General features: G+C 59.7%; 61 protein-coding genes, 1 tRNA gene and 2 pseudogenes (1 of these 64 running past the window's edge). 45 read left to right on the plus strand and 19 right to left on the minus strand.

From position 1 onward, the window contains the following. Positions 1-34 precede the first annotated feature (34 nt). The 4 genes and pseudogenes from EIK79_RS10165 to EIK79_RS10180 all read left to right on the plus strand — a co-directional run bounded on the left by EIK79_RS10165 (position 35) and on the right by EIK79_RS10180 (position 5,625). A complete protein-coding gene (locus EIK79_RS10165) occupies positions 35-706 on the plus strand; it encodes a phosphoglycolate phosphatase (protein WP_124955014.1) in 672 nt (223 codons plus the stop codon). A gap of 62 nt (positions 707-768) precedes the next feature. After that, a pseudogene (locus EIK79_RS10170) lies at positions 769-2,369 on the plus strand (GTPBP1 family GTP-binding protein). Between the two features lie 272 nt (positions 2,370-2,641). Continuing rightward, positions 2,642-3,454, plus strand: a complete 813-nt coding sequence (locus tag EIK79_RS10175; protein ID WP_124955015.1) for a helix-turn-helix domain-containing protein — start codon at positions 2,642-2,644, stop codon at positions 3,452-3,454. A 182-nt stretch (positions 3,455-3,636) separates the two neighbouring features. Next, positions 3,637-5,625, plus strand: a complete 1,989-nt coding sequence (locus EIK79_RS10180; protein WP_233738082.1) for an AMP-dependent synthetase/ligase — start codon at positions 3,637-3,639, stop codon at positions 5,623-5,625. Between the two features lie 34 nt (positions 5,626-5,659). Here EIK79_RS10180 and EIK79_RS10185 read toward each other — a convergent pair whose 3' ends face one another. Genes EIK79_RS10185 through EIK79_RS10200 form a run of 4 tightly spaced genes read right to left on the minus strand, consistent with a single transcriptional unit; the run spans position 5,660 to position 8,158 of the window. Continuing rightward, positions 5,660-6,328: an HAD family hydrolase gene (locus tag EIK79_RS10185; RefSeq protein ID WP_124955017.1), complete on the minus strand. Its 669-nt coding sequence runs from the start codon at positions 6,326-6,328 to the stop codon at positions 5,660-5,662. Between the two features lie 28 nt (positions 6,329-6,356). Next, a complete protein-coding gene (locus EIK79_RS10190) occupies positions 6,357-6,830 on the minus strand; it encodes a hypothetical protein (RefSeq protein ID WP_124955018.1) in 474 nt (157 codons plus the stop codon). Beyond that, positions 6,827-7,795 (minus strand): methenyltetrahydromethanopterin cyclohydrolase, encoded by a 969-nt coding sequence (gene mch / locus EIK79_RS10195; RefSeq protein WP_124955019.1) that lies wholly within the window; start codon positions 7,793-7,795, stop codon positions 6,827-6,829. Before mch ends, EIK79_RS10190 begins: the two co-directional genes overlap by 4 nt. Positions 7,796-7,846: 51 nt before the next feature. Then, the gene (locus EIK79_RS10200) at positions 7,847-8,158 is read right to left on the minus strand and encodes an MTH1187 family thiamine-binding protein (protein WP_124955020.1); all 312 of its coding nucleotides are present in this window, start codon (positions 8,156-8,158) and stop codon (positions 7,847-7,849) included. 169 nt (positions 8,159-8,327) lie between these two features. Here EIK79_RS10200 and EIK79_RS10205 point away from each other — a divergent pair, with 169 nt between their 5' ends. Beyond that, positions 8,328-9,176, plus strand: a complete 849-nt coding sequence (locus EIK79_RS10205; RefSeq protein WP_124955021.1) for a DUF4349 domain-containing protein — start codon at positions 8,328-8,330, stop codon at positions 9,174-9,176. Between the two features lie 64 nt (positions 9,177-9,240). Here EIK79_RS10205 and EIK79_RS10210 read toward each other — a convergent pair. Beyond that, positions 9,241-9,311: transfer RNA gene (locus EIK79_RS10210), tRNA-Gly, on the minus strand. Between the two features lie 196 nt (positions 9,312-9,507). Between EIK79_RS10210 and EIK79_RS10215 the strand changes: the two genes are divergently transcribed. From EIK79_RS10215 to EIK79_RS19000, 26 genes and pseudogenes are all read left to right on the plus strand, one after another. Continuing rightward, a complete protein-coding gene (locus tag EIK79_RS10215; RefSeq protein WP_124955022.1) occupies positions 9,508-10,392 on the plus strand; it encodes a putative RNA uridine N3 methyltransferase in 885 nt (294 codons plus the stop codon). A gap of 10 nt (positions 10,393-10,402) precedes the next feature. Then, complete coding sequence (locus EIK79_RS10220; protein ID WP_124955023.1) at positions 10,403-11,419, plus strand: 50S ribosomal protein L3; 1,017 nt, start codon at positions 10,403-10,405, stop codon at positions 11,417-11,419. After that, complete coding sequence (gene rpl4p / locus EIK79_RS10225) at positions 11,416-12,159, plus strand: 50S ribosomal protein L4 (RefSeq protein ID WP_124955024.1); 744 nt, start codon at positions 11,416-11,418, stop codon at positions 12,157-12,159. Before EIK79_RS10220 ends, rpl4p begins: the two co-directional genes overlap by 4 nt. Next, complete coding sequence (locus EIK79_RS10230; RefSeq protein WP_124955025.1) at positions 12,156-12,419, plus strand: 50S ribosomal protein L23; 264 nt, start codon at positions 12,156-12,158, stop codon at positions 12,417-12,419. The genes rpl4p and EIK79_RS10230 overlap by 4 nt, the downstream gene beginning before the upstream one ends. Before the next feature lie 2 nt (positions 12,420-12,421). Further along, positions 12,422-13,150: a 50S ribosomal protein L2 gene (locus EIK79_RS10235; RefSeq protein WP_124955026.1), complete on the plus strand. Its 729-nt coding sequence runs from the start codon at positions 12,422-12,424 to the stop codon at positions 13,148-13,150. A gap of 5 nt (positions 13,151-13,155) precedes the next feature. Then, positions 13,156-13,587 carry a 30S ribosomal protein S19 gene (locus tag EIK79_RS10240; RefSeq protein WP_124955027.1) on the plus strand — a complete coding sequence of 144 codons (432 nt, stop codon included), beginning with the start codon at positions 13,156-13,158 and terminating at the stop codon, positions 13,585-13,587. A 1-nt stretch (position 13,588) separates the two neighbouring features. Then, entirely contained in the window at positions 13,589-14,050 is a 462-nt protein-coding gene (locus EIK79_RS10245; protein WP_124955028.1) for a 50S ribosomal protein L22, read from the plus strand. Further along, positions 14,050-14,979, plus strand: coding sequence for a 30S ribosomal protein S3 (locus EIK79_RS10250; protein ID WP_124955029.1), 930 nt, complete (start codon positions 14,050-14,052; stop codon positions 14,977-14,979). The genes EIK79_RS10245 and EIK79_RS10250 overlap by 1 nt, the downstream gene beginning before the upstream one ends. Further along, on the plus strand, positions 14,979-15,191 hold the full coding sequence (gene rpmC, locus EIK79_RS10255; RefSeq protein ID WP_124955030.1) for a 50S ribosomal protein L29: 213 nt from the start codon (positions 14,979-14,981) through the stop codon (positions 15,189-15,191). The genes EIK79_RS10250 and rpmC overlap by 1 nt, the downstream gene beginning before the upstream one ends. Before the next feature lie 6 nt (positions 15,192-15,197). Next, positions 15,198-15,482 (plus strand): ribonuclease P protein component 1, encoded by a 285-nt coding sequence (locus EIK79_RS10260; RefSeq protein WP_124955031.1) that lies wholly within the window; start codon positions 15,198-15,200, stop codon positions 15,480-15,482. Beyond that, positions 15,473-15,808: pseudogene (locus tag EIK79_RS10265) on the plus strand (30S ribosomal protein S17); the annotation flags it as partial. The gene EIK79_RS10260 and the pseudogene EIK79_RS10265, both read left to right, overlap by 10 nt. Positions 15,809-15,822: 14 nt before the next feature. After that, on the plus strand, positions 15,823-16,221 hold the full coding sequence (locus tag EIK79_RS10270) for a 50S ribosomal protein L14 (RefSeq protein ID WP_124955033.1): 399 nt from the start codon (positions 15,823-15,825) through the stop codon (positions 16,219-16,221). A gap of 6 nt (positions 16,222-16,227) precedes the next feature. Beyond that, positions 16,228-16,587 carry a 50S ribosomal protein L24 gene (rplX, locus tag EIK79_RS10275; protein ID WP_124955034.1) on the plus strand — a complete coding sequence of 120 codons (360 nt, stop codon included), beginning with the start codon at positions 16,228-16,230 and terminating at the stop codon, positions 16,585-16,587. Further along, positions 16,580-17,314: a 30S ribosomal protein S4e gene (locus tag EIK79_RS10280; protein WP_124955035.1), complete on the plus strand. Its 735-nt coding sequence runs from the start codon at positions 16,580-16,582 to the stop codon at positions 17,312-17,314. The genes rplX and EIK79_RS10280 overlap by 8 nt, the downstream gene beginning before the upstream one ends. Beyond that, positions 17,314-17,844, plus strand: coding sequence for a 50S ribosomal protein L5 (locus EIK79_RS10285; RefSeq protein WP_124955036.1), 531 nt, complete (start codon positions 17,314-17,316; stop codon positions 17,842-17,844). The genes EIK79_RS10280 and EIK79_RS10285 overlap by 1 nt, the downstream gene beginning before the upstream one ends. A gap of 2 nt (positions 17,845-17,846) precedes the next feature. Continuing rightward, complete coding sequence (locus tag EIK79_RS10290) at positions 17,847-18,035, plus strand: 30S ribosomal protein S14 (protein WP_124955037.1); 189 nt, start codon at positions 17,847-17,849, stop codon at positions 18,033-18,035. Between the two features lie 3 nt (positions 18,036-18,038). Next, positions 18,039-18,431, plus strand: a complete 393-nt coding sequence (locus tag EIK79_RS10295) for a 30S ribosomal protein S8 (RefSeq protein ID WP_124955038.1) — start codon at positions 18,039-18,041, stop codon at positions 18,429-18,431. 5 nt (positions 18,432-18,436) lie between these two features. Then, positions 18,437-18,976, plus strand: a complete 540-nt coding sequence (locus tag EIK79_RS10300) for a 50S ribosomal protein L6 (protein ID WP_124955039.1) — start codon at positions 18,437-18,439, stop codon at positions 18,974-18,976. Beyond that, positions 18,976-19,701 carry a 50S ribosomal protein L32e gene (locus EIK79_RS10305; protein WP_124955040.1) on the plus strand — a complete coding sequence of 242 codons (726 nt, stop codon included), beginning with the start codon at positions 18,976-18,978 and terminating at the stop codon, positions 19,699-19,701. Before EIK79_RS10300 ends, EIK79_RS10305 begins: the two co-directional genes overlap by 1 nt. Continuing rightward, a complete protein-coding gene (locus EIK79_RS10310) occupies positions 19,694-20,137 on the plus strand; it encodes a 50S ribosomal protein L19e (protein ID WP_124955041.1) in 444 nt (147 codons plus the stop codon). The genes EIK79_RS10305 and EIK79_RS10310 overlap by 8 nt, the downstream gene beginning before the upstream one ends. A gap of 2 nt (positions 20,138-20,139) precedes the next feature. Beyond that, on the plus strand, positions 20,140-20,694 hold the full coding sequence (locus EIK79_RS10315; protein WP_124955042.1) for a 50S ribosomal protein L18: 555 nt from the start codon (positions 20,140-20,142) through the stop codon (positions 20,692-20,694). Beyond that, positions 20,691-21,317: a 30S ribosomal protein S5 gene (locus tag EIK79_RS10320; RefSeq protein ID WP_124955043.1), complete on the plus strand. Its 627-nt coding sequence runs from the start codon at positions 20,691-20,693 to the stop codon at positions 21,315-21,317. The genes EIK79_RS10315 and EIK79_RS10320 overlap by 4 nt, the downstream gene beginning before the upstream one ends. Further along, positions 21,317-21,778 (plus strand): 50S ribosomal protein L30, encoded by a 462-nt coding sequence (locus EIK79_RS10325; protein WP_124955044.1) that lies wholly within the window; start codon positions 21,317-21,319, stop codon positions 21,776-21,778. The genes EIK79_RS10320 and EIK79_RS10325 overlap by 1 nt, the downstream gene beginning before the upstream one ends. After that, positions 21,775-22,266, plus strand: a complete 492-nt coding sequence (locus EIK79_RS10330) for an uL15m family ribosomal protein (protein ID WP_124955045.1) — start codon at positions 21,775-21,777, stop codon at positions 22,264-22,266. Before EIK79_RS10325 ends, EIK79_RS10330 begins: the two co-directional genes overlap by 4 nt. After that, positions 22,266-23,735, plus strand: a complete 1,470-nt coding sequence (gene secY / locus EIK79_RS10335; RefSeq protein WP_124955046.1) for a preprotein translocase subunit SecY — start codon at positions 22,266-22,268, stop codon at positions 23,733-23,735. The genes EIK79_RS10330 and secY overlap by 1 nt, the downstream gene beginning before the upstream one ends. Positions 23,736-24,412: 677 nt before the next feature. Then, positions 24,413-24,541 carry a hypothetical protein gene (locus EIK79_RS19000; protein WP_267900534.1) on the plus strand — a complete coding sequence of 43 codons (129 nt, stop codon included), beginning with the start codon at positions 24,413-24,415 and terminating at the stop codon, positions 24,539-24,541. Positions 24,542-24,587: 46 nt separating this feature from the next. Here the strand turns inward: EIK79_RS19000 and carA are convergent, their stop codons facing one another. Next, positions 24,588-25,652 (minus strand): glutamine-hydrolyzing carbamoyl-phosphate synthase small subunit, encoded by a 1,065-nt coding sequence (gene carA, locus EIK79_RS10340; RefSeq protein WP_124955047.1) that lies wholly within the window; start codon positions 25,650-25,652, stop codon positions 24,588-24,590. 108 nt (positions 25,653-25,760) lie between these two features. Between carA and EIK79_RS10345 the strand changes: the two genes are divergently transcribed. The 6 genes from EIK79_RS10345 (at position 25,761) to EIK79_RS10365 (ending at position 29,283) form a co-directional block, all read left to right on the plus strand. Beyond that, entirely contained in the window at positions 25,761-26,174 is a 414-nt protein-coding gene (locus EIK79_RS10345) for an Lrp/AsnC family transcriptional regulator (RefSeq protein ID WP_124955122.1), read from the plus strand. Positions 26,175-26,224: 50 nt separating this feature from the next. Next, on the plus strand, positions 26,225-26,800 hold the full coding sequence (locus EIK79_RS10350; RefSeq protein ID WP_124955048.1) for an NUDIX hydrolase: 576 nt from the start codon (positions 26,225-26,227) through the stop codon (positions 26,798-26,800). Then, positions 26,797-26,961, plus strand: a complete 165-nt coding sequence (locus EIK79_RS18075; RefSeq protein ID WP_185715585.1) for a hypothetical protein — start codon at positions 26,797-26,799, stop codon at positions 26,959-26,961. Before EIK79_RS10350 ends, EIK79_RS18075 begins: the two co-directional genes overlap by 4 nt. A 127-nt stretch (positions 26,962-27,088) precedes the next feature. Further along, the gene (locus EIK79_RS10355) at positions 27,089-27,535 is read left to right on the plus strand and encodes a hypothetical protein (protein WP_124955049.1); all 447 of its coding nucleotides are present in this window, start codon (positions 27,089-27,091) and stop codon (positions 27,533-27,535) included. A 3-nt stretch (positions 27,536-27,538) separates the two neighbouring features. Continuing rightward, entirely contained in the window at positions 27,539-28,930 is a 1,392-nt protein-coding gene (locus EIK79_RS10360) for a hypothetical protein (RefSeq protein ID WP_233738085.1), read from the plus strand. Positions 28,931-28,932: 2 nt separating this feature from the next. Then, complete coding sequence (locus EIK79_RS10365) at positions 28,933-29,283, plus strand: DUF7410 domain-containing protein (RefSeq protein WP_233738087.1); 351 nt, start codon at positions 28,933-28,935, stop codon at positions 29,281-29,283. 12 nt (positions 29,284-29,295) lie between these two features. On the opposite strand, the gene EIK79_RS10370 is transcribed toward EIK79_RS10365, so the two are convergent. The 5 genes from EIK79_RS10370 to coxB all read right to left on the minus strand — a co-directional run bounded on the left by EIK79_RS10370 (position 29,296) and on the right by coxB (position 34,840). Further along, positions 29,296-30,909: an SLC13 family permease gene (locus tag EIK79_RS10370; protein WP_124955050.1), complete on the minus strand. Its 1,614-nt coding sequence runs from the start codon at positions 30,907-30,909 to the stop codon at positions 29,296-29,298. A gap of 73 nt (positions 30,910-30,982) precedes the next feature. Beyond that, positions 30,983-31,228, minus strand: coding sequence for a hypothetical protein (locus EIK79_RS10375; protein ID WP_124955051.1), 246 nt, complete (start codon positions 31,226-31,228; stop codon positions 30,983-30,985). A gap of 95 nt (positions 31,229-31,323) precedes the next feature. Next, entirely contained in the window at positions 31,324-31,587 is a 264-nt protein-coding gene (locus tag EIK79_RS10380; protein WP_124955052.1) for a cytochrome C oxidase subunit IV family protein, read from the minus strand. Positions 31,588-31,592: 5 nt separating this feature from the next. Further along, entirely contained in the window at positions 31,593-34,103 is a 2,511-nt protein-coding gene (locus EIK79_RS10385; protein ID WP_124955053.1) for a cbb3-type cytochrome c oxidase subunit I, read from the minus strand. Between the two features lie 2 nt (positions 34,104-34,105). After that, a complete protein-coding gene (coxB, locus tag EIK79_RS10390) occupies positions 34,106-34,840 on the minus strand; it encodes a cytochrome c oxidase subunit II (protein WP_233738089.1) in 735 nt (244 codons plus the stop codon). 242 nt (positions 34,841-35,082) lie between these two features. Here coxB and EIK79_RS10395 point away from each other — a divergent pair, with 242 nt between their 5' ends. Further along, positions 35,083-36,462 carry an NAD-dependent succinate-semialdehyde dehydrogenase gene (locus EIK79_RS10395; RefSeq protein ID WP_124955054.1) on the plus strand — a complete coding sequence of 460 codons (1,380 nt, stop codon included), beginning with the start codon at positions 35,083-35,085 and terminating at the stop codon, positions 36,460-36,462. Between the two features lie 61 nt (positions 36,463-36,523). Then, positions 36,524-38,353 (plus strand): UvrD-helicase domain-containing protein, encoded by a 1,830-nt coding sequence (locus EIK79_RS10400; protein WP_124955055.1) that lies wholly within the window; start codon positions 36,524-36,526, stop codon positions 38,351-38,353. Between the two features lie 4 nt (positions 38,354-38,357). On the opposite strand, the gene EIK79_RS10405 is transcribed toward EIK79_RS10400, so the two are convergent. Then, positions 38,358-38,618 carry a DUF7533 family protein gene (locus tag EIK79_RS10405; protein WP_124955056.1) on the minus strand — a complete coding sequence of 87 codons (261 nt, stop codon included), beginning with the start codon at positions 38,616-38,618 and terminating at the stop codon, positions 38,358-38,360. A gap of 75 nt (positions 38,619-38,693) precedes the next feature. Beyond that, positions 38,694-39,284 carry an LURP-one-related/scramblase family protein gene (locus tag EIK79_RS10410; protein WP_124955057.1) on the minus strand — a complete coding sequence of 197 codons (591 nt, stop codon included), beginning with the start codon at positions 39,282-39,284 and terminating at the stop codon, positions 38,694-38,696. A 224-nt stretch (positions 39,285-39,508) separates the two neighbouring features. Between EIK79_RS10410 and uvrA the strand changes: the two genes are divergently transcribed. Further along, positions 39,509-42,466, plus strand: coding sequence for an excinuclease ABC subunit UvrA (uvrA, locus tag EIK79_RS10415; protein WP_124955058.1), 2,958 nt, complete (start codon positions 39,509-39,511; stop codon positions 42,464-42,466). Between the two features lie 182 nt (positions 42,467-42,648). Here uvrA and EIK79_RS10420 read toward each other — a convergent pair whose 3' ends face one another. Continuing rightward, on the minus strand, positions 42,649-45,486 hold the full coding sequence (locus EIK79_RS10420; protein ID WP_124955059.1) for a bacterio-opsin activator domain-containing protein: 2,838 nt from the start codon (positions 45,484-45,486) through the stop codon (positions 42,649-42,651). 104 nt (positions 45,487-45,590) lie between these two features. Here EIK79_RS10420 and EIK79_RS10425 point away from each other — a divergent pair, with 104 nt between their 5' ends. Together EIK79_RS10425 and EIK79_RS10430 are read left to right on the plus strand one after the other, a co-directional pair. Continuing rightward, positions 45,591-46,643, plus strand: coding sequence for a glycosyltransferase family 4 protein (locus tag EIK79_RS10425; protein WP_124955060.1), 1,053 nt, complete (start codon positions 45,591-45,593; stop codon positions 46,641-46,643). 26 nt (positions 46,644-46,669) lie between these two features. Beyond that, positions 46,670-47,764: a glycosyltransferase gene (locus EIK79_RS10430; RefSeq protein WP_124955061.1), complete on the plus strand. Its 1,095-nt coding sequence runs from the start codon at positions 46,670-46,672 to the stop codon at positions 47,762-47,764. A 52-nt stretch (positions 47,765-47,816) separates the two neighbouring features. Here the strand turns inward: EIK79_RS10430 and EIK79_RS10435 are convergent, their stop codons facing one another. Then, on the minus strand, positions 47,817-48,851 hold the full coding sequence (locus EIK79_RS10435; RefSeq protein WP_124955062.1) for a phosphate signaling complex PhoU family protein: 1,035 nt from the start codon (positions 48,849-48,851) through the stop codon (positions 47,817-47,819). A gap of 109 nt (positions 48,852-48,960) precedes the next feature. Next, on the minus strand, positions 48,961-50,043 hold the full coding sequence (locus tag EIK79_RS10440; RefSeq protein ID WP_124955063.1) for an ATP-NAD kinase family protein: 1,083 nt from the start codon (positions 50,041-50,043) through the stop codon (positions 48,961-48,963). A 113-nt stretch (positions 50,044-50,156) separates the two neighbouring features. Here EIK79_RS10440 and EIK79_RS19005 point away from each other — a divergent pair, with 113 nt between their 5' ends. Continuing rightward, entirely contained in the window at positions 50,157-50,288 is a 132-nt protein-coding gene (locus tag EIK79_RS19005) for a hypothetical protein (protein WP_267900535.1), read from the plus strand. On the opposite strand, the gene EIK79_RS10445 is transcribed toward EIK79_RS19005, so the two are convergent. Then, positions 50,263-50,949, minus strand: a complete 687-nt coding sequence (locus tag EIK79_RS10445) for a competence/damage-inducible protein A (RefSeq protein ID WP_124955064.1) — start codon at positions 50,947-50,949, stop codon at positions 50,263-50,265. The genes EIK79_RS19005 and EIK79_RS10445 overlap by 26 nt on opposite strands. Before the next feature lie 107 nt (positions 50,950-51,056). Then, complete coding sequence (locus EIK79_RS10450) at positions 51,057-51,725, minus strand: helix-turn-helix domain-containing protein (protein WP_124955065.1); 669 nt, start codon at positions 51,723-51,725, stop codon at positions 51,057-51,059. Positions 51,726-51,886: 161 nt separating this feature from the next. On the opposite strand from EIK79_RS10450, the gene EIK79_RS10455 reads away from it, so the two are divergent. Further along, on the plus strand, positions 51,887-53,239 hold the full coding sequence (locus tag EIK79_RS10455; RefSeq protein ID WP_124955066.1) for a cytochrome P450: 1,353 nt from the start codon (positions 51,887-51,889) through the stop codon (positions 53,237-53,239). Between the two features lie 118 nt (positions 53,240-53,357). On the opposite strand, the gene argS is transcribed toward EIK79_RS10455, so the two are convergent. After that, positions 53,358-55,193 carry an arginine--tRNA ligase gene (gene argS / locus EIK79_RS10460; protein ID WP_124955067.1) on the minus strand — a complete coding sequence of 612 codons (1,836 nt, stop codon included), beginning with the start codon at positions 55,191-55,193 and terminating at the stop codon, positions 53,358-53,360. Positions 55,194-55,321: 128 nt separating this feature from the next. On the opposite strand from argS, the gene folP reads away from it, so the two are divergent. Further along, positions 55,322-55,402 carry the 5' end (the start) of a dihydropteroate synthase gene (gene folP / locus EIK79_RS10465; protein ID WP_124955068.1) on the plus strand. 2,343 nt of this gene lie beyond the right edge of the window, so only the first 81 of its 2,424 coding nucleotides appear in the window; its start codon is at positions 55,322-55,324; its stop codon lies off the right edge, out of view.

A 55,402-nucleotide genomic window follows, 5' to 3' on the forward strand; every position in this document is an offset into this window, starting at 1 on the left:
ACGTCTTCTTCGGGAGCTACGAGCTACCGCCAGTATGCACGCACTGGCGGTCGATATCGATGGCACTCTGACCCGTTCTGACGGCTCACTTGATCCACGGGTGATCGAGCCGCTCCGGACATGGCCCGCCCCGGTCGTTGTTGCGACCGGGAAATCACTCCCCTACCCAGTCGGTCTCTGTGAGTTTATCGGTATGCCTGTCCGCATAATCGCGGAAAACGGCGGGGCGGTGTATCTCGCTGACGACGACGTATTGGAATTCACCGGCGATCGAGATCGTGCCCAACGAGTGGTCGAACAGTACACCGACGCAGGCCACTCGCTGGGGTGGGAATCAGTGGATTTCGTGAACCGGTGGCGGGAGACCGAACTCGCGGTGAACATCGATCAGCCGCTCGAACCGCTGCGCGAAATCGCCACTAGCGAGGGAATGCGGGTCTTCGACACCGGATACGCCTACCACGTTACCGCTCCCGATGTCGACAAAGGCACGGGTTTACGGACCGTGGCCACGCGATTAGACGTTAAGCCGTCGTCGTTTGCGGTGATCGGTGATTCGGAAAACGACGCCGCCATGTTCGAAGCCGCCGGTGTGTCCTACGCCGTGGCTAATGCCGACGACACGGCCACGGCGGCGGCCGATCACGTCACTGAAGCGTCATACGCTGACGGACTGCTCGAAGCGCTTGACGCGATTGGAGAGTGAGTGTCGGTTTCGCACCACACAGTCGGGAAACCTTTTATTCGACCGACTGCTAGCAGCTATCAATGACCTCTGAACGGGCCGTGCTCGATCGAGCACTCGAGCGCGGAGAGCAGGAGGGCGGCAGCATCGAGTTCAAAGAACGGCTTACACGGGAGGTACATCTCGCTGATGGTCGCCTTGAAAGCCTCGTTGCACAACTGCGCCATCGCGTTCTTTCCGGTGACGGGAAAGCAACGTACGTGGTCGGTGCGACCGACGACGGCGGTCTCGCCGGCATTGCTCCGGAGACGTTTTCCGAATCCATGGACGTGCTTTCGTTGCTCGCTGAGGAAGCCGGAGCGCACATCGAGGACGTACAGACGTGGGGTGTCGGTGAGGAGGGCCGGGTCGGCGTCGCTACGATTCGGGAAGGGGCGATGCTCGACACCGAGGACGAACACATCGTGGTTGGCACTGCGGGCCACGTCGACCACGGCAAGAGTACGCTCGTCGGCTCGCTCGTTACGGGCCGACCCGACGACGGCGACGGTGATACGCGGGGGTTCCTTGATGTCCAACCCCACGAAGTCGAGCGCGGGTTGTCAGCTGATCTCTCTTACGGCGTGTATGGATTCGACGAGAACGGGCCGATCCGGACGGATAACCCCCATCGGAAACAGGATCGCGCGCAGGTCGTCGGAACCGCAGATCGACTAGTGTCGTTCGTCGACACGGTGGGTCACGAGCCGTGGCTTCGGACGACGATCCGTGGTCTCGTCGGCCAGAAACTCGATTATGGGTTGTTGACGATCGCGGCCGACGACGGACCGACTAAAACGACGCGCGAACACCTTGGTATCTTACTTGCAACCGAGCTACCGACGATCGTCGCTATCACGAAGGCCGATATCGTCTCAGAGGACCGCGTTCGGGAGGTTGAGCGCTCAGTCGAACGGCTGTTGCGAGACGCCGACCGATCGCCGCTTTCGATCGAACGCCACGGCGTTGAAGCCGCGATCGAAGAGATCTCCGAAACCGTGGTGCCTATCGTTACGACCAGCGCCGTCACGATGGACGGGCTATCCGTACTCGATGAGCTGTTCGAGCGATTGCCAAAAACGCCGGCGGGACTGGTGAATTCTCCATGTACGTCGACCGCACGTATAAGGTGGCAGGCGTCGGAGCCGTCGTCTCCGGAACCGTCCGATCGGGAGCCGTCGCCGCAGGCGATGAACTTCAGATCGGACCGATGACCGACGGCTCGTTCCGAGATGTCGAGGTTCGATCGATCGAGATGCATTATCACCGCGTTGACGAGGTCGACGCGGGGCGCATCGTCGGCATCGCGCTCAAGGGCATCGATGAAAGCGAGATCAAGCGTGGAATGATTCTGCTGCCACGAACCGCCGATCCGACACCCGTTAGGGAGTTCGACGCCGAAGTGATGGTGTTGAACCACCCGACCCGCATCAACGACGGCTACGAACCCGTCGTTCATGTCGAAACGGTGAGTGAAGCGGCGGCCTTCTATCCCGCGAATCGCCAGTTGCTACCGGGCGACACCGGTCAAGCGCGCGTGCGCTTCAAATTCAGACCGTACGTGATCGAGGAGGGACAGCGGTTCGTCTTCCGTGAAGGGCGGAGCAAAGGTGTGGGAACGATTACGGACGTATCCGAACACTGATTTATAGCAAGCGGTGGTGACTGGTGCCAAACAACGCCCTGTTTTATGAGTGATTCGAGCCTATCACATGCTGAGACGGTCGTACATAGCGACTTGATAGAATGGTGAGAACCGTTATTCGCTTACAGCCATACCAGGGAATACAAGAGCACGCTCCGAATGCGATGCACTCACGATACGGTGTCGTGAGAGCGGCTGTGTAGTTGTTCAACGAACCGCGTGCTGGGATTGCGTCACGTGTACCGTGTTCGGACTGATTGCCACACCAAATTATGACTCAGAAATACCAACAGGACGACACGACACCGAACGAATCCAAAGAACGCGCAACCCTCGTCACGGCGCACCTCCCTGCTGAGGAGATTGCACTCCACGACACGTTTTCGGCCGTTCCGGACCTCTCATTCGAGTGTGTGCGGCTCGTTGCCTCGGGCACTCAAACAGTGTTGCCGTTGTTGTGGATTGTGACGGAGGACTATTCCGCTCTCGACACAGCCTTAGAATCAGATCCGAGCGTCACAGCCGCCACAGAACTGCTGCAAGCCGATGGGCGACGGCTGTACCGATTCAACTGGAGTGATGCGGTGACACTGACCTTCCGGGTTCTGCTCGACGCGGAGACAGTACTTCTCGGTGGATTCGGGGCCGATGATCAGTGGACGTTCGAACTGCTATTCCCGACGCGGGACGCGCTTGGGCGCATCTGTGATCGCTGCCAGTTGTACGATGTCGACTATTCGATCGATCGCATCCGGGGGATCGAGAACGACAAGGACAACACCCCCAAACCGACCAATCTCGGACTCACCGCCCAGCAGTACGAAGCGATTGCAACGGCGTACAAGCACGGTTATTTCACGGTTCCGAGACAGATAACGCTCGACGAACTCGCAGCCCACCTCGATATCTCACACCAGGCGCTGTCGGAGCGCCTCCGACGAGCGCACCACACACTCATCGGCGAAAGCCTCAGAAATCCCTGTCTCGGGTTCGGACTCTCCCCGGACACGACTCCCGACGCCAGTCACGAAGACTTCGAGCGTCATTCTAGATTTGACGCAGATTCTGCTACCGATTCGACGTGATCGGACGCGACTTCTTCGGATCGCTTTTGGTCGCAGCGGTGTTGGCCGATTTTCCGGCCGATCCGCTCGCCAGATATCTGGCACCGAAGCAGGCGGTCCGCCACTGATCAGTCGTATAAACGAGAATAGTATGGTTTTTCGTTTTAGCCGGGTATATACCGGCAGTGATGTAGATGGTGAATATGGATTCTACACCCGGTTGGCTCGCGGCAGAACAAGAGTACACTGACGAGGTTATCGGTGCGAACACTATTTCCCAACTGTTCGCAGAAAGCGCATCGCGTCACGCCGATCGGATCGCCCAGCAGTACAAGGGAGGGGTTTATAACCGATCGCTCTGTGCTCGTGACATCATCGACGCTGCTCCGTCGGGTGAGTACAGCGATCTGACCTACCAAAAACTGCATTCGATCGTGATGAATCTCGCGGGGGGATTCCGTGACATCGGCGTCACTCCGGATGATCGGGTGGCAATCCTCGCAAACACACGCATGGAGTGGGCCCACACCGATCTCGCACTGTTGGCAGCCGGCGCAGTTGTGACGACGGTGTACACGGAATCCTCACCGTCGCAGGTGGAGTATCTGCTCGACGATCCCGATGCGAAAGGTGTCGTTGTCGAAAACGAGCGACTGCTAGAGCGAGTCCTTGAGGTGGAATCGGAGTTGAATCTCGAGTTCATCGTCGTCATGGACACGATCACGGGGTACGACGACCGAGATGATATCCTCACCCTCGGGGCGCTGTATGAGCGTGGCGTCGAAAACGGCGTCGAGGGGGATTATGAGGCGTGGATCATCGGTCGTCAACCCGACGATCTTGCGAGTCTCATCTACACCTCGGGAACAACGAGTAAACCAAAGGGGGTTAAACTCACACACCGCAACTTCCGAGCGAACATCAATCAGATCAGAAAGCGGCTCGGTCCCCGCCCTGATCGAGGAGACGACGCTCTAACGCTCGGATCGGAGAGCACCGCGTTGTCTTTCCTTCCACTCGCTCACGTGTTTGAGCGGACCACCGGACATTTCCTGATCTTTGCTGTCGGTGGCACCGTCGCCTATGCCGAGTCCCCTGACACGGTAACGGAGGATATGTCGCTCGTCGAACCCACCTCCATGACGAGCGTCCCGCGGGTGTACGAACGCGTTTACGACACGATGCGCGAGGAAGTCCGTGGCTCAACCGTCAAAGAACGGATGTTCGACTGGGCGCTCGACATCGCTCAGAAGTACACTCAGGCGGACAGTCCGGGAAAGCGGCTCCGGATGAAACGAAAACTAGCTGATAACATGGTGTACAGCAGCGTCAAAGAGCAGATGGGCGGCAATCTGGAGCTGCTGATCAGCGGCGGTGGAAGCCTCTCGAAGGATCTCTGTGAGGTATTCCTTGGGATGGGAATGACGATCATCGAGGGGTACGGACTCACAGAAACGGCTCCCGTGTTGTCCGTGAACCGGCCCGAAGACATCCAGCCGGGGACGCTTGGGCCACCGCTGCCTGAGATCGATGTGGCACTCGACGCGGGCGTTGTCGGTCCCGAGCAACGGGAGAAAGCCACCGGCGACATCGGTGAGCTACTTGTTCAGGGACCGAACGTTATGAGCGGCTACTGGAACAATGAAGAAGCGACCGAGGACGCGTTCACGACGATCGATGAGTCCGAATCGGACGAAGAGTGGTTCCGGACCGGCGACATCGTCGAACAGACGCCGACGGGGAGTCTCATCTATCACGACCGTCTCAAACAGTTGCTCGTGCTCGATACGGGCAAAAACGTCGCGCCGGGACCGATCGAGGAGTCGTTTGCCACCAGCGACCGCATCGAACAGGTGATGGTGCTCGGAGACGACCAGAAGTTCATCAGTGCGCTCGTTGTGCCGAGCTTCGAGGCGATCACGCGTTGGGCTGAGAAAAACAACGTCGATCTCCCCGACGACACGGAAGCGATCACCACCGACGATCGAGTCCGGGAGTGGATCGGTGACGAGATCGAACGCGTGAACGAGTCGTTTGCAAAACACGAGCGGATCAAGGAGTTCGAACTGGTGCCCTTGGAGTGGACGCCGGAAAACGACATGCTCACCTCCTCGATGAAACTCAAACGACGGAACATCACCGACCGGTTCGAGGACCGCATCGAACGGATCTACGGCGAGACCGACGACTGACAGTCGCGGCCGTTCTGCTGTAACGAATATACACTCACAGCGTGTGGATGAGATCAGTCAGTGAATCGAGGACGTACTGGGGCTGTGGCGTCGGTGTGCCTTCCGCAGTTCGGAGCCATGCGGATCGCATCCCGGCCGCGTCCGCTCCTCGAATGTCGGCGTCGAGTGAGTTTCCGACGTGCACCGCGTGGGCGGGATCGACACCGAGCTGAGAGAGCGCGTCTACGAACGGGGCGGGATCAGGTTTTGATGGCGTATCATACCCCGCGTACACCACGAGTTCGAACTCCGATCGGAGACCGAGCGCCGCTAGTTTTTCTGATTGTGTTCCTGGCGGCCCGTTCGTTATGAGCGCCAGCGGATAGTCCGCGAGCGCGTCGAGGGTCTCGTGCATCCCGTCGATCGGTTCAACGTTCCGGTGATCCCGTAGTTCCTCGAACGCGAGCGCAACCCGGTGGCCGTCCGAAGGAGCGTGGCCGTTTTCTGACGCGAGTGCAGCGAAACAGTGCTCTCGGAGCTCGGCCATTGTCTCACACTCATCGGTGTACTGATCCATCGACTCCCGATACGCGGCCGCGGTGAACAGTGGCTCAAGATCAGTGCGCTCGAACGCGAGCGCGAGGACTTCGGCTGTGGACCGTCGGTAGCGACAGAGCGTACCGTCGAGATCGAACGTGAACGCTTCGACCGGTGTTGTTGTCACATGTCAATTAACGATCAGGGAGAGGAAATCAATTATGATAGCCGTCGGCAGTCCGTGCGATGAGATCGAATTCGACCGCCCATTCTAGGAGGCGACGCACGCGTTCGTGCCACACCTCCTCCCAGTCTTGACGGCGGTTGCGCTCCCATTGTGGGATCTCCGTGCGCACGCGCTCGAACACGTCGGTTGCCGCCAGTGGCTCCTCGCTCTCCTCGACGGTTTGGAGCACTGTCTCGGTTGCGTACACCCGTTCTCGGAAGGCGACCGCAACGTCGTCAACGGGGGTCCGTCGCTGGTAATACTTCCCGTCGGTCTCTTTGACCTGTCCGAGCGCGCGCAGGAACGTGATCCATTCGCGGGCCACGTCACGGCTGTCGATGTCGGTGTCGGCCATGAGCAACCCACAGCAGTCGTCCTCGCTGCTCGGAACCAGCGGGAGCGTCCGTGTGGCCGTCTCGATGAACGACTGTGGCCGTGGCTCGGGAACGACTTTGAATCTCACAGTCCGAATGACTCCAGTAGGATTTCCTCGTTCACGCCGCCGAACGACCGGGTGGGTCCTCCAACGACATCGACGGTCACCTGTGCCGGTGCGAACACCGACGCCGGAAGCTCTTCAAACGCCCAATCGACCCCATCGAACACGGTTTCGAGAGGGGTGCCGTACTCTTCGGGCGCGCTCGAAACCAGCTTCGAGAACAGTTCTGATCCGGCGTCGGATTCGACGGTGAGATGCACCTGCCCGCCGTACACGATCGCGTCGTTCGTTCGAGCGATCGCTTGCCCTTCGTTCTCTGCGACGGGCGCAACCGGTGCACGCGCCGACACCGACAGGATGTCGAGCGGATCATACCCCAACTCGAACGCCCGAAACGCCGCAAGTTCTCCTGCCCGCGCGGCCATTGTCACGCTTCCCGCTATGCTCGCAGTCGAAGCGGTCGGGAGAAACACCTGTCCCGCCTCCGTGTCACACATGGTTGCCACGTGGGCCGCGACCTCTGACGTTGGCAGCGAATCTGATTCGATCGCCAGCACCGCAAAGTCGAACGCGTCAGCGTACTCCAACTGTCGAAACTCCTCCTCTGTGGCGACGAGCGCACGGGCGGGACCGCTCCCGAGTCCCTCATAAACAGGCTCGTCAGCGTCAGACGCCGATTCACCACCGATCGACAACTCCCATCCAGCCTTCTGTGAGCAGAGCAACGAGAACGCTGGGTGGTCCGTCGAGAGATCGACAACGGGCCGCGGCGTTCCACCGATTTCGGTCAGCGACGAACTCACGGTTGCTAATCCGGCGGTTTGGATCTCGGCAAGCAACAGTCCGGCTTCGGTCCCCCCGATCGCTTCGACGCCGAAATCGAGCACTGTCGTCCCCGATTCGAGTTCGTAGGCGTCGATCGCCAACTCCTCGGTGAAGTCGAGGGCTTCGTCTACGAGTTCGGTCGCCATCCGATTGAGACTCTCCATGTGCACACCTTCGGTGGGGAAGATAAATCGGTTGTTGGTCACGAGGACGCCCTACCGTTCGCTCGACGCTTCCCGTCCTAAATGGCGCTCGACGCTTTCGACCTTCTCGCTTGCCGATTGGTCGATCGTCCGTTTGTCGTCGATCTTTAACACTGTGCTCACCCGATCCCCTTCAACGGCCGTGTGGGCCGCCTCGACCGCCGCGAACAGTTCGCTCACATCTGCCGCCTCGATCACGGTGCCCATCGGGTTCGTCTCGTACGACACGTCGAACCCTTCGAGTGCTTCCACTGCGTTGGCTACCTCCTCGCTCATGCTCTCCTCCTGTACCGGCGCGACGCTCAACAGCGCGATCACGGACATAGTACCACGATACTCCCCCAACGGCCGTAAACGTGCTGCGTCGTGACGACTGTCTGTTCTGGGCGGCCGCAGTGTCGGAGACGATCAGGCGTGTGATCACTAACCACAAAATACTTGCACTATGTTATTTTATGTTTTCTGAACAATAATGGATGGCTATGATGTCCGTATGCGCGTCGCGATTGTCTGTGTAGTAGTACTCGTCGCGTTGGCTGGCTGTTTTGGCACTGAACTCACGGCGAGTGATAGTGATGTCGGTAATATGGGTCCCGCAAATCCAGCTGACGCCGGGGCTGGGCAAGCGCAGGTGTCGGGAGAACCGAGCGGTTTGAACGCGTCGGCCCAGCGGTCGGTGGTCCGGACCGGGATCGTTCACAGTCAGGTCCCCGATTTCGATGCCGCACGAGAAAATCTCACGACGACGATCCGCACGCAGGGCGGCTACGTGAGTGATTCGACCGAGCGGACGGTCGGCTCGACCGAGACCCGACACACCAACGGTCGGGTCGTGTACCGCGTTCCTGCAGAGAACTTCACGGCTGCGCTCGACCGCGTCAAGCGAGAAGGTACGGTGATCCGATCGCGCACGAACACGTCGGACGTGACCGGACAGGTCGCTGATCTCAACGCCCGGTTGCAGAATCTGCGTGCCCAGCGCAACCGCACCCGAACGCTGTACGAACAAGCCAACGACACGGAGGACGTGCTTGCGATCGGTGAACGACTCTCCTCAGTACAAGAACGGATCGAACGGCTCGAAGCCCGCCGGCAGGCGCTCACAGAGCGAGTCAGCTACGCGACCCTGACTGTCAGGCTCGAAGAGCCGACGCCGACGAACGATAGGCCGCGTGCGTGGTATGAGACCGGTGTAGTAAACGCGTTTCTCGACGCCGCCAGCGGCGTTGTGGTCGCGGCGCGCGCCACTGTTGTTGGAACGGCGTACGCCCTCCCGTATCTCATCGCGTTCGGGCTTCCGCTGCTCGGTCTCGGTGCTCTACTCCGGCGATGGCGGGACTAACGCTCTACTTGCTGGCTCAAATCCAGCTACCCGTTCACTCGCTCCGTAAAACTCAGCTCAATCATGCGCTGGCTGGGATTTGAACCCAGGTTGTGACCATGGCAAGGTCACGTGATACCACTACACTACCAGCGCCCTCGACACTCTAACTCACAACGCTCACCAATAAAAACGTACCGGACTACGGCCGTCGTGTCACCGATTCTCGAAGAGAGACTAACACGATACTGTTGTGTGTTGGTGTCTCAGCCCTGCGTCGAAGCGCTATGCTTTTATGAGCGTATCAAGAACCTTGGGCACAGTCTAGTGGACAGCGAGGAAGCGAATCGGCATGACAGTAACTGTACTTGTGCCGTCATCGCTGGTCCGGGAATCCCGAGACAAACGGGAAGCGACCCGCAAGCTCGGGTACGTTGCCCGCGCGGCAACGGTGTTCCGGATCGACCGCCTTGTCGTATACCCCGATTCTGACGGGGAACGCAGGTGGGGTGGCGGGTTCGTTCGTACCGTTCTGGCCTACGCGGCCACACCCCCCTACCTTCGAAAGGAGGTGTGGGGACGGCGCGACGAACTAGAGTACGTTGGTGTGTTGCCGCCGCTCCACGCTGTCGCACAGACCGGCTCCGGATCGAACGGTTCGGGGTCGTTAAGACAGGGAATCGTGACTGAGGTCGGATCTGACGGGCGCGTCCGGGTCAATTGCGGCCTGCAACACCCGATCTCCCTCCTCGTACCACCGTCTCAGACGGTCGAAGAGGGAGAGCGCGTTACTATCAGGATCTCTTCGAGACAGCCTCTGCGTGCGCGGATCGTTGACGACGAGCCGCCCGGAGTGAATGTCGAACAAGCGGAGTTAGACGAAGTCCTCACCCGCCCCGATAGCGGACTCCGTATCGCGTCATCGCGGTACGGTGAGGTACTCACGCTCTCGTTGCTCGGTGATCTTCGTCAACGGTTAGTTGACACCGATACCGGTGTCCAGACCGGTACTGACAAGCGAACGTACACAGTTGCGTTCGGTGCACCCGAGCGGGGGCTGCCGGAGATCTGTGGCATCGACCCAACAGCGGTCGGCCAGCGAGACACGTCGGACGATACACGACCGGACAGGTCCCGGTTCGACCTCTGGCTCAATACGGTTCCGAATCAGGGCAGCGAGACGGTGCGAACGGAAGAAGCGATGTTCGCAACGCTCGCCTGTCTCAATCTGAAGTGAGTGTTGAACTATGCCAACGCCAAGCAGACCACGAAAAGGCTCGATGGGCTTCAGCCCGCGTGTCCGCGCGTCGAGCGAGGTGCCACGAATCAGCACCTGGCCCGACGACGACGGACAGGTGGGGGTACAGGGGTTTGCCGGCTACAAGGCCGGCATGTCCCACGTCGTGATGATCAACGACGAGCCCGATTCCCCACAAGAGGGGATGGAAGAGACCGTCCCCGTGACGGTCGTCGAGACCCCGCCAATGCGCGCGGTTGCCGTTCGAGCCTACGAGACGACGCCGTACGGCCAGCGCCCGCTCACGGAGATCTGGACCGACGAGGTTCACGACGATCTTGCACGCGCAGTCGATCTCCCCGAAGAGCGCGGCGACAGCCAGCAGCGAGAACAGACCGTTCGGGACGCGCTCGAATCGGGCGATCTCGGTGGTGTGCGTTTGATCACCCACACCCTGCCGGGAGCGCTTTCGAGCGTTCCGAAACGAAAGCCAGACGTGATGGAGACGCGCGTCGGGGGTAGCACCCTCGAAGAACGTCTTGAGTTCGCCTTGGAACTGCTCGACGACGGCGGCGAACACACCGTTTCGGACGTGTTCCGAGCGGGTGAGTACGCCGACATCGCTGGCGTCACCAAGGGGAGCGGGACACAAGGTCCCGTCAAGCGGTGGGGCGTCCAAAAGCGCAAGGGCAAACACGCCCGACAAGGCTGGAAACGACGGATCGGTAACCTCGGTCCGTGGAACCCCTCGCGTGTGCGATCGACGGTTCCGCAGCAGGGTCAGATGGGCTATCACCAGCGGACGGAACTGAACAAACGCATCATCTCCATCGGTGACGAGGACGTGACGCCCGACGGCGGCTTCATCAACTACGGCGAGGTCGACGGCGAGTATCTCCTCGTCAAGGGATCGGTTCCCGGTCCGAAACAGCGCCTCATCCGGTTTCGTCCCGCGGTGCGGCCGAACGACCAACCGCGCCTCGATCCGGAGGTTCGGTACGTCTCTACGGAGAGTGACCAAGGATGAACGCAACAGTACGCGATCTCGACGGCAACGAAGCGGGGGAGATCGAACTCCCCGGCGTGTTCGAGACGACACACCGCCCCGACCTTATCGAGCGTGCGGTGCGAGCCGCTCGGGCCAACCGCTCCCAGGACTACGGTGCGGACGAGTACGCCGGTATGCGAACGCCGGCGGAATCGTTCGGCAGCGGCCGGGGCATGGCCCACGTTCCGCGCCAGAACAGCGTCGGTCGGCGCGTCCCACAAACCGTTGGCGGTCGACGGGCACACCCCCCGAAAACCGACACGGATCGTGGCGAGAAGATCAACGACAAGGAACGCACCCTTGCCATCCACAGCGCGCTCGCGGCGACGACCGATACTGAACTCGTCACCGAGCGCGGCCACCAGTTCGAGGATGTCGATGTGCCGGTGGTCGTCACCGACGAGTTCGAAGAACTCGTCAAAACCAAAGCGGTCGTCGAGCTGCTCGAAACCCTCGGACTGCACGCCGACATCGAGCGCGCCGAGGACGGTACGAGCGTCCGCGCCGGTCGCGGGACGACACGCGGTCGGAAATACAAGCGACCGAAGTCGATCCTCTTTGTGACGAGCGAGGAGCCATCAAAAGCGGCCCGCAACCTCGCGGGAGCCGACGTGGCAACCGCACGCGAAGTCAACGCCGAGGATCTCGCACCTGGTGGTCACGCCGGACGGCTCACCGTCTTCACCGAAAGCGCGATCGAAGAGGTGAATAAACGATGACATCAACGACGAACATCATCCGTCATCCGAACGTGACTGAAAAGGCGATGGACAAGATGGACTTCGAGAACAAACTGGAGTTCGTCGTCGCTCTCGACGCTTCGAAGCCGGAAATCAAGTCGGCGCTCGCAGAGCAGTTCGACATCGCCGTCGAGAACGTCACAACGCAGGTAACGCCCAATGGAACGAAAAAGGCCACTGTGCGCCTGTCCGAGGACGACGACGCACAGGAGGTCGCTTCACGCATCGGGGTGTTCTAACGATGGGACGACGCATTCTCGGTCAACGGCGTGGTCGCGGGACACCGACGTTCCGTGCACCGTCGCACCGATATAAAGCTGATCTCTCCCACCGCAACGAGGAGACTGACGACGATGTCATCGCCGGGACGATCGTCGACATCGAGCACGATCCGGCGCGCTCTGCGCCCGTCGCGGCTGTCGAGTTCGAGGACGGCGATCAGCGCCTTGTGCTCGCCCCTGAAGGGATCGCCGTCGGTGAGGAGATCCAGATCGGTATCAGCGCGGAGATTTCGCCGGGGAACACGCTTCCACTCCGGGAGATCCCGGAGGGCGTTCCGGTGTGTAACGTTGAGCGCCAACCCGGTGACGGCGGCAAGTTCGCCCGATCGTCGGGCGTGAACGCAACGTTGCTCACCCACGACCGCGACGCTGCGGTCGTGCAACTCCCCAGCGGCGAGGTCCGACGGCTGTCACCCGACTGTCGCGCCACGATCGGCGTGGTCGCAGGCGGTGGCCGGACGGAAAAGCCGCTCGTAAAAGCCGGAAAGCAGCACCACAAGATGCGTGCGCGTGGCACCAAGTGGCCGCGCGTTCGCGGGGTGGCGATGAACGCGGTCGATCACCCGTTCGGTGGCGGTGGTCGGCAACACCCCGGTCGACCGAAAAGCGTCTCTCGGGACGCACCGCCCGGACGAAAGGTCGGTGACATCGCGTCTCGGCGTACCGGTACAACCGGCAAAGGGAACTAACAACCATGTCGAATTCGGACTACCAGATCGGCCGCGACTCCGATGAGGAGTTCACCTATCGTGGCCATACGCTGTCAGAACTCCGGGAGATGGAGCTTTCGGAGTTCGCGGAACTGCTCCCCGCACGGAAGCGGCGAACCATCAAACGCGGTCTGACCACCGAGCAGCAGAAACTGTTCGAGAAGGCGACTGAGCGCGACGCTGAGGAGTCAGCGAACCGACCGCTCCGGACACACCTGCGTGACATGCCGATTCTGCCGGAATTCGTTGAGAAGACGTTTGCCGTCTACAACGGTGAGGAGTTCAAGCGGGTGTACGTTGAACCGGAGATGCTCGGTCATTACCTGGGTGAGTTCGTACTGACCCGACAGTCTGTCGAACACGGTCAGGCCGGCATTGGCGCGACACGCTCCTCGAAGTTCGTGCCACTCAAATAATATGGGAATCAGCTACAGTGTCGACGCGGATCCGGACACCACGGCGAAAGCGATGCTCCGGGAGCGTCACATGAGCCACAAGCACAGCAAGGAGATTGCCCGCGAGATCAAGGGAATGACCGCTGGCGACGCGATCGAGTACCTCGAAGCCGTGATCGCTGGTGAGCAGTCCGTCCCGTTCAAATCTCACAACAGCGGCGTGGGTCACCGAAAAGACATCGACGGCTGGGACGCCGGCCGGTACCCCGAAAAGGCAACCGACGCGTTCCTTGATCTGCTGGAGAACGGCGTTTCGAACGCCGATCATCAGGGATTCGACGGCGAGTCGATGCAAATCGAGCACGTCGCAGCGCACAAGGTCGGTGAAAGCCCCGGCCGACAGCCCCGGGCGTTCGGTCGCGCGACCGAATGGAACACGCCCCAAGTCGATGTTGAACTCGTCTTGAGTGAGGTGACTGAATAATGGCAGATGAGCAACAATTCATCGAGAACGGCATTCAGCGGACCCAGATAAACGAGTTCTTCCAAGAAGAACTCGATCGAGCGGGGTATGGCGGCATGGAAGTCGCTCAGACCCCGATGGGGACCCAGATCGTTCTGAAAGCCGAAAAGCCGGGAATGGTCATCGGCAAGGGCGGAAAGAACATTCGGAAGATCACCTCAGAACTCGAAGAGCGCTTCGATCTCGACGATCCACAGATCGACGTTCAGGAAGTCGATGAGCCGGATCTGAACGCTCAGATCGTTGCTGATCGGCTCGCGAACGCCCTCGAACGCGGGTGGTACTTCCGGAAGGCGGGCCACACCACGATCGATCGGATCATGGATTCGGGTGCGCTCGGCGCGGAAATCGTCCTTTCAGGGAAAGTCACCGGCGCGCGCTCGCGCGTCGAGAAGTTCAACCGTGGCTACATCAAGCACAACGGCGAACCGGCCGACGACATCGTTGACGACGGCCAAAGCGTCGCAGTGATGAAGCTCGGTACGATCGGTGTGACAGTGAAGATCATCCCGCCCCACGCCGAGCTGCCCGACGACTTCCAGGTTCACGAGGATGTCGACGTGTCCGATTACATCGTCGAACCCGAAGAGGAAGGCGTCGAGGAACTGCTCGCTGGGGAGGAAGACACCGCCGCCGAGGCCCAAGCCGCCGAAGACGCCGAGATCACCGACGCGTCGACGACAGCGACCGAGCCGGAATCGACTGACGTTCCCGAAGAAGTCATCGAGGAGGCCGTTCCGGACGAAGAGGTACAGGAACCAGCCCCCGACGCGGAGATCGAGGAGGAACTCGACGAACTCGATGAAGAAGTCGAAACCGAAGCTGAGGAGTTGCTGTCCGAGATGGAAGACGAAGACGAAGGCGAAGACGATGAGGAGGTGCAAGGGTAATGGCGATCTACCGCGCCGAAGAGTTGCGGGACATGACGCCGGCAGAGCGCCAGAACGCGCTGGACGATCTTGAAACGGAGCTGCTCAACGATCGTGCTGTCCAGGCGACGGGTGGAGCGCCCGACAACCCAGGACGGATCAAGGAGATCCGCCGGACGATCGCGCGGATCAAGACGATCCAGCGCGAGGAAGGCGACAACACGGACGAATAGACAACAATGCTAACTGCCGAGACCCTCCCACGACACGAACTCATCGGCCTGCGCGTGCGGGTCGTCGAGTCGTCGGACTCGACACTGGTCGGGTGTGAGGGATCCGTCGTCATGGAGACGGCGAACACCCTCACCGTTAGAGCAGGGTCTCGGACGCGGCAGGTGCCAAAGGCCGTCGTGACGCTTGAGTTCGCGCTTCCGGACGGTGAGTACGTCACCGTCGACGGCGAGCGTCTACTCACACGCCCGGCCCGCCGCACCGAACGCACTGGAGGTTCACAATGGCAATAGGACTCGACGTAGCACAACCGCCGGAACCCGAAAATCCGGAGGACTACGATTACGAAACGTGCCCATTCCACGGTAGCTTGTCCGTTCGCGGACAAGTAATCGAGGGACGGGTCGTTTCGACGGAGATGCAACGCACCGTCATCGTCGAGCGGGAGTACGAGGTTAAGGTGCCGAAGTACGACCGCCAGATGAAGCGACGATCGCGCATTCCGGCTCACGTGCCGGAGGTGCTCGAACCGCTCTCGACTGGCGATGACGTGAAAATAGCCGAAACGCGACCGCTCTCGAAGACGAAATCCCACGTGGTCGTGGAAGTCGCCTCTGACGGAGGTGAGGACTGATGCGTGCGCTCAACGCGGACGTAACCCAAGGTCTCGAAAAGGGATCGCTCGTCACGTGTGCAGACAACACGGGCGCGCGTGAACTGAAGGTCACCAGTGTCGACGGCTACGGTGGCACGAAAAACCGCCATCCAAAAGCCGGACTCGGTGATCTCATCACCGTCTCGGTCACCAAGGGGACCCCGGAAATGCGCCGTCAGGTGCTCAAGGCGGTTGTCGTTCGCCAGCGAAAGGCGATCCGACGACCGGACGGGACCCGCGTGAAGTTCGAAGACAACGCGGCGGTCATCGTGGACGAGAACCACGATCCCCGTGGGACCGAGATCAAAGGCCCGATCGCACGGGAGGTCGCAGAACGGTTCGGCAGTGTCGCCAGCACGGCGACGATGATCGTGTAAAGAACCATGACTCGACAACCACACAAACAACGACGAAATCAACGGCGCGCACCGCTGCACGAGCGTCACAATCAGGTTCGTGCACCACTCTCACCGGAGCTGCGCGAGGAGTACGGTCAGCGGAGCGTCCGCGTCAACTCGGGTGACACCGTCGAGGTGATGCGGGGTGATTTCGCGGGCGAAGACGGCGAAGTCGTCGATGTGAACCTGCGCGACGCGACCGTTACGGTCGAAGAGGTGACGCTCGAAACCGCCGACGGCGAGGAAATCGCTCGTCCGTTGGATTCGAGTAACCTCCGCGTGACCGACCTCGATCTCTCTGACGACATGCGGGAGACGCGCCTTACGGAGGACAACGATGAGTAAGCATCAAAAGCGACTCTCGGTACCGAAGACGTGGCCGATCGCTCGCAAAGAACAGCAGTACACCGTCAAAGCCGACGCCGGTCCGCACGGCGAGGAAGGAGTCCCGCTATTGATCGTGCTTCGGGACGTGCTCGGCTACGCCGACTCGAAAAAGGAAGCGATGTACGCGCTTGACCAGGGCAGCGTTCTCGTCAACGGAACTGTTCCGTCGGACGTGCGCCGACCGGTTGGGATGTTCGACATCATCTCATTCATCGAGCGCAAAGAGTATTACCGCGTCTTCCCGGATGAGGGCGGACGGCTCGCGCTGACACCGATCGACGCCGCGGACACAGACGGCAAGCTCGGTAAAGTCGCGAACAAACGCCACGTTTCCGGCGGTCAGATCCAGATCGGACTCCACGACGGCCGGACGCTGTTGACCGAGGAATCCTCGATCAGCCCGAACGATTCCATCGTCGTCGGAACCGATGACGATGCGATCCTCGCCCACTTCCCCTACGAGGAGGGCGCACTGGTCACAGCCGTCAAGGGCCGCCACGCCGGCGAAATCGGAACGATCGATGAGATCTCGGTCACCCCCGGTAGCTCGCCCAACGGCGTCACCGTCGACCAGGACGATGGCGGCTTTGAAACCGTCGAGGAGTACGTCGTCGTCATCGACGAGAACTTCCTTGATGAGTCCGACGGCACCGGCACGCCTGCGGAAGCGGAGGTGAGTGAGTGATGAGTAGTGAATCCGACGTTGGAAACGAGTTTCACGAGATGCGCACGCCGGTCGTCGAGAAGATCGTCGTCCACATGGGCGTGGGCACGGGCGGCCAGCAGCTCGCAGACGCAGAAGAGATCCTATCGGAGATCACCGATCAAGAGCCGGTTCGGACGGTGGCCGAGCAGACTATTCCGGATTTCAACGTCCGGGAAGGAGATCCGATCGGCGCGAAGGTGACTCTTCGCGGTGACCGTGCAGAAGCGTTCCTTGAGACGGCGCTGTCGTTCGTGGAGATCGAACGGTCGCAGTTCGACGAGACAGGGAACTTCAGCTTCGGCATCGAGGAGCACACGAACTTCGAAGGACAGGAGTACGATCCGAACATCGGGATTTACGGATTGGACGTGACGGTAAACCTCGTTCGCCCCGGCTACCGGGTGCGAAAACGGGACAAGGTCAACCGACAGATCCCAGCCGGTCACCGGCTCACCGTCGAGGACGCCATCGCGTTCCTCGAATCCCGATTCGATATGGAGGTACAGTAATCATGAGCGAAAGCGAACAACAAGAGCGGTCCCCGGAGACGGGCGAACACGGTACGAAGCGCACAGACCAGATTCAGGAGTGCCAGCGCTGCGGTCGCAAGCAGGGGTTGGTCGGAAAGTACGATATCTGGCTCTGTCGGCAGTGCTTCCGAGAGATCGCCCGCGAGATGGGCTTCAAAAAGTACAGCTAAATCATGGCGGACAACGATCCACTCAGCAGTGCGCTCTCGGGCATCGACAACGCCGAGGGTGTGGGACATCTCACCCACACAGTATCGCCCGCCTCGAACATCATCGGCAGCGTGCTCGAAGTGTTCTACGACTTCGGGTACATCGACAGCTTTCAGTACGTCGATGACGGCAAAGCCGGCCAGTTCGAGGTTGATCTAAAAGGTGCAATCAACGAGTGCGGTCCCGTGACGCCCCGATACGCTGCGGGCGTCGACGAATTCGAGCGATGGGAAAAACGGTATCTTCCCGCGCGCGACTACGGGACGCTCGTCGTGACCACCAGCAGCGGCATCATGAGCCACTACGAGGCCCGTGAACAGGGCGTCGGTGGTCAAGTAATCGCATACGTCTACTGATGGACATGACTGTAGAAATCGAAATCGAACTACCGGACGACGTGACCGGGTCCGTGGACCATCTCGATCTCACGATCGACGGTCCACAGGGCGTGGTAACGCGACGGCTGTGGTATCCAGATGTCCGTGTCACTGTCGAAGACGGCACGGTACGGATCGAAACCGACGCGACCGACGCGAACACGCAATCGACCGTCGGCACGTTCGAGAGCCACATCCGGAACATGATCCACGGCGTGACCGAGGGATGGACATACGAGATGGAAGTGTTATACTCACACTTCCCGATGCAGGTGAGCGTCGACGGCGACGATGTCGTCATCTCGAACTTCCTTGGTGAGCGATCCGACCGACGGGCACCGATCCACGGCGACACCGATGTCGCCGTCGACGGTGAGGAGATCACCCTCTCGGGTCCAGACATCGAGGCCGTTGGTCAGACCGCCGCGGACATCGAACAGCTGACGCGCGTGACAGACAAGGATCCCCGTGTTTTCCAGGACGGGGTGTACATCACCCAAAAACCCACACGAGGTGAAGCCTGATGGCCGAACACGAGGACGAAACTGACGAATCGGATGCCCGGTCGATAACCGACGTAAGCGGTATCGGTGAGACCAAAGCTGAGTCCCTCCGAGAGGAGGGCTATGAGTCGGTCGACGACCTTCGTCGAGCCGATCAGTCGGAGCTGTCGGATGTCGACGGCATCGGCAACGCGCTGGCAGCGCGTATCAAAGCCGACATCGGTGATCTGGAGATCGAAGCGGATACCACCGCCGAGATCGAAGAGGAAGGCGAACAGCCCGAACCAGAAGAAGCCTTCGAGACGGAACTCCGCCCGCGAGGCCACGCGGACAAAACGCCGGATCTCGACGAGGAGACTGAGCGGTTGCTCACACGGCGAGCGAACGAAGGATCGCCCGAATTCAACCGCCAAGACCACCACAAGAAAAAGCGGACGCCCGCGTCGTGGCGACGCCCCCGTGGAAATCTCTCGAAGCAACGCCGGGGCGTGAAAGGCAAAGGACAGACAGTTGAGGCTGGCTTCCGGACACCGACAGCGGTGCGTGGCCGACACCCGAGCGGCTTCGAAGAGGTACGGGTGTTCAACACCGACGATCTGGAGGGTATCGACGGCGAAACACACGCCGTCCGCATCGCGTCCTCGGTCGGTGCGCGAAAACGAGAGCGCATCGAAGAGGAGGCCGAAGACGCGGGCATCCGCGTGCTCAATCCGACGTACGTGGAGGTAGCTGTCAACGATGAGTGATCTGAAAAACCAGAAACGACTCGCAGCGGACGAGCTGGATGTCGGGAAAAACCGCGTCTGGCTCGATCCTGAGGCACAGGGCGAGATCGCCGACGCGATCACCCGAGAGGACATTCGTGATCTGATCGACCGCGACATCATTCAGACAAAGCGGGAGAAGACCTCGAACTCTCGGGGTCGCGTGCGAGAGCGCAACGAAAAACGCGCCTACGGTCACCTGAAGGGTCCCGGATCCCGGAAAGGGAAGGCTGGCGCACGGCAGGATCGAAAGAACGAATGGGAACGTCGCATCCGGGCACAACGACGTCGACTACGCGAACTCCGGGATTCGGGAGAGATCTCCCGCTCCCAATACCGCACGCTCTACGATCAAGCCAGCGGTGGCGAGTTCGACAGTGTTGGCGATCTCGAACGATACATAGAAGAGGATACATAATCATGGCAACCGGACCACGATACAACGTGCCAATGCGGCGTCGCCGCGAGGCACGCACGAACTACCATCAGCGGTTGCGCCTGTTGAAATCCGGCAAGCCACGCCTGGTTGCTCGCAAGAGTAACAAGCACATCAGGGCGCAGCTGGTGAGCACAGGTCGAGACGGTGATCAGACAGCAGCGAGCGCGCACTCTTCGGATCTAGAGGCGTTTGGCTGGGAGGCTCCGACGGGGAACCTCCCGGCGGCGTACCTGACCGGCGTGCTCGTCGGCAAGCGCGCGCTTGCTGAAGGACTCGATGGCGCAGTGCTCGATATCGGACTCAACACCGCAACACCCGGCAACAAGGTGTTCGCGGTGCAAGAGGGTGCGATCGACGCTGGTCTCGAAATCCCCCACAGCGAATCAGTGTTCGCCGACTGGTCTCGAACCCGCGGCGAGCATATCGCGGAGTACGCAGAATCCCGCGATGACCCGCTGTACAGCGGTGATTTCGATGCAACAACGCTTCCGGAACACTTCGATGACGTACGCGAACGACTGGAGGATGAACTATGAGTAGCGGTTGGGAACCACAAACCCGGCTTGGCAAGCAGGTCGCAGAAGGTGACATCACCTCGATGGATCAGGCGCTTACAACGGGATTGCCGTTGAAAGAGCCGGAACTCGTCGATCAGCTGTTGCCGGATCTCGAAGACGACGTACTCGACATCAACATGGTACAACGGATGACCGACTCGGGTCGCCGGGTCAAGTTCCGCTGTGCCGTCGTCGTCGGTAATCGGAACGGCTACGTCGGCTACGCCGAGGGCCGAGACGATCAGGTCGGTGGTGCGATCCAGAAAGCGATCGACATCGCCAAGCTGAACATCATCAACGTTGAGCGCGGCAGTGGCTCGTGGGAAGACCGCGCGGGCGGCACTCACTCGCTTGCTCGCAAAACGTCGGGCAAAGCCGGCAGTGTCACCGTCGATCTCATGCCTGCCCCGCTCGGACTGGGGCTTGCGGCCAGTGAGACCGTCGGGAGCGTGCTCGAACTCGCTGGTGTCCAGGACGCCTGGACCAAAAGCCACGGCAACACTCGGACGACGATCAATCTCTCGAAGGCGACGTACAACGCCTTGAAGAATTCGGCCCAAGCCCGCGGGCCGCGCCCGAGACAACGCGAGGTGGCCGAGTGATGCAAGCGCTCGTCCAACTCCGCGGCGAGATCGACATGAGCCAAGGCGTCGAAGACACCATGTCGATGCTCAACCTCGGGCGCGTCAATCACTGTACGCTCGTGCCCGAGACCGACACCTACCGTGGGATGGTGACGAAGGTCAACGACTGGGTTGCACACGGTCAACCCAGTGCCGACACCGTCGAGCTGGTGATAGCCACTCGTGGCGAGACGCTCGACGGGGATGAGATCGATGAGGAGTGGGTCGCTGAAAACACCGAGTACGACAGCATTGAGGCGCTGGCTGCGGCCCTCGTGGACGAAGAGACGACGCTGCAAGAGCAGGGAATTTCCCCGACGCTCCGACTTCACCCGCCGCGTGGCGGACACAACGGTCTCAAACATCCGACGAAAGAGGGCGGCCAGCTTGGCAAACACACGACCGAGGAGATCGACAGCCTCCTCACAACGATGCGATGACTAGTAAAAAGAAACGACAGCGCGGCTCTCGCACCCACAGCGGTGGCAGTCACAAGAACCGTCGTGGCGCTGGCCATCGTGGCGGCCGTGGGCGCGCGGGTCGTTCCAAACACGAGTTTCACAACTACGAATCGGTCGGCAAACACGGTTTCAAGCGTCCGGAAAAGGTCAAAGAGACCGTCGAAACGATCGACGTTCGAACGCTTGATGAGAACGCGCCGCTGTACGCTGCCGAAGGGGCAGCCGAAGAGACTGCAGACGGCTACGCGATCGACGTGCGCGATGTCGTCGAGACGAGCACGGACACCGATGTGGTGAAGGTGCTCGGTGGCGGACAGGTTCGGTCCACCCTTGCGGTGACTGCCGACGCCTTTTCCGACAGCGCGACCGAACTCATCGAGAGTGAAGGCGGGCGCACGATCCTCACCGAGCGCGGTGAAAAACGTCAATCCCAACTGGAGGACCAAGAGGACGAGGACGAGGAATAATGAGTTGGAAGGAGACCGCCGCCCCAGTCCTCACCCGGATGCCGACCGTCGCCCGCCCGGAGGGCCACGTCCCGTTCCGCCGTAAGCTGGGGTGGACGGCCGGCGTGCTCGTGCTGTATTTCTTCCTCACGAACGTCTACCTGTTCGGGACTGGTGGCCCGAGTAGTGACCCTTACGGGCAGTTCCGGTCGATCCTCGCGGGTGGGCAAGGCACCGTCTTGCATCTGGGAATCGGACCGATCGTGACCGCGAGCATCGTGTTGCAGCTGTTAGGTGGGGCGAACCTGCTGGGGTTGGACACCTCGAATCCGCGCGATCAGGCGCTGTATCAGGGGCTACAGAAGTTGCTCGTGGTCGTGATGATCTGTCTGACTGGCCTACCGATGGTGTTCCTGGGTGGAATGATCCAGCCGAATACACAGCTCGGCGCACAGCTCGGCGTCGGAGCAGTCGGTGTCCAGTGGCTGATCTTCGCCCAGCTGTTCGTTGGCGGTCTCCTCGTCCTGTTCATGGACGAAGTCATCAGCAAGTGGGGTGTCGGGAGCGGTATCGGTCTGTTCATCATCGCTGGCGTTAGCCAACGGCTTATCGGCGGTTTGATCCAGTGGGAAGGGATCAGTCAAGGCGGTCAGGTCGGGTTTTTCGTTGCGTGGTTCAAAATTCTGACCGGACAGATCCCAATCGGTCCGCCGCTCTCCCAACAAGGATTGGAGGCCATCTTCCTCGGATCCGGACAGATCGTTGCGCTGTTCACGACGGTGTTGATCTTCGTGATCGTCGTGTATGCTGAGAGCGTTCGCGTCGAGATTCCCCTAAGTCACGCGAAGGTACGGGGCGCACGCGGTCGCTTCCCGGTGAAACTCATCTACGCGAGTGTCTTGCCGATGATCCTCGTCCGGGCGCTACAGGCTAACATCCAGTTCATCGGGCGGATCCTCTACGGACAGATCGGTGAGCAGATGCCCAACTGGTTGGGGGTGTATCGAACGACTCAAGCAGGGTTACAGCCTACTGGTGGACTGTTTTACTATTTCGCTCCGATTCGGTCTCAAGACTGGATCTCGGCGCTATCCACCCAGCCCGGAGAGATCCTGCTCCGGATCGGGGTTGATCTCTCGTTCATGGTGCTCGGCGGTGCGTTGTTCGCCATGTTCTGGGTCGAAACGACGGACATGGGTCCGGAAGCCACCGCAAAGCAGATTCAGGATTCGGGGATGCAGATCCCCGGCTTCCGGCGTAATCCCGGCGTGATGGAGAAGGTACTTGAACGGTACATTCCCCAAGTGACGGTGATCGGCGGGGCGCTCGTCGGTCTGCTCGCCGTCGGTGCGAACATGCTCGGAACGATCGGCGGTGTTTCAGGGACCGGGCTGCTGTTGACGGTCTCGATCACCTACAAGCTGTACGAAGAGATCGCAGAAGAACAGTTGATGGAGATGCATCCCGTGATGCGGGACATGTTCGGTTGACCAACCACTTTTTTTACGTGAGGGTGGCCGGGGGCCACCCTCACGTAAAAAACCTGCAACGCGAGAGCAAGCTCTCGCTGGCTCCCACTCGCTGCGCTCGCGGGAAGACTAAAAAAGCCGCTCGCTGCGTCGCGGTACTGCGTCTTCTCCGCTTTCCGCACCGCTACCGCTCCGCCGTCGCGCTGCTCATGAACGCGTAGCCGTGTGCCGTTGTCGAACCAGCATTCCACGGTCGTCTCGCTCACAGCGCAGTAGCGCGTGAACCACGCAATTCCCGGCAGCTCGTTGTGGTGGCAAACCCAGCGGCCGCTGGCACTTACTCAATCTGGGCGGCGTGGACACAACTGGCGGATCGGCACGGTCTGTACTAGGTCCCACCAGCTACGTAATCACGCGGCACAGTTCGGCTTTCGAGACTACCTCCCGATCCCGGAACTGAAACACTGGCAGCGTCATCTTTCTCTCCCAGCGAACGGAGTGAGCGACCGGCTCGTCAAGTAAGCGGCCTATCGCTAGCTGTCTCACCATATATGAAAACACTGGTGTAATCGAAATATTCTATCAATAACTCGCTCTGCCAGCAATTGCTCGGAGGGTGCTAACGAGCCACTGGAATCGGGCGTTGCTGTCGGGATTGCGCTAGTAGCAGTTGATTTCTGTCCAGCGGTCACGTCAGTTTGTCAGTCGTCGAAGCTGTATACGGCGGCGGAGCAGTGGCGGTAGCGGTCGCGGCGGCGGGAGATGCAGGTGTAGTCACCGCGAGCGGAGCGAGCGGCTTTTTCCCCATGTTTTTTGCGTTCGGATGAGCTTCGCTCACCCGAACGCAAAAAAGTGGGAGTAAAAGGTGGGGATTCAGTCCGCCGAGACGGTCGATTTCGATTCGACCATCCCCAGCACCTCATCGAAAAAGCCGAGCGTGTCGTGTGGCCCGGGATTCGCCTCGGGATGGTACTGGCGGGTTTTGATGTCGAGTTCGTCGCTGTCTAACCCTTCAGGTGTGTCGTCGTTGACGTTGATCTGCGTGACATTTAGCTCACCAGGATCGGAGACGGTGTAACCGTGATTCTGGGTCGTCATCAGGACCTGTCCGGTTTCGAGGTCTCGTACCGGTTGGTTGACACCACGGTGGCCAAAGGTCATCTTCTCCGTGTCGCCACCCAGCGTGTCAGCGATGACCTGCTGGCCGAGGCAGATGCCAGCCATCGGGATCTCGCCCGCGTACGTTTCGACAAGCTTGCTAGTGGCGTCGAAGTTCTTCGGATCGCCCGGACCGTTCGAGACGAACAGGAGATCAGGCGACAACTCCTCAATTGCCGCTTCGGTCGTGTCGTAGGGAAGCACGTGGACGGTGGCACCGCGGTCGATCAACGACGTGGCGATCGAATCTTTCGCCCCACAGTCGATGAGTGCGACCGACGGTCCCGTTCCGTCACGGTTGTACGTCACCGGGTCGTCAACCGACACCTGTGCCCCGATGTCAGTGTGATCGCTCATCGCCGTACACTGTGCGAGTTCGTCGAGTGCGTCGTCCGGGGTAACGTCGTCGCCAGCGACAACGCCACACCGCATCGCGCCCTCCTCCCGGATGCCAATGACCAACTCACGCGTATCAAGGTGATCGACAGCAGGGACATCCTCCTCGGTCAGCCACGACGCTACATCGTCGGTGAGTTCACGAGCCACGACGGCACGGGGATGTACCCGATCCGATTCGAATCGTTCGGATCGGACGCCGTAGTTCCCGATAAGCGGATACGAGAATGTGAGCACCTGCTCCTCGTACGAAGGATCGGTAAGACTCTCCTCGTATCCAGTGTAAGCCGTCGTGAACACCAGTTCGCCGCGCGTACGGCCGGGGGCACGAGCGCGTGCAGAAACAACGCGTTCACCCTCCAGCGCCACGTAGGCATCCGTCATTACGAAGAACGTATTCGACCAACGCCTTAACCATTGCCATTCGAAATGAGCTTACGATTTTCGTAATCACCAAGTGAGTGGGAACGATAGTCATGATCCTCAATGGAAATGGATACGCTCGATCGAGAGATACTCAATATCCTCCGACGCGATGCCCGGACGCCATACACGAAGATCGCAGCGATGGTCGATACCTCCGAGGGGACGGTCCGCAACCGGGTTGACCGGTTGGAAGACACGGGCGTAATCGAACGATTCACCGTATCGACGCGCACCGGAAACGTAAAGGCGATGGTCGAAATCAGCGTCGCAGTCGACGTGAACACGACGGCGGTGTCGGAGTGCATGGCCGACTGGGATGAGGTCGATTTCGTCTGGCAGGTCAGCGGAGAGGAGGACATCGTGCTCGTCGTCGACGCCGCAGACACGCGAGGCGTCAACGATCTCATTACGAAAGCGCGGGGCTTGGAAGAAGTCAAAAGCACCAAGACTCGCTTGATACTCGAAGAGCGACTCGGTTGAGGATCGCGGCGAGTCGAAGAGTCCTTATGAACCACTACCGAGGACTGAGTATGCACACCGACGATCTGCCCTCATCAGGGGACAGTCCCGACCATGAAAACGCGGCGCAGGATGTCGTTGCCGTCGACGCCGACGACAACGAACAAGAAGTTGTCAACCGGTTAGTGGCGCACACCGGTGATGGAATCCGCCATCGGGCATTCACTGTCCTCGTGTTCGACGGTGACGGCCACATCTTGCTCGCACAGCGCAGTCCCGACAAACGTCTGTGGGACACGCATTGGGACGGCACCGTTGCCTCCCATCCCGAACAGGGACAGACACAGGTCGACGCCACAGAACAACGACTTGAGGAGGAACTCGGGATCGTACCCAGCCAGTACGAGGATCTTCGGGTAACGGACAAGTTCGAGTACAAGCGGTATTACCTCAACGACGGCATCGAACACGAGGTGTGTTCCGTTCTCAAATGCACGCTCGATGCGACCGCTCTCGATCCCGATCCCGAAGAGGTTGGTGGCTATCTCTGGGTTCCCTACGACCACCTTCACGACAATCCCCGACTGTACCGCCAGCTCCGGCTCTGTCCGTGGTTTGAGATTGCGATGCGCCGGGACTTCAGTTGACCGTCAGAGCCACGACCGTGCTGACCTCGGATCACGTTCCGACAGTGATCAATCAGGCAATCTCGCTCGTGACCGCTGGCGTATCGCTCTCGGAGCCACTACGGGCAGCCAAAGCGGCGCTCACCGAACTCCACCAGAGCTGTTTTTTCACCCGTCGGTGACACCATCCGGTTAATTTCTGTCGCGGAACCGGAAACGAATGTTTATCGGCAGTAGAAATATAAGGATCGACTCACAACGAGATGTAGTACCATGATCGTGACTACCAATCTAGCGAGCGCTATTCTGATGGGGGTGTTCCTGGTGGCAGTCGTCGGTGTCGTGATCCGTCTTCGAGCCAGTCGCAGCGGGCCAACGCGTCAATCCACGGCGGCAGATCTGCCACAGACTGCCGCAGGAACGCCTCGTTCGACCGCCGAGACCGGACCCGGTGGCGGCTCGTCCGCGACGCCGATCGGGTGGGTCATCGGGTTTTTAGGATTAGTTGTGGTCGCTGGTGGCAGTGCAGTCGCGTTCGTCGCTGGAAACGCGCCGTCAGGCATCGGGCCGCAGATGATTGGTGCGGTGCTCGTCGTCGTCCTCGGAGGATTGCTCTGTAGCTACCTCTTCTCCGGCGTCTACCTATCATTGCGGAGCCACGGCCGCAAAAGCGCAGAAGCGACCGGTGTGGCGCTGTGGCTGTTGGGACTGCTCGTGGTCAGCGTAATCGCCGCGCGGCTCGTGTTTCTCGCGTGACCGATGGTGACGGACCGTCCCGTTCGCCCGGAGGGCACTCGGTATCTCATTTGCGTCGTGCTCTGGTTGTGTAGTGTCTGGCTGTTCGTTGGTTCCGCCGTGGCCGCCACCGGATCAGTGGATCTGTCGAGCGAGCCTGCCCCAGTGCCGCGGTGGCTGGTGGTCTCAACGGGTGGGGGTGTCATCGGCGCGTCGTTTCTCATCACCTCGTTCGTTACTGACCGCGAGACGATTCGATCGGTTACTGCTCCGCAGTGGTCCGTTCCTGCGTGGCTGCTGTCTCCTCCAGTGGGCAGCGCCATTCGGCTATCGAGCGTCGTAGTGCTCGGCGTCGTCGTGGGCGGAACCGTTGGAACGTCGTCTGCGATCTCTGCGTTCGCTCTTTTGTTGGTATGGAGTGGGTGGTGGGCGGGGTACACAATGTCAGTGTACCTTGTCGGCAACACGTGGCCGACGCTCAACCCGTGGCGGACGATCGCTTCGGTCATCGCCGGGTGGGTCTCGGTCGACCGGTCGCTCCCCAACTGGCTGGACGTATGGCCAAGCGTCGGTGGACTGCTTGGATTGGTGTGGCTGACGATGGTTACTCCACTGCGAACATCGCCACGACTGCTCGCGGTCGTGACCGTCGCGTACTCGTTGTTCACTGTTGCCGGTGGCGTGGTGTACGGAGCACCGTGGTTCCGGCACGTTGATCCGATCTCGCGCCTCTTCCGTGCGTACGGGCGTGTAGCCCCGTTTCGACGCACGTCGTCCGGACTCACACTCACCGTCCCCGGAAGCGAACTCACCGAGGGTGAGGCAAGAGGGGAGCCGACGTTCATCATTGCTGTGCTGTGGGTGACGACCTACGACGGACTCGTCTCGACACCGTTATGGCGCGAGTTAGTGGAGACAATCGGTGCCGTCGGCGTCCCCGTGGCGATGGTGTACGCCCTCGGAATGGGAGGCGGCTTCGGGGCGTTTCTGTTGGCGTACCGGACTGGCACACAGCATGCCCGGCGAATCGGGCGCACGTACATCACCGCCCAGACCATTGAACTCCGGTTTGCCCGCTCGTTGCTCCCGATCGCCGCGAGCTACCACTTCGCGCATTATCTCGGCTCCGTTCTGGGCGTGGTGGCGTTGCTCACAGGGATCCTCTCACAACTGTTCGGTGGTCCGATCCCTGTGCCGTCACGGCCGTCGTGGTTCGGGCACGCACAACTGCTGTCCATTCTCTGTGGGCATCTACTCGCGGTCTGGGTGGCCCACACCACCGCGTTCGACCTCTTTACCGGCCGATTTCAATCGATACGGAGCCAATACCCCTTCATCCTCATGATGATCGCCTACACCATGATTGGTATGTGGATCGTTCTCCACCCGTCCGCTCAACCACCGTTCGTCCTATAACCATGCCAACCGAATACGTCCCCGACGGATCGACCGAAGCCGACGAGCATAGCCGGCAATCGATCACCGCAAACACGCGACCGACAGAACGAGTGCCGACGGCAGTTCCTGACGACGAGACACCGGCCGCTTGGTGTCCTCACTGTGCCCGTCCGTTCGCTACTGAGCGACTGTGTGCGCTTCACCTCGGTGACCGCCACCGGGATGAGTGGACTGCGAACCAGCGCGACCGCTATGAAAGCGCCTACGACGACGAATCAAACGAGCTGTTCATCTTCCATTTGAAAGTGATCAGTGCGCTCGTGGGCGTCTTCTTCGCGTTCACATACACTTACGCGTTCGTGTGGAGCTGACTCGGGCGCAGTTCACCACAGTATGACCGGCCAGACGAACGTGAACAACACCCAGATGAGACCCGTGAGAACAATCGTCATGAGGAGGTTGAGAATGATACCGGCTCGCATCATATGTCGCTGTTCGAGGTAGCCGCTGCCGAAAACGATGGCGTTGGGTGGTGTGGCAACCGGCAGCGCGAACGCGTAACTCGCTGCGATCGCGCCGCTGACAGCGAGGAAGATCCCAGCGGCCAGTTGTGACAGTCCGAGCGTGGCGGCAAAGGCTCCGCCGATGCTGATGAGCAAGGGAATGATGATGGTTGCCGTCGCGGTGTTTGAGGTCATTTCGGTGAGGAAGATGATCAACAACACAACTGCACCGACAACGACGACAATCGGTGCGCCGGTCAGTCCGTTGAACACGGTTTCTGCGATCCACTCCGTCGCACCACTGTCCGCAAGGGCGTTTGCGAGCGCGATCCCGCCGCCGAACAGCAAGATAACACCCCAGTCAATATCGACGAGTTCCTCCCACTCCATCGTGTCTGCGAGAACGAGCGCAGGGATGGCGTACAGACCGACCATCACATAATACAGGAGTCCTTGGTGCCCGCTGACGCCGAGGAAGGTTGCTCCCTCACCACCGTACAGCACCGTTGCCCACACGTCGGGGAGATACGGCGTGACGAACCGATCGAGTCCACCGATCACCCACAATAACGCGGTGATCGTGAAGATGCCCACGACGCGGTAGCCACGAGTGCTGAGTTCGCCTTCTTCGCGGAGATATTCACGGGCTTGCTCCCGGGCAGCCTCGACATCGTCGATCTCGGGCGGATACAGCCAATACGTGAGGAGATACCACACGAGCGGCAAGGTTACGACAACGATCGGGAGACCGATGACCAGCCACTGGGCGAAGCCGATCTCGTAGCCGAGAAGCGCATCGAGCTGTGAGGCGAGTATGGCGTTCGGTGGCGTCCCGATCAGCGTTCCAACACCACCAACACTCGCGGCGTAGGCCGTCCCGAGCAACATCGCGATCTGGATGTTGGTAAATCCATCACCGACCGCCGCAAGCCCCCCGTCTGTGGCGAGTTCCGGCTCTTCCTCTCGGTGGCCGTCTCTTGACGCGATCTCCTCACGACCGATGATCTGGGTGAGTACCCCGAGCGCGATCGGCGTCATCATCGCTGCCGTTGCCGTGTTCGACACCCACATTGAGAGGAACGCGGTCGCGATCATGACGGCCAGAACCAGCCACCGTGGAGAGGTTCCCATCCGAACCATCAGATACAGCGCGATCCGGCGATCGATGTTGTACTTTTGCAACGCGTTTGCGAGCATGAACCCCGCAATGAACAGGAAAATAACGTGGTCAGCAAACCCGGTGAGTGCTTCGTCCAAACTCGGATACACACCGAACCCAGTCAGAAGGACCGGTATCGACACCGCCGTTACGGCGAGTGGAAGCACGCCCGTCACCCACAGAACGCCAGCGAAGTACATCGTTGCTAGCGCGTACTGTCCCCGTACTGGCAAACCGGACGGCGTCGGTAGCCCCGCGATGACCATGGCCCCGATCAGGGCGATGGCGAACACCCCTAGCCGTCCGTGAACGTCCGAGATCCGACCGCGTATCATTGATACATGATCTCATATTGAGATATGGAGTTAACAATTTCGATCTGTTGATGGTCCATCACCACGGCTCCGATCAGAAATGTTCAGCGATAGCAGTGACCTGTTCCGGTGAGAGTTCAGCCGCGTACAGTTCGAGGAGCGTCTGTCGGCGGCGATTCGACAGTGCTCGGGAGCCGCTTTCGAGCATCGAAATATGCGCCTGTAGAATGTCGTCCAGTTCGCGTTCGACAGCCCGCTGTTCGTATCCAGCGGCTATCCGAAGCAAACGCCACGCGAGCGGAGAGATATCAGTCGGTTCGATCGATCCCGATGCCGTCATCGATCGAATGAGACGCCGGATGGATCATAAAACGCGTGATGATACGTCGGTAGTCGCGTTCTGATCCGACAACATCCGATCGAATTCGTGGGCCGTCAAGTGATCGAGTACGACGCCGCGAAGGTCAGCGCAATGGCCGTCACGAGACCGGACGCCACGACGTACGCCACTGACCGCGGCTCGTACAACAGGTGTTGGTAGTATCCAGCCACCAACACCGCCTTGATCACTGATAACAGCAAAATCCCCGCTACGGCGATCTCGTAGCCGATCCCACTGAGTCCCTCGATCACTACCTGAACGGTTGCGAACGCGAACAACACGACGTATATCACGGTGTACAATTTCGTTGATGTCATTGTTTTTATATGATGTAGAACAGGGGAAAGAGGAACAGCCAGACGATGTCCACGAAGTGCCAGTACAGTCCGAAGTATTCGATTGGGCGCTCGTCGTTCAGATACGAGCCGTTGATGGCTCTCGGGATGAGATACAGCAGGATCAACAGCCCAAGGATCACGTGTAACGCGTGCAGGCCCGTGGTGAGGAAGAACGTCGAGGCTTGGACGTTACTCGACAGCCAAACGCCTTCATGGAACAGCTCGACCCACTCGATCCCCTTGTTGATGAGAAAGCCGATGCCGAGTAACAGCGTCGTGCTCAGTCCGGCGATGAGTCCCCACCTGCTGTTTTTCTCCGCCGCGACCAGCGCCAACACGATGCAGAAACTGCTTGTCAACAGAATGTACGTGTTGATTAGCCCTGGAATCGGGTCGTGGGGGACGAGCGTCCAGTCGGTCCAGCCGTATCCGACTCGGAGAAAGACGTACGACCCGATGAACGCCCCGAACAAGACGATATCCGAGGCGAGGAAGACCCAGACGCCGAGCTTCCCGTTTTCGATCCCTTCGAACGGCCACCGTTCTCCCCGTTCTGGTTCCGTTACGGAGAACGATTCCAACCCGAACCCGATCAATGACACCGCGCCGAACACGACGCCGAGTGCTGTGAGAACGGGGTAGATCCCGCCGGTTGTGATGCCCGACAATCCGAGGAAGAACACCAACGACGCGATGCCGATGAAGAAGGGCCACGGACTCGCGTGGCTGTCGTGGTGGTCGTGGGCTGTGCTTCCGGATTCGTCGTTGCTCACTGTGGTTCCGCCATCGGTCGACGTTTCCGGTGTGTCATCGTCACGAAACGCCAACGAGCCGCTTTCGTAGCTCGGAACGCCGGGGAAGTTCTCAAGCGGCGGCGGTGAGGGAACGGCCCATTCAGCCGTGGTCGAATACTCCCATGGGTTGCCGTCGACCGGTTCGCCGCGCCAGAGACTCCAGTAGCAGTTCCAGATCACGAGCAGAAAGGAGATTCCAAGTAAGAACCCACCGACTGTAGCGAGCTGGTGCCACGGGGTGAGCGCCGCCGGATACTCGAACACCCGACGTGGCGTTTCCCACGCAACGAACAGCGGGAAGTACAGCAGGTTGAACCCGACGAAAAACAGCCAGAATGTGGCCTTTCCGAGCCGTTTGTTGTACATTCGCCCCGTGAATTTAGGGTACCAGTAGAATATGCCACCCACGAGCGCCATCACTCCGGCCACCATCACGTAGTGGAAGTGTGCGACGACCCAGTACGTTCCTCGCAGTTGGTAATCAAGTACGACAGCACCGAGGAAGACGCCGGTGATCCCGCCGATGATGAACACCAACAGCGCTCCGAACGTGAACAGGAACGGCGTCGTGAACCGGATCCGTCCTTTCACCATCGTGTAGATGAGCGAGAACACCATCAGATCGAACGGCAGCGAGATCCCGATCGTGGTCACCATGAACAGCGTTTTGATCTGGAGGTTGATGCTCGTGAGAAACATGTGGTGCATCCAGACGAGGAAGCTCTGGAGCGCCACTAACACCATTGCGATGATGAACCATTTACGGCCGACGAGCCGCCGACCGGTGAACGTCTGGAACGTTTCGGCCATCGCTCCGAGGGCGGGGAAGAACACGATGTACACTTCAGGATGGCCGAAAAACCAGAACAGATGCGTCCAGAGCAGCGATCCGGGTGTCCCTTCGGCTGTGAAGTACGTCGTTCCGAGGATCCGATCGGAGCTCAAAATCAACAGCGCCGCCAGCAGCGCTGCGAACGCGAACAGCATCATCCACACTGTCAGCAGGATCGACCATGTGAACAACGGCATTCGAAACAGCGTCAACCCCTCTGCACGCATCCGGTGGAGTGTGGTGATGAAGTTCACCGACGACACTGTCACGGAGATCACGAACAACACCAGCGCCAACACAGTGGTTGTCGATCCGATGTTCGGCATGTAGGTTGGGACGTTAAGCGGGGCGTACATCGTCCACCCGCCCTCGAAGCTTCCACCCTGAAAGTACGAAATTCCGAGCAGTATCCCCGAAAAGAGGTACAACCAGTAGCTCAAGGAGTTGAGCCGTGGAAACGCGAGATCTTTTGCGCCGATCTGGAGGGGAACCACGTAGTTGGCGAAGCCGAACGCGAACGGCGAGAGAAACCAGAAGATCATTATCAGGCCGTGTGTCGAAACCGCCTGATTGTATCCCGTCGCGCTCAGTATATCCCCAACTGGCGTCAACAGCTCAACCCGCATTAACAGCGCCAGAACGCCGCCAAACACGAGAAAGAACAGTGACGTGACGAGATAGAGGATCCCCACGTCCTTGTGGTTCGTCGTGAGCAGCCAGTGTCGTACCGTTCCGAGTGGCGGGAGTTCGTCCCGCGTGAAAAACCGTCGGAGCCTGAACACTAGGGCGTTTTCAGTAGCCGACCCGTCTGGCGGCCCACCGCCGGACTGTACCGCACGATCGTCGTGTGTCTGTTGGTCCTCAGTCATTGTCAGAACGTGATAGCGACGCGTTGTGACGACGCTTCTGCACCCCCGTTTTCGATCCTGGTCTTAGTGGTCGACACGGCAGCCGCCGAGTTGTTCATCGCTGGTGCGTCAGCCCCCGTGTTCGCATACCACTGCTCGTATTCGTTTGGCTCCATCACGATCACGTCCGATTCCATCACGGAGTGACCCGACCCACACAGTTCGAAACACTGCGCTCGGTACGTGCCGGTCTCGTTGGGACGGAACCACCGTTGTGTTGTTTGGCCGGGAATCGCGTCCGCCTTCAGATCGAACGCCGGGATTCCAAAGGTGTGGAACACGTCTCCCGACGTGACAGTGAGTGTCACTGGCCGATCCTCAGGGACCCGCAGCGTGCTAGTCGTGTGACCGTTAGGATACTCGTACTGCCAGGAAAACTGAATACCTTCAACCTTAATCTCGATGGGATTTTCGGACGCGGGAGCGCCCGCCTCTACGTCGACGAGCAGCACGTACGCCCACCCAATGAGTGCGATAACGATGATCGCACTGATTGCGAGGGAGATAGCCAGTTTCTTCCCATCTCCGCCACCCTGTGGCAACTCACCGAGCTGGAGCGGATCGGTCATCGTGCCGTCCCGACCCTCTCGATCGCGGTACTTGTACGCGTTGTACACCATATAAGAGATCACGACGGCACCGACGGCCGTCCCTAGAATGAGGAACACACCAAAGAGCATCGAGAAAACGTCGTTCATCGTCCGACCGTTCGTCTGGAGAACAAGGTGTACGTGTTGATTGTTCACTGTCACCATTTGAGTAGTGAGTCCATGCATCAGGGACATCGATGGCACGGATCATGATTATTTCATAGATACTTATCTATTTCGCTGCCTGCGGAGCTGTGGCGGTGGTTCTTGATCATCTATTGACGATACAACGAGATTATATACAAGAGATGACGAGAATACATTAGTGAATGCGGACAGTGACGAGGATCATGGAGCGCGTCAACCCTGCAACCGAAACCGTGCTGGATCCCATCGACGAACACACCGACGCGGCAACCGAGGCGGCGATCGAGCGATCCGTTGCTGCGTACGAAACGTGGCGCGATCGATCGTTGTCCCAGCGCAGGACGCTGTTGGCGGCTGCCGGGGCGGAACTCAGAGAGAACACGACTGAGTACGCTGAGATCGCAACCCGAGAGATGGGAAAGCCGATCACAGACGCGATCGCGGAGATCGAGAAGTGTGCGTGGGTGTGTGATCATTACGCCGAGCAGGCGGACGCGTATCTCGCTGATGAGGTGATCCGGAGTGAATCGCACGCCAAAACGTTTGTCTCTCACGAGCCGATCGGGCCGGTGCTTGCGATCATGCCGTGGAACTACCCGTTTTGGCAGGTGTTTCGGTTCGCCGCACCCGCGTTGACCGCCGGCAACACGGGGCTGTTGAAACACGCCTCGAACGTTCCGGGCTGTGCGAAAGCCATCGAACGGGTGTTCGAGCGTGCGGGCTATCCTCGAGGCGTGTTTCAGAGCCTGATCGTCGGTTCCGACGCCATTTCGGGCATCATCGAGGACGATCGGATCCGTGGCGTAACGCTCACCGGCAGCGAACGCGCTGGCCGAGCTGTCGGCGCGGCTGCTGGGCAGGAGTTACTTCCGTCGGTGCTCGAACTCGGCGGCAGCGATCCGTTCATCGTCCTCGACGACGCCGATGTCGAGACGGCGGCCCGCGTCGGTACGCGAGCGCGCACGCTCAACTCCGGTCAGTCCTGTATCGCCGCAAAGCGGTTCATCGTCCACGAAGCGGTGTACGACGCGTTCGTCGACGCGTTCATCACGCAGATGGAATCGTTATCTATCGGTGACCCGACGGACGAAGCGACCGACATCGGTCCGCAGGCCCGAAAAGATCTCATGGACGACGTTCACGAGCAGATCCAACGGACCGTCGAGGCGGGTGGCACGCTCGAAACAGGCGGCGAGCCACTCGATCGTGAGGGTTATTTCTATCCGCCCACAGTCGTGACCGACGTGCCCCACGATTCCCCGATGGGTCGTGAGGAGGTGTTCGGTCCTGCAGCGGCGGTGTTCTCCGTGCCGGACGAAGAGACAGCCGTTGAGGTCGCCAACGACTCCGCGTACGGGTTGGGTGGATCGATCTGGACGGCGGATCTCGATCGTGGTGAGGAACTCGCACGCCGGGTCGAATCCGGCTGTGTGTTCGTCAATGAACTCACGAAGTCAGACCCGAGACTTCCGTTTGGTGGCGTCAAGCAGTCCGGATACGGCCGGGAGCTGTCCGAACAGGGCATTAAATCGTTCGTCAACGAGAAAACAGTCTGGGTCCAGTCGGCGGACGCCCAGCAGTGAACGGCACCGCGTCCGACACGGAGTCAGGTCACTTATACTGTTGGGTGCCTTGTCACCCTCAATGACTCAAACGCGCGTGACTCGGTTGTTCGGCGGACCGGGCTGTGGGAAAACGACAGCGCTTCTCGATCGGGTTGACGAAATGCTGGATTCCGGCGTGCGGGTCGACGATATCCTCATCGTTTCGTACACTCGTGCGGCAGCGGCGGAGGTGCGAGAGCGGTTAGCGGAGCGCCTCGACTGCAGTCCCCGGTCGCTCAAGGGGAACGTCTGTACGATGCACGCCAAAGCCTACGAACTGCTGAACCTCTCTCGCAACGACGTGGTTGGCGAATCCGATAAACAGGAGTTCTGTGAGGAGTACGGTCTGGATTACGAAGACGAGTACGATTCCTCCCGGCGGCGCTCGTCTAGATCGACGACGATCGGCAACAAGATTATTGCGACGAGCCAGTGGCTCCAGCGAACCAGCCGCGATGTCGCACAGTGGCACGACGTTCCGTTCCAGTGGGATGTCGAGACGGTTCGTCTTCCCCCAGAGACCGACCCCAACGCTCAGACGGGGAACAAGTACACGCCGACGTGGCCGACTGACGACGACCGTATCGACGTTCCACAGACGATTCGAGCGTGGCGAGGCTACAAGGGTGAGAACGATCTCGTCGGGTTTGCTGATATGCTCGAACGAGTCCGACAACGCTCACTCGTTCCGTCTGTCGATTATCTCGTGATCGACGAGTTCCAGGACATCACAACGCTCCAGTATTCGGTGTACGAGGAGTGGAAGCCACATATGGAGCAAGCACTCATTGCGGGCGACGACGATCAGGTGGTGTACGCGTGGCAGGGTGCTGATCCGACGCTGCTCCTCGAAGAGAACGGAGAGAACGTCGTTCTCGACACGTCGTATCGGCTGCCGTCCCGGATCCTCAACGTCGTGAACCGTGAGATCGATCACGTCGAGGAACGACAGGAAAAGGATTTTCAGCCGCGCACAGAGGGCGGACGGGTCGAAGCCGTGCGTGACCCCTCCATGTACGATCTGATGCGCAACGTCCGCGCGACGGTCGAAGAGAGCGATGGAAGTGTCATGGTGCTCTTTCGGGCACGCTACCAGATGTTTCAGTTCATGGATGAGTTCATCGATCAGGGCATTCCGTTCCGGACGATGACCGACCAGCGAATGTGGACCGACCGGCTTACCGACTACGTGCAGGCGGTCGAGGCGCTCGACGACGATGAACCGCTCACCGGTCTCCAAGCGCGCCGCTTGGCTGCGATGCTCGATTCGGCCGCGTTCGGCACCGGATCCCGCGACGAGATGTTTACGGCGATCGAGGACCGACAGGAAGCGCGCGGTGTCGACGATCTCACCGAGCTGGAGATCGAGCCATCGTTCATCAAAGAGTACGCTCCCTTCGCCCCAACTCGATCGAGTGCGGCAGATATGGCGCACAAGGTGACGAACTACCAGACGCGTTCGATGGGGGCGTACTTCGGCGGTCCGTACCAGAACGTCGATCGGGGGCGCGTCCGGATCGGGACCATCCACAGCGCGAAAGGCCGCGAAGCCGATCACGTGTTCGTCGCCACCGATCTGACTGAGAAGGTCGTCGAGCAGATGGTTGCGACCGTCGAGGATCCCACGGCGGTGCCGACTGTCGAGGAGTTCACGAAACACACCGATCCCGTTCCCACCCTGACCGACAATGAGCGACGCGTCTTCTACGTTGGGATGTCTCGGGCGCGCAAGCGACTCGTCCTGCTCGAAAACCTCGTTGACGGCGCTCCGACGCTTCCCATCGACGTGCTACTTAACAACCGGCCGTCAGACCACACGCTCGAAGAACTCATCGCTGACGCACAGGAACCGCCCGTCACGGCTAAATGACGGATCAGGACTCGTTTTTCTTGTCTGTCTGTCCGTTGTCGGTGGTCGTGATGGAGCCGACGACTCGCTGGGCGGCGATCGCCGGTAGATCGCCTGGTGTCGTGATGTACTCCTCTGCGGCGACCATCAACGCGGCGATCCCGACGAACACCCCGCCAAGCACGTATTGCCCCGACAGCAGAAACTGCGCCCCGAACATCCCGACCGGGAGGGCAAACGCGACCGTGATTGCAAGCGTTATGGTGTCAATGATCCCGTTTGGCATCCTGTTAATGCTGTTAGCAGCTATGCGTTAAGTGTCTATGGAACGCACTCGACTGCAGCCCCGTTCGATGTCGGCTCAGTTCCCTTCGATCGCGTCGATGACCATCGCAGCCGCGACGATCGCCTCCCGTGGGACACCGCTCGCGTCCTCGATCGTAACCGTGTATCGGTCCTTGATCGAGAATTCCCCGTGAACAGAACCGATGTGATCTCCGTTTGCGTCGGTGATCTCGTACTCGTGGGGGATGAGATGGAACAGAATACCGATATATGGGAGGTGGCGAAGCACATCAATGACCGTACTCGTGGAGTCGATCGTGGCAATGACCGTCTCGGTATCGGGATCACGAAGCTTCCACTCATGGGTAAACACGGTCCAGTTTTTATCGAGAACGATCACTGGTTCGTCCGTCACGTCGTCGGTGAGCGTATAGTTCCCAGCGACATCGAAAACACCGCCCGCTTGGACGGTAAACGCCGGCTCACCGTCCTTGTCGAGAAACGGGAACTCCTCTTTGAGCTTGAACATCTTCTGTTTGCCCTGTAGGACGAGATCGTCGTTCGCGTCGTACGCCTTGTACTTGTTCCGAATCAACGACTGAACGACCGTGTACTCAGAATCCTGCAGCTCAACCCCTTGGATAATGTCATCAGCATTTACTGACACACGCAGTCACCACAAGAATAATCATGAACTGATGTGTTATGTGTAACTATTAGCGGGGTTGGGTAGTGAACGGTCGGATGGCGGTGTGTGACACCACCGCCACCCACCTTCACTTTCACTCTGGTAGCGCATCGTTCAATACGGCGGGGTGTGCGTGGTGAGTATGATCACACGTTGCAACCGAGATCGACAGCGTTTCCCGGTATCGAGCCGTTCAAAGGACAATGAGTGAGTTCATCGAGGTCCGAGGAGCTGAAGAGCACAATCTCAAGGACATCGATGTGTCCATCCCCCGCGAGTCGTTCACAGTGGTGACGGGGGTCTCCGGCTCGGGGAAGTCGTCGCTAGCGTTCGAGACGGTGTACGCAGAGGGCCAGCGCCGGTATATCGAAAGCCTGTCGGCGTACGCCCGGAACTTCCTCGGGCAGATGGACAAGCCGCAGGTCGAAACGGTCGAGGGTCTCTCTCCTGCGATCTCGATCGACCAGAAAAACGCCGCCAACAACCCACGATCGACTGTCGGAACGGTGACGGAGCTACACGACTACCTCCGACTGCTGTACGCCCGTGTCGGGACGCCACACTGTCCGGAATGCGGCCAAGAAGTGGGTGAGCAGAGCGCCCAAACGATGGTGCGTCGGCTGTTCGATCTTCCTGAGCGGACACGCGCCAAGATCGCTGCGCCGGTGGTGCGCGACCAGAAAGGCGCGTTCGCGGATCTGTTCGAGGAACTCGTTTCGGCGGGATACGCTCGCGTCGAAGTTGATGGTGTCGAGTACGATCTCACTGTCGAAACGCCCGACCTCGACGAGAACTTCGATCACACGATCGATGTCGTTGTTGATCGCGTCACGATCACAGATGACGCCCGCTCGCGCGTCACTGACAGCGTCGAGACGGCGCTCGCTGAAGCTGATGGTGTGTTGAAGGTGATCCTGCCGGATCCACCCGAGAATGTCGAGCTGGGCGCGACAGCGCGCTCAACGGGCGATCTTTCGAACGCGGACGCCGACACTGCCTCCTCCGAGGGGGATCGCCTCGTCGTGGAGTTCTCCGAGGAACTCGCGTGTACGCGGTGTGGGATCGATCTTCCCGAAATCGAAACGCGGAGCTTCTCTTTCAATAGCCCCCACGGTGCGTGTCCGGAGTGTGAGGGCATCGGTGAGACCAAAGAGATCGACGAAGAACTCGTAATACGGGATCCCTCCAAGCCGCTGCGGGATGTCTTCGAGCCATGGAGCTACAACCGTTCGTACTATCAGACCCGGCTCGATTCGGTCGCGGCGCATTTCGATGTGAGCCTCGGCACGCCGTTTGCGGCGGTCGACTCAGAGATCCAACAGGCGTTTCTGTACGGCACCACCGAAGATGTCGTCTTCAAACGCCGGACGAAAAACGGCACCCGGCGGAAAGAACAGCCGTTCGAGGGCATCATTCCGAATCTCGAACGCCGGTACGTCGAAACTGATTCCCAGAGCACGCGCGAGCACATCGAGGAGTATATGGCGACCACGACGTGCCCAGCGTGTGAGGGTACACGGCTCAAACCCGCGAGCCGGGCGGTGCTCGTCAACGACACAGCGATCACGGAGATCAACCGGATGAGCATCGGTGACGCGCTTGATCAGTTCGACGGGTGGGAGTCGCAGCTGACCGAGCGCGATCGCATCATTGCCGAAGAGATCTTAAAGGAAATTCGTGCCCGGTTGGGGTTCATGTGTGAGGTCGGTCTCGACTATCTCACGCTCAATCGGGAGGCCTCGACGCTCTCGGGTGGGGAGAGCCAGCGCATCCGGCTGGCGACCCAGATCGGTTCCGGGCTGGTGGGTGTGCTGTACGTACTCGATGAACCGTCCATTGGACTGCACCAGCGCGACAACGACCGTCTCCTCAATACGCTCGAAGAGCTGCGAGATCTGGGCAACACGCTGCTCGTCGTCGAGCACGACACTGAGACGATGCGCCGAGCGGACAACATCATCGACATGGGACCGGGACCCGGAAAACGCGGCGGTGAAGTCGTAGCCAACGGCGACATCGAGGAGGTGATGGCGACCGAAGAGAGCATCACCGGTGAGTATCTCGCGGGTCACCGACAGATCCCTGTTCCCGACACACGGCGCGAGCCGAGTGGGCAGCTAACCGTTCGCGGTGCCCGCCAGCACAACCTTCGAGATCTCGACGTGTCGATACCACTCGGGACGCTCACGACGATCACGGGCGTGTCCGGTTCGGGAAAATCCACGCTGTTACACGACGTGTTGTACAATGGTCTCGTCCGGCGGATGAACGACACCGATGTTCACCCAGGGGATCACGACGACATCGAGAACGTTGACGACATCGAGACGGTGCGGCTCATCGACCAGAGTCCGATCGGGCGCACCCCTCGGTCGAATCCGGCGACGTACACCGGTGTCTTCGATTACATCCGTGAGCTGTTCGCGGACACGTCACTAGCCAAACAGCGTGGCTACGAGAAGGGTCGGTTTTCCTTCAACGTCAAAGGCGGTCGGTGTGAGACGTGTGGCGGACAGGGGACCGTCAAAATCGAGATGAATTTCCTCTCGGACGTGTACGTCCCCTGTGAGGAGTGTGGGGGGGCGCGGTACAACGACGAAACCCTCGACGTGACGTACAAAGATCGGACCATCGCTGACGTACTCGATATGAGCGTCGAAGAGGCATACGACTTCTTCGAACACGATCCACGCATTGGGCGTCGCCTCCAGTTGCTCCGGGATGTGGGACTCGACTACATGAAGCTCGGGCAGCCCTCCACAACGCTGTCTGGCGGGGAAGCCCAACGCGTCAAGCTTGCTGAGGAACTCGGCAAACGGAACAGCGGCGACACGTTGTATCTCTTGGACGAGCCGACCACCGGCTTACATCCTGCAGACGAGCGCAAGCTCATCGACGTGCTCCAGCGCCTCGTGGATGACGGCAACACGGCGGTCGTCGTCGAGCACGAACTGGATCTCGTGAAAAACGCCGACCACATCATCGATCTCGGTCCCGAGGGCGGAGAACACGGCGGCGATCTCGTGGCGACAGGAACCCCCGAAACCGTCGCACGGACCGACGACTCCCATACTGGACGCTACCTGCGCGATCTCCTGCCTGACGTAGAACTCGACGGCCCGAGAACGGAGACGGTTCGGGCGGCCGTAAGCGACGATTGAACACCATCACGACCGCCAGAACGCCCGGGTGAACAGCGCCAGAACGGGGATGATCTCGACACGACCGACCCACATCAACGCGATCATCAACATACAAGCGGGACCCCCCGCCGTTTACGGCGGGGAAGGTGACATGTGGTACTCAGTATCGTGATGCTTCTCTAAGCCAGTCTTGGGCTGGTTCACGAGGGGAGCGACGCGAGCCCGTGATCATCGAACACGGTCGTGAACAGTTTTCGCTGGACAGTTCGAATGTGCTGATAGAACGCTGGTGGAGAGATATCCAGCGTCTTCGCGATCTCTTCACCCGTTTGTTCGCGGGGAGATTCGAAGAAGCCGCTGTAGTATGCGGTCTGAAGCACCTCGAACTGCCGATCGGTAACGCGGTCGAGAAATCGGGAATAGACGTTTTGGGCCGCGGACTGGTCGATCGTCCGCTTCGATCGCAACTCCACGTTCTCGAACGCGTCCGTCACGAGGTGGGTGATGTGGCGGCTGTCAACCGTTTCAGGGATGTCGATGACGAGCGTCGTCGTCTTCGAATCGACCGATGCGCGCCGGAGGACAGCACCGTGATCGGCCAACTCCAAGGCGAGAAACTGCTCAGGGAGGCGGATCCGAAGCACGCCTTCGGTGTTGTCTGTACTGATCGGTTGAACATCATCGACGGCAACCAACTCCCTTGCAGCGCGCTCGACGGCGTCCATCGGCGCGCCCTCGACGGCGACGAAGAGGTAGCTGCCGTCTGTGGTCTGTCTAACGCCGCCGTGATACGTGAGTGTACAGTCAGCCGTCCGTGCGATCCGACTCAGGACGAACAGCGGATCGTCGACGATGAACCGAACCCGCGTGATCGACGTGGTAAGCAGCGCGTTTTTTCGTTCAATGGCGCTCACCGCGGACGCGATCGTTTCACCGAGCTCTGCGAGCACCGCTTGGGCGGTCTCATCGAAGGCGTTCTGTGTCTCAGCGTACACGCTCAACACCCCGTAGGTGAAGTCGTCGTACGCGATCGGAACGCTGAGAATCGAAAGAAAGTTCCGCGACAATGCTTCTTTTCTCCATGACTCCTGTCGGAATCTGTTGGCGACGTTTGTGATTCGCGTCACCGTCTGTGTGGTTCCTGTCCGTCCCGCCGGTTCAGTGTCCGACACACCGATCGGAAAGGAGAGACTGTCGAGATACCCCTGTTCTGTACCTGCCCACGCCCGAGGCGCTATCGAGTCGGTGGCGGCGTCCTCGACGCCGATCCACGCGAACGCGAATCTGTCCTCTGCGGTGAGCCGTCGACAGACGGCGTGCTCGATCTCTTCGCGCGTCTCCGCCTGAACGAGCGCCTGGTCGATGTCTCGAATGATCTCGTTGATCTGGTTAAGTGCTGTGAGTTCGGTGTTTCGGTGTTGAAGCTCGCGCTCTTGCTCGCGCAAGCGCCGCTCCCGTCTGATGCGGTCGAGTGCAGCTTCGGCCGTCGCAGCGAGGAGGTCGGCAAGTTCACGAGTAACGGCGTCGAACTGTCCAACAGCGGACGAGCCAGCGACGAACACACCATGATCGCCCAGTGGAATGTAGGCCCCGCTTCGAACGTCGGTTGCTTGATTTTCGAGGCGGGGCGAGTCGTGTACGTCCGCGAAAAAGAGCGCGTCGTCCTCGACAAAGCTGTAGCTCGGGAGCGTTGCAGCGTCGGCTGGCACTGCCGGAAGCGGACCGTGTAAGCGTTCCATCGGAGACGACTGAGCGACTGGTTCGAGCACGTTTCGGTCGGGATCGAACTGATACACCGCGCTCGCGGTAACGTCGAGCACACTGGAAACGTCATCAACGATGTGGTTGGCGATCTCTTGGGGTGTTTCAGCGTACAGGAAGTCCCTTGTCGTCTCCTGAAGCGTCGCTAACGCCTCTTCACGCTGTTTCCGTTTCGTGATGTCCCGACAGCTGTACAACCGGGTGCCGTCCTGAATCGAAACGGAGCGAACGTTAACCAACAGTGTGTGCTCCTGACCGGTTTTGTCCGTGGTCGTACACTCGATGTTTTTTAACACGCCCGCGTCCGAGAGTTCGTCCGGATCGAACAGATCATCTCCGAGGAGTTCGTCGATCGTGCTGAACTCTCGGATCTCCGAGGCGGTGTAGCCGAAGATGAAATGGACGTTCGGACAGATGTACGTGAATGATCCGTCGTCATCGGTCACCAACACCGTATCTGTCATGTTGTTGAGCGTTACCCGGTGCAGCTCCTCGGAAGAACGAAGCTCCCGGTAGAGTGAGACTCGTTCGGTGATGTCATCTCCCTCAATGACGATGCCAGCCAGCTCGTCCCCCGGAGCCTGCACCGGGAGCGCGGAGAGTTCGATAATCTGTTCATCGCCGCCAACGGTGGTGACGAGGCGGTCGGTCGCCTGGTCGTCGATAACCGAGCGAATAAACCGCTCGATCGGGGACCGTTCCGTCCACCACGGAAGATCCCAGAACTGCTCACCGGTGAGGGACGATACGTCGGGATCGATCATCGCAAGCGCAGTCCTGTTTGCTCGCTGTAGCTGGCCCGTAGAATCGAGTACCCATGTCGCGGTTTGGCTGTTTTGAAACACCGCCTCGAACTGTCTGGAGCGTTCCCGTCGCGTCTCCGTTCGCCACGCGTCACGCACCGCCCCCGACAGCCGGTCGATGATCTCCTCGGACGGCAGCGACGAGGGATCAGAGAGAGCGATATAATCAACGGCACCCGCCGCCATCGCGTCGCTAGCGATCCGCTCGTTTCCTGACGCAGTGCACAGGAGGATCGGCGTGGTCGTCGTCACTGCCTGGAGCAGGTCGATCCCCGTTCCGTCAGCGAGTTCGTATCCGGTCAAAACGCAGTCGACGGCGGACGCGGGGTGTTCTACCGTCGCTTCGACCGTCCGCAGCCGCCGCACTGACGCGTCAGTGACCGCAGTGAGCGTTTCCGCGAGATCATCCATCCACTCAGCTGTTCCAACCACTACCACGTCTGTTGTCGGTAGCGTGGTCGTCGAGGACGCCATCTGTTCGACATTTACCCCTCCGTAAGGGTCAATCTACTGGAGCCGTATCGGTCACCAGTTACGAGTCGGTAGCCATTTTTATTTGGGATCGCGTTGCTGGGATCGTGCGCGTTCTCAACCACCTCGAACTGGAATCCCGTCTCGATCGGAGCGGTATCGAAACGTCCGTCAGTCACCAACGCGCCGCACTCGAACGAACGGACGTGTCAGTCGTCACGTCGCCGTGGAACGGAGGTTCGACCCAACGAGCACTCGAACGCGCAGTTGACGGTGATGGGCCGATCGCGTCGATCGATCTGGCACACTGCAACATGATCGGCCCGAGTTCGGTGGCGATCGCGCAGTACGCTCGCCGTAAGGACATACCGTTGGTTCTCCATGCCCACGTCACGCGCGAGGATTTCGCTGAGAGTTTTCGCGGATCGACGGCAGTCGGACCGGCGCTCGAACGGTATCTCCGGTGGTTCTATTCACAGGCCGATCTCGTCCTCTGTCCGAGCCAGTATACGAAGGAGGTGCTTGAATCCTACCCGGTAGACGCACCGATCCGTCCGATCACCAATGGGATCGATATCGATTCCCTTTCGGGGGTTTCGTCGCTCCGCTCTGAGTACCGACAGCGGTACGATCTCGACGGACTGGTCGTGTTCGCACTCGGCAGCGTGTTCGAACGGAAAGGGGTGACGACGTTCTGTGAACTCGCCCAAGCGACGGAGCATGAATTCGCGTGGTTTGGCACCTACGACACGGGACCACAGGCCTCAACAACGGTGCGTCAGTGGACGAATGACCCGCCCGAAAACGTTACGTTCACCGGTTGGATTGACGACAAACGTGGCGCGTTCGCTGCTGGCGACGTGTATCTGTTCCCCGCAAAGGTCGAAAACCAAGGACTCGTGGTACTCGAAGCGATGGCGTGTGGCAAGCCGGTCGTCGTACGGGACATCCCCGTTTTCGAGGAGTATTACACCCACGGCGAGGACTGTCTCATGTGTAACACGCTCGATGAATTTCAGGACGCGCTCACGGAACTCGCGTCGGATCCACAACTCCGAGAACGACTCGGTGAGAACGCAAAAGAGACCGCCCGTGAGCACAGTCTCGATCGAGTCTCCGAAGAGTTACTCGATGCCTACCAGGAAGTCACAACCGTTTAGCCATTCCCCCGATTCTGAACGACCAGATGCGCCCAACGGTCGCAGCGTTCACAGATACGTATCTCCCAACAGTCAATGGAGTGACGTATACAGTCAAAGCGTGGCGCGACCACTGGCACAATCGCGGTGGTCGAATGGAGATTGTCTATCCAAAAAGCAAGCACACGCCCCAGCAGGGTGAACATCCCGTTTCGAGCCTTCCGTTCCCATTTTACGAAGGATTTCGAATGGGATTTCCACGGATCCCCGACGCGGTTCATGAAGCGGATATCGACATCGTTCACGCACACACTCCGTTCGGTGTGGGTCTCAGCGGGCTTCGAGTAGCAAACCGGGCGGATCTTCCGGTCGTCATGTCGTATCACACGCCAGCCGAGGAGTACGCCACGTACCTTACCGGCGCGCTCTCCAAGCGACTCGTCAACGCAGCGGCTGCGTATGAGGAATGGTTCCTCGACCGGGCGGATCACATCATCACGCCCAGCAAGAGCACCCGTGATCGCCTCGAAAGCCGTGTTGATGGACCGATCACGGTCATTCCCAATGGGATCGACACTGACCGGTTTGCGCCGGTCGATACCGAGGAGTTCCGCGATCGGTTCGGGCTTCCCGATGGGCCACTGGTCGGATACACCGGTCGCCACGGCTACGAAAAACGGTTGTGTGACATTCTCGACGCGACGGAAGAGCTCGATGTCACTGTCGTGTTCGGCGGCGACGGTCCTGCCCGGTCGAAGCTCGAAGCACGAGCGGCAACCGTCGACACCGATGTTCGGTTTCTAGGGTTTCTTGACCGCGAGGATCTTCCAGCGTTTTACTCAACGCTTGATGTGTTCGCGTTTCCGAGTCCGGTCGAAACGGAGGGTCTCGTCGCGCTCGAAGCTAATGCGTGTGGCACACCGGTCGTCGGCATCAACGCCGGTGCACTCGCTGAGACGATCACCGCGGGCAAAACCGGATACCACTTCGAACCCGAAGACATTGCGGGCTTCCGGCAGGCGATCCAGCGGGCGTTAGCGGAGAACGAAACGCTCGTCGACACCTGTCTTGCTCGACGAACGAAAATCGGCGTCGACAGCTCCCTCGATCAACTCGAAACAGTGTATGAGAGTGTTGGCTGATGGAATCCAGTTCTAGCCGATTAGCGGCGGTTGCGAAATCACGTGACGCGATTCACTTGATCGTGGCGTACTCCGATTCCTCGTTAAGCGCGAGGTTCGTCGCAATTTCTGCGTTTCGGACCGCGTACTGGGCAGTTTGCTGGAGACTCACCAGCACTTCTCGTACCCGGAGCAGATCGCGGTTGGGGATCTCGTCGATGTCGTTCAAGATCTCCTGTTCGCGGTCTTTGATCTCGGTGAACAGTCGTCGCACGTCGAGGGCCATGTCGTAGTCGCGTGCGACCGCACACGTCACTCCCTTTTCGGTGATCTCGTTCACTTGATCAGTGAACTCACGGATGCGACGCATCGTAGTATCGTCGATACCGAGCGTGTGATCGTCGGCGTCGAGCGCGATCTCCGCGATGTCCTCGGCGTTATCCGCCGTCAGTTCGAGGTTCTTCGCGATCGAGCGGTGCCCGATGAGCGCAAACCCGTCATCGAGTTCCAGTGCACGCGTCAGATTCGGGTTCTGGTGAGCGGTGAAGATGAGTCGGAGCAAAAGAACGAAGATCTTGTTCGCCTGTCGCTCGCGGTTCAGCGCGCGCTGTGCGAGATCGGGATTGCCGTGAGCCAACGCCCGGATCGCCTCGTTTCGCATCGTACGCCCCGTCGATTCCAACCGTTCAAGGAGATCCGCGAGGGTGAAATCCTCCGGATCGACCGAACACCGGATCGTGATGCGTTCGGGCGTCTCCTCAATGACGCCTAGTCCCATGAGTTGGGTCTCGGCGTTGTATACGGCGTTGATCGTCGTGCTTTCTAACGTTTCGTCGCCGTCGGATTCGACTTGAATGATCCGTCGTCCGAGCACGTACTGCGCAAGGATTGCACGTTCGACGGCGTCCGCTTCGAGGCTGTCAGCGTGAATGATCGCCTCCGATTCTTCCTGCTGGACTGACTCGGGCATCACCGCTAACATCCCTTTGCCACCCATGCGAAGGGAGACTTCATCGCCCTTGTTCACGTTGTACTCCTTGGCCCACTCGGCGGGCAGCGTCATCGCCAGCGTGGACGGACCAAGGCGTTGGACCTTTCGTGTTTCCATACGGCGGTTCGTCTCTCCATGCCCTTAAGGATGTCTCAATGTCAGTGAATGCCTCATGGGCGTGTATACTGTCCCCCCGAATCCTCCCATTGATATTACCGATACTAATTCACACGATCTCAAGCAATCGATGTTCGAACCGGCCGACGCGGACCTTCTGCCAGCCGCGGAGCTCCGCGTCGAGATCGGGATCGTCGGTGTCGACTCGGAGCACGCCAAGATCATTGAGCTTGGCGTTCGAAGCGACGACAATGACTTCGGAGCGGCGGATCACCGCCGGAGAGAGTTGCTGATTGCCGCGCCCGAACACGAACCCTTGTCCTCCGATCGGCGAGACAACGACGGCGTTGTGCTCGCCTAGTGCGTCGAGGATTTCAGCTTCACTGCCATCGCGCACGAGCAGCTCATCGGATGACTCACCCGCTCGCCATACGTCGACGCCGAGCGGCGAGCCATCGATACCAAGCCGGCCTTCAATTGTCCCGACGGTGCTGCCTGGACCAAACACGTACGTTGTTTTGGGATCGACATCGGCCATGAAGCCGGCAGCGAGATTGTCGACGCTGCCACCTCCCTGCTGTTTGCTCGGTTGGACGTCCTCCCCGACCGGAACCGAAACGACCGCCCTGAGTTCGGGATGGACCTCACCGGAGCGGTAGCGCTCCTCGTTGATGTCGTTCACTTCGCGCTGTTCGGTCCGGTCGTAGGTGGCCCCGATCCGACCGGCAGCACGCGGCGTGACCGCAAACACTGAGGAGTAAATCTTCACGCCCGCTGGCACCCCGAGCATTGGTGTGTCGTTCCCGGCAGCTGTGATCGTTTCGGCCACGTCGACAGCGGTGCCGTCACCACCGACGAACAACACGAGGTCGACACCACGGTCGAGAAACGCCGCAACCGCTTGTCGTGTGTCCTTGGCGGTCGTCGCATCCGGTGGATGAGCGACGACGGTCGGAGCAATATCGTCGAGTGCCGCTCGGACCGCCGCCGCACCCATCTCACCGCCAACGGTCGTGATGCGAAGATCCGATGCGTGCGATCCGAGTGATTCGAGGGCAGTCCGCGCTCGCTCGGGTGCACGAGGTTCGGCTCCCCGCTCGCGGGCTTGTTCGACCTTGCCGTCGGTTCCTTTCAATCCAACTCGACCACCCATCCCCGCGATCGGATTCACCACCACGCCGATGTGTCTCACAGCAGTATGTACGTCACGATAGCTGAAAAACGCCTCGAACCGGCGGATCGTCGGCTGTGGCCGGGAGTAATCCCGTCGTTTTATGTTTTCTGGGTTCGTCTACGGACGTGACTATGAATCTCGTATTACAGTCCACGACGTATCCTGGACTCGTCAACGGTGCTGGTTACCTGTTGTTCTTCGGTGGACTCCTCCTCATCGCCGCGTGGCTGTCGTTGCTCACGCGGTCTCAACCCGTTCAGTGAGCCATCGGGCGGCTTCGTTCACCGTGTTCTCGTTTTGTCCCCGGATCTTAACGCGGACGTACTCACCGGGGTAGCTTCCAACCGTCACGTCGAACCGGTCTCTGAGTTCTTCGAACCGATTGAGCAGCGCGCTTTCCGGTTCGTCGGCGGTCACGGTTGCGACGTGCGTCTGTGGCCCGGAAAAATCCGCTTCGATCCGTTCGAACATCGCTTTCATCTCCGCAGGCACGCCCGGCAGAACGTACACCGACTCAAGGACACAACCCGGTGCGACACCGACATCGTTGTGCAACGGCTGTGCCCCGGCTGGGAGATCGGTGGTTCCCGCCGCGAGGTCGTCTCTGGCGTACCCTCCGTGGGTTTCAAGCCACGACTGCGCGTCGTCGTTCAGTTTGAGCGAGCGTCCGAACGCAGCGGCGACGCCGGCCATCGTGCGGTCGTCGTGAGTTGGTCCCAGCCCCCCCGTGATGAGAACCACATCGTACTCGGCGTGGTGCTCGTTGACGACACGAGCGATATCAGCGACGCGATCAGGAACGGTCGTGATCCGTTGGATGTCGACCCCCCGACCCACGAGCTGTTGGGCCAACCACGTGGCGTTGGTGTCAGTTGTCTCTCCCGCAAGGAGTTCGTCCCCGACCGTGACGATGGCGGCCTGCATACGGGCGGTAGGCGTGGCTCCGTCAAAAATCTGGAGGTGAGTCCGAAAAACCGGTGTCGATCGCTATCCCACAACGACAGTGTTCATCGATACGCGTCGGTGTGTGATCACCTCGAATAATGACCGAACACCGTGGCTTCGATGTTACGCAGGTGCTGACCGATCGAGCCTGCTGTGATGTCGAGGCGTTCTGCAATCTCTCCGTGGGTCGTTTGTCGCGGATTCTCGTAGTATCCCATTGCAACGGCTCGCTCTAACACCTCTCGTTGACGGGACGTAAGGTTGGAGAACAGGTGGTTTATCGTCGGATGGTACTCACCAATCTCTTCAATCTCTACGTCGACACCGTCCGGTGAGTCGGTGCTCGCCGCAGCGAACGAGTCTGCTGTCCCGATCATGGTGATTCGCTGGGCACCGTCTGCCGTGTATTCGACGGGCATCTGCACGATGAACTCCGAGGAACGCTGATGTTCGATGAGATGGCGGTTCAGATCGTTCGGTTCGACTTGACTGTAGCCAAATCCGGCCTCCGTTCCAACGACGGCACACTCGATCACGGCCGGGGACCGAGTCAGGATGTTTCGATACCGCTCCAAATTCCCTCGCACACGGGACAACATTGCGAGCGTGCCGTCGTCAAGCAGTTCGAAATGATCGATCGCCTCACGCGTGATGTCCGGTGCTTCGGCGAGTTGTCGTCCGACGGGATGGAAATATCCGCTCGTCGGTCGCATCGTGATCGTTACGTACCGCATCGACGGCTGTTTGGAGACCATAGATGTTCGTCAACTCGATCGGGGATATTAAACGAATTCGCATACGATACAGTAGATCCTTCGAGCGAGCTGACGTTTCTCTAACTGATGTATCCACCGACCGTCTGGGTGTGGAGTGAAGAGCGCACTCGAACAGAGCGATCGTCTGGAGGGCCACGCTAATGGCCCGGAATGCAATCGAGCGGCCGCCTGGCCCGTCGGGACTCCCCCTCTTCGGAAACACGTTCGCGTTCGTCCGTGATCCACTCGCTGCGCTCCAGCGGTGGGCGAACGAGTACGGCGATATCGCGTATCTTCGGTTTCCGGGACGATCGACGTATTTGCTCACCGATCCAGAGCACATCGAGCGGGTGCTCGTCACCGAAAGTCACACGTTCACCACTGGCGATCTCAGACGAGACGCGTTCAGTGGCATCGAAGACGAATCACTCGCGGTGAGTGAGGGTCAGACGTGGCAGCGCCAGCGCCAGCAACTCCAGCCGGGGTTCTACCGCAAGCGAATCACGTCCAACGCTGAAACGATGGTGAAACACGTTGAACAAACAGTCGATAGATGGCCAATTGGAACAACGATAGATGTCATGCGGGAAATGGATCGTCTCACGCTGGCAATTCTCACGACGACGCTGTTCGATCACGAGATGCATGAGAATCAGGCTGTCGTGCGCACTGCTGTCGATACACTGATACAACAGACCGATTATTCCGAGATCGGAACGATCATTCCAAACTGGATACCGACGCCTGCCAATCGTCGTTTTCAGCAGGCGACGAACGACCTCCACTCTCTCATTGAAGATCTCATCCGCGAGCGGCGGCACACGGACACGGACGGCGACGATCTACTGTCACTGCTTGTCGGCACCGACGATACGACGGACGCAGACGGAGGCCTCTCGGGGACGGAACTGCGCGACAACATTGTCGGCTTGCTGCTGGCGGGCCACGAGACATCTGCATTGGCACTGACGTACACGTGGTATCTCCTCTCGAAGAATCCCGCCGCTCGACGGCAGCTCCACACCGAAATTGCCGACGTATTGGACGGCACAGCACCGACGGCCGATCAGTTGCCCGAACTCGAATACACCGAGCAGGTCCTGCTTGAATCGATGCGTCTCTATCCGCCGATATACGGGATCGCTCGTGAGCCAGTGACGGACGTGACGATCGGCGGTTACACCGTTCCGGCGGGCGCAACGATAACGATCCCCCAGTGGGTCGTCCATCACGACGGCCGATTCTACGACGACCCGGACGCGTTTCGGCCCGCTCGGTGGTCGGCTGAGCGGGACAGCGAACGGCCCGAATTCGCATACTTTCCGTTCGGCGGCGGCCCACGCCACTGTATTGGCGATCAGTTCGCTCTAATGGAGATGAAGCTCGTGCTCGCAACGATCGCACAACGGGTTTCCTTAGAGTTGGTGTCGGACGCTCCGTTGGACTTCACCGCGTCTGTCACGACGAGACCGACTGCCCCGATCGAGATGGTCGTTCGAGATGACACTGTCTGAGATCAGTCATCAAGCGGTGACGTGTCATCATCGTTTCAGGCGTGGGTTCTCGGTGGATGTCTCCGCGACTGATTTGTTCCCGTTTGCCGACACGAACCGATCGCCGACAAAGCTACGATCACATCCGCTTCAACATTGGAATTCCGGTGATTTCGAACGCGGTTTCGAACATCTCGACGGTGGCCGCCACAAGCACGAGCCGGCGTTCTCGGGACTGTTCTGCGTCGAGCACTCGGTTCTCGTGGTAGAACTTGTTGAACGTCCGCGCTAGATCCAGTAGATACTGTGCCAGCGGTGCGGGATCGTACCGTTCCTCACAGCGTTCCAAAACGAGGGGATAGCGCGCCAACCGGACAGCGAGCTGGTGGTCGAACTCGTTAAACGGCTGGTCTGCGACCGCGCTGGGTTCGGACACGTCGGTATCGGCTTCATGTAAGATGTTCCACGCGCGCGTCGCCGCATACTGGACGTACGGGCCGGTATCACCTTCGAGCGACGTCGCCTGCTCGGTGTCGAACGTCGTGTTTTTCGTCCGGCGTTTGGCGATGTTCTCGAACCGAACGGTGCCAAGCGCAACGCCGTCGGCGATCTCGTCGGCCGTTTCCTCATCGAGCGTGAGATCGTTCTCCTCGACCACCGACCGCGCGTTCTCGCGCACCCGGTCGAGCACGTCTTCGGCAGTAATGAGCCGTCCCGCGCGGGTCGACATGCTCCCCTCGGGCAGGTCGATCAGGCCGTAGTCGACGTGCGTGAACTGAATATCGGTGTAGCCGAGCTTCCTGGCCGCAGCGAACAGCTGCTGGAAATACTCGCGCTGCTCGCTGCCGACCACGTACAACAGCTCGTCGTACCCCTGCTCGACGCGGTACGCGATCGTGGCGAGATCCCGCGTGCCGTACGTCGTCGTGCCGTCGCGTTTGGTGATCACGAACGCCTCGTAGTCACCATCGTCTTCGTCGAGATCGATGTCCGCATCGGTACGAACGTCGGCCTGTTCGGGATCCTCGACGTTCGTGAGGTCGTCGTCGTAGATCGGAACGACGTACGCACCGTCATCGGTCTCGATGGCGATCCCATTGTCGATCGCAGTCTCTCTGATCTGGCTCGTCCAGCTCTCAGTCACGTAGAAGCTCTCGCCGTGCCACGTGTCAAAATCGACACCGAGTCGATCGTACGTGGCGTCGAACCGACTCCGACTCGCGTCAGAAAACCGCTCCCACAACGCACGTAGTTCCGCGTCCCCCGATTCGAGTGCTGCGAAATACTCCCGGCCCGTATCACGCAACTGTTCTACGTCCGCTTCGCGGCCCGATTCTTCGAGTTCAGTTTCGTGCCGGCCGTACCGCTGGTACAGTTCCAAAAGGTAGTCGATCGGTTCCGCTTCGAACCGCTCGGTGTCCTCTGCCTGTTCGAATTCATAGAGGAGATGTCCGAACTGCACGCCCCAGTCACCGATGTGGTTGTCCCGGACGAGATCGTAGCCCCGCGCCGCGAGCACGTTCCCAAGTACGTCACCAAGTACCGTGTTCCGGAGATGTCCGATGTGTAACGGCTTGGCGATGTTCGGAGAGGAAAATTCAAACAGAGCCGACGTGCCCGTGCCCTCAACAACACCGTATTCGGAGCCTTCGTCAAGGATCCGTTCGAGCGTCTGCGTCGTGAACGTCTCGTCGATGTGGAAATTGATGTACCCGCCAGCGGTCTCGATGGTGTCGATTCCCTCGATCGGTCCTCGGTCTCGGAACGCGTCAGCGAGATCCGCCGCAATATCGGCTGGCGGTCGACCGAGTTCAGACGCCAACTGGAACGCGATGGGCGTCGCCAAAAGTCCCTTTCCCGCGTCGGTGTACTCGTTGATTTCGATCGGGTCGGTCGTCGTCGCCGCTGCACACCCCCACTCTTCGAGTATCGTCGTCATATCCTCGATGATATGATCACGTAAAACCTGCAGCATACACGTAGTGGCGATTTGGGTGGTTGTCGGTTTCAATCTATGGAAAATGGATCACACAACCGTTCCGACCGTTCTGAGATCGCTGAAGAGTTCGACAACGTAAAGCGGCCGGTCTGGAAACGATCTGTATGGAGTATTACGAGGCCGCGAACTTCCTGTTCGACCTCAAGCGATACCCATCACGCAAGGGTACGGAGGCGACCCGGGCG

Source organism: Halocatena pleomorpha, assembly GCF_003862495.1.
GTDB classification, from domain to species: Archaea; Halobacteriota; Halobacteria; order Halobacteriales; family Haloarculaceae; genus Halocatena; species Halocatena pleomorpha.

Excerpts from the sequence above, each read along its gene's own strand:
- EIK79_RS10450 (WP_124955065.1), bottom strand. The coding sequence starts at position 51,725 with ATGGTCTCCAAACAGCCGTCGATGCGGTACGTAACGATCACGATGCGA.
- EIK79_RS10350 (WP_124955048.1), top strand. The coding sequence starts at position 26,225 with ATGCACACCGACGATCTGCCCTCATCAGGGGACAGTCCCGACCATGAA.
- EIK79_RS10315 (WP_124955042.1), top strand. The coding sequence starts at position 20,140 with ATGGCAACCGGACCACGATACAACGTGCCAATGCGGCGTCGCCGCGAG.
- EIK79_RS10380 (WP_124955052.1), bottom strand. The coding sequence starts at position 31,587 with ATGACATCAACGAAATTGTACACCGTGATATACGTCGTGTTGTTCGCG.
- carA (WP_124955047.1), bottom strand. The coding sequence starts at position 25,652 with ATGACGGATGCCTACGTGGCGCTGGAGGGTGAACGCGTTGTTTCTGCA.
- EIK79_RS10320 (WP_124955043.1), top strand. The coding sequence starts at position 20,691 with ATGAGTAGCGGTTGGGAACCACAAACCCGGCTTGGCAAGCAGGTCGCA.
- EIK79_RS10165 (WP_124955014.1), top strand. The coding sequence starts at position 35 with ATGCACGCACTGGCGGTCGATATCGATGGCACTCTGACCCGTTCTGAC.
- EIK79_RS10385 (WP_124955053.1), bottom strand. The coding sequence starts at position 34,103 with ATGACTGAGGACCAACAGACACACGACGATCGTGCGGTACAGTCCGGC.
- EIK79_RS10420 (WP_124955059.1), bottom strand. The coding sequence starts at position 45,486 with ATGGCGTCCTCGACGACCACGCTACCGACAACAGACGTGGTAGTGGTT.
- rplX (WP_124955034.1), top strand. The coding sequence starts at position 16,228 with ATGACTCGACAACCACACAAACAACGACGAAATCAACGGCGCGCACCG.
- rpl4p (WP_124955024.1), top strand. The coding sequence starts at position 11,416 with ATGAACGCAACAGTACGCGATCTCGACGGCAACGAAGCGGGGGAGATC.
- EIK79_RS10400 (WP_124955055.1), top strand. The coding sequence starts at position 36,524 with ATGACTCAAACGCGCGTGACTCGGTTGTTCGGCGGACCGGGCTGTGGG.
- EIK79_RS10310 (WP_124955041.1), top strand. The coding sequence starts at position 19,694 with ATGAGTGATCTGAAAAACCAGAAACGACTCGCAGCGGACGAGCTGGAT.
- EIK79_RS10235 (WP_124955026.1), top strand. The coding sequence starts at position 12,422 with ATGGGACGACGCATTCTCGGTCAACGGCGTGGTCGCGGGACACCGACG.
- EIK79_RS10230 (WP_124955025.1), top strand. The coding sequence starts at position 12,156 with ATGACATCAACGACGAACATCATCCGTCATCCGAACGTGACTGAAAAG.
- EIK79_RS10215 (WP_124955022.1), top strand. The coding sequence starts at position 9,508 with ATGACAGTAACTGTACTTGTGCCGTCATCGCTGGTCCGGGAATCCCGA.
- EIK79_RS19005 (WP_267900535.1), top strand. The coding sequence starts at position 50,157 with ATGAATCTCGTATTACAGTCCACGACGTATCCTGGACTCGTCAACGGT.
- EIK79_RS10445 (WP_124955064.1), bottom strand. The coding sequence starts at position 50,949 with ATGCAGGCCGCCATCGTCACGGTCGGGGACGAACTCCTTGCGGGAGAG.
- EIK79_RS10430 (WP_124955061.1), top strand. The coding sequence starts at position 46,670 with ATGCGCCCAACGGTCGCAGCGTTCACAGATACGTATCTCCCAACAGTC.
- uvrA (WP_124955058.1), top strand. The coding sequence starts at position 39,509 with ATGAGTGAGTTCATCGAGGTCCGAGGAGCTGAAGAGCACAATCTCAAG.
- EIK79_RS10270 (WP_124955033.1), top strand. The coding sequence starts at position 15,823 with ATGCGTGCGCTCAACGCGGACGTAACCCAAGGTCTCGAAAAGGGATCG.
- EIK79_RS10200 (WP_124955020.1), bottom strand. The coding sequence starts at position 8,158 with ATGTCCGTGATCGCGCTGTTGAGCGTCGCGCCGGTACAGGAGGAGAGC.
- mch (WP_124955019.1), bottom strand. The coding sequence starts at position 7,795 with ATGGAGAGTCTCAATCGGATGGCGACCGAACTCGTAGACGAAGCCCTC.
- EIK79_RS10305 (WP_124955040.1), top strand. The coding sequence starts at position 18,976 with ATGGCCGAACACGAGGACGAAACTGACGAATCGGATGCCCGGTCGATA.
- EIK79_RS10455 (WP_124955066.1), top strand. The coding sequence starts at position 51,887 with ATGGCCCGGAATGCAATCGAGCGGCCGCCTGGCCCGTCGGGACTCCCC.
- EIK79_RS10395 (WP_124955054.1), top strand. The coding sequence starts at position 35,083 with ATGGAGCGCGTCAACCCTGCAACCGAAACCGTGCTGGATCCCATCGAC.
- EIK79_RS10280 (WP_124955035.1), top strand. The coding sequence starts at position 16,580 with ATGAGTAAGCATCAAAAGCGACTCTCGGTACCGAAGACGTGGCCGATC.
- EIK79_RS10300 (WP_124955039.1), top strand. The coding sequence starts at position 18,437 with ATGACTGTAGAAATCGAAATCGAACTACCGGACGACGTGACCGGGTCC.
- EIK79_RS10180 (WP_233738082.1), top strand. The coding sequence starts at position 3,637 with ATGGATTCTACACCCGGTTGGCTCGCGGCAGAACAAGAGTACACTGAC.
- argS (WP_124955067.1), bottom strand. The coding sequence starts at position 55,193 with ATGCTGCAGGTTTTACGTGATCATATCATCGAGGATATGACGACGATA.
- EIK79_RS10330 (WP_124955045.1), top strand. The coding sequence starts at position 21,775 with ATGACTAGTAAAAAGAAACGACAGCGCGGCTCTCGCACCCACAGCGGT.
- EIK79_RS10205 (WP_124955021.1), top strand. The coding sequence starts at position 8,328 with ATGCGCGTCGCGATTGTCTGTGTAGTAGTACTCGTCGCGTTGGCTGGC.
- EIK79_RS10435 (WP_124955062.1), bottom strand. The coding sequence starts at position 48,851 with ATGGAAACACGAAAGGTCCAACGCCTTGGTCCGTCCACGCTGGCGATG.
- EIK79_RS10325 (WP_124955044.1), top strand. The coding sequence starts at position 21,317 with ATGCAAGCGCTCGTCCAACTCCGCGGCGAGATCGACATGAGCCAAGGC.
- coxB (WP_233738089.1), bottom strand. The coding sequence starts at position 34,840 with ATGAACGACGTTTTCTCGATGCTCTTTGGTGTGTTCCTCATTCTAGGG.
- EIK79_RS10220 (WP_124955023.1), top strand. The coding sequence starts at position 10,403 with ATGCCAACGCCAAGCAGACCACGAAAAGGCTCGATGGGCTTCAGCCCG.
- EIK79_RS10360 (WP_233738085.1), top strand. The coding sequence starts at position 27,539 with ATGGTGACGGACCGTCCCGTTCGCCCGGAGGGCACTCGGTATCTCATT.
- EIK79_RS10285 (WP_124955036.1), top strand. The coding sequence starts at position 17,314 with ATGAGTAGTGAATCCGACGTTGGAAACGAGTTTCACGAGATGCGCACG.
- EIK79_RS10245 (WP_124955028.1), top strand. The coding sequence starts at position 13,589 with ATGGGAATCAGCTACAGTGTCGACGCGGATCCGGACACCACGGCGAAA.
- EIK79_RS10240 (WP_124955027.1), top strand. The coding sequence starts at position 13,156 with ATGTCGAATTCGGACTACCAGATCGGCCGCGACTCCGATGAGGAGTTC.
- EIK79_RS10370 (WP_124955050.1), bottom strand. The coding sequence starts at position 30,909 with ATGATACGCGGTCGGATCTCGGACGTTCACGGACGGCTAGGGGTGTTC.
- EIK79_RS10355 (WP_124955049.1), top strand. The coding sequence starts at position 27,089 with ATGGGGGTGTTCCTGGTGGCAGTCGTCGGTGTCGTGATCCGTCTTCGA.
- EIK79_RS10375 (WP_124955051.1), bottom strand. The coding sequence starts at position 31,228 with ATGACGGCATCGGGATCGATCGAACCGACTGATATCTCTCCGCTCGCG.
- EIK79_RS10175 (WP_124955015.1), top strand. The coding sequence starts at position 2,642 with ATGACTCAGAAATACCAACAGGACGACACGACACCGAACGAATCCAAA.
- EIK79_RS10290 (WP_124955037.1), top strand. The coding sequence starts at position 17,847 with ATGAGCGAAAGCGAACAACAAGAGCGGTCCCCGGAGACGGGCGAACAC.
- secY (WP_124955046.1), top strand. The coding sequence starts at position 22,266 with ATGAGTTGGAAGGAGACCGCCGCCCCAGTCCTCACCCGGATGCCGACC.
- EIK79_RS10250 (WP_124955029.1), top strand. The coding sequence starts at position 14,050 with ATGGCAGATGAGCAACAATTCATCGAGAACGGCATTCAGCGGACCCAG.
- EIK79_RS10260 (WP_124955031.1), top strand. The coding sequence starts at position 15,198 with ATGCTAACTGCCGAGACCCTCCCACGACACGAACTCATCGGCCTGCGC.
- rpmC (WP_124955030.1), top strand. The coding sequence starts at position 14,979 with ATGGCGATCTACCGCGCCGAAGAGTTGCGGGACATGACGCCGGCAGAG.
- EIK79_RS10405 (WP_124955056.1), bottom strand. The coding sequence starts at position 38,618 with ATGCCAAACGGGATCATTGACACCATAACGCTTGCAATCACGGTCGCG.
- EIK79_RS10345 (WP_124955122.1), top strand. The coding sequence starts at position 25,761 with ATGGATACGCTCGATCGAGAGATACTCAATATCCTCCGACGCGATGCC.
- EIK79_RS10365 (WP_233738087.1), top strand. The coding sequence starts at position 28,933 with ATGCCAACCGAATACGTCCCCGACGGATCGACCGAAGCCGACGAGCAT.
- EIK79_RS10295 (WP_124955038.1), top strand. The coding sequence starts at position 18,039 with ATGGCGGACAACGATCCACTCAGCAGTGCGCTCTCGGGCATCGACAAC.